The sequence below is a fragment of the Planococcus sp. CPCC 101016 genome, assembly GCF_007859295.1.
GTDB lineage: Bacteria > Bacillota > Bacilli > Bacillales_A > Planococcaceae > Planococcus.
In genome coordinates, this window is record NZ_VOHB01000006.1 from 115344 (window position 1) to 173014 (window position 57671).

Annotated in this window: 55 protein-coding genes (2 of these 55 cut by a window edge); 19 read left to right on the forward strand and 36 right to left on the reverse strand. The window is 43.7% G+C overall.

Annotated elements, in window-relative coordinates:
- From uvrA to FQV26_RS17005, 3 genes are all read right to left on the reverse strand, one after another.
- Positions 1 to 314, reverse strand: partial view of an excinuclease ABC subunit UvrA gene (uvrA, locus tag FQV26_RS16995; RefSeq protein ID WP_146559077.1) — the 5' end (the start) only. It extends 2569 nt beyond the left edge of the window; 314 of the gene's 2883 nt are visible here — the first part of the coding sequence; the start codon lies at positions 312 to 314; the stop codon falls past the left edge of the window.
- Between the two features lie 6 nt (positions 315 to 320).
- Positions 321 to 2303: an excinuclease ABC subunit UvrB gene (uvrB, locus tag FQV26_RS17000; protein WP_146559079.1), complete on the reverse strand. Its 1983-nt coding sequence runs from the start codon at positions 2301 to 2303 to the stop codon at positions 321 to 323.
- 261 nt (positions 2304 to 2564) lie between these two features.
- A complete protein-coding gene (locus FQV26_RS17005; RefSeq protein WP_146559081.1) occupies positions 2565 to 2807 on the reverse strand; it encodes an IDEAL domain-containing protein in 243 nt (80 codons plus the stop codon).
- Positions 2808 to 2984: 177 nt separating this feature from the next.
- On the opposite strand from FQV26_RS17005, the gene FQV26_RS17010 reads away from it, so the two are divergent.
- Positions 2985 to 3539: a competence protein ComK gene (locus FQV26_RS17010; RefSeq protein ID WP_146559083.1), complete on the forward strand. Its 555-nt coding sequence runs from the start codon at positions 2985 to 2987 to the stop codon at positions 3537 to 3539.
- 280 nt (positions 3540 to 3819) lie between these two features.
- Here FQV26_RS17010 and FQV26_RS17015 read toward each other — a convergent pair whose 3' ends face one another.
- Positions 3820 to 5436 carry an ABC1 kinase family protein gene (locus FQV26_RS17015; protein WP_146559085.1) on the reverse strand — a complete coding sequence of 539 codons (1617 nt, stop codon included), beginning with the start codon at positions 5434 to 5436 and terminating at the stop codon, positions 3820 to 3822.
- A 102-nt stretch (positions 5437 to 5538) separates the two neighbouring features.
- Here FQV26_RS17015 and FQV26_RS17020 point away from each other — a divergent pair, with 102 nt between their 5' ends.
- Positions 5539 to 6315, forward strand: a complete 777-nt coding sequence (locus tag FQV26_RS17020) for an enoyl-CoA hydratase-related protein (RefSeq protein ID WP_146559087.1) — start codon at positions 5539 to 5541, stop codon at positions 6313 to 6315.
- A 42-nt stretch (positions 6316 to 6357) separates the two neighbouring features.
- Here the strand turns inward: FQV26_RS17020 and FQV26_RS17025 are convergent, their stop codons facing one another.
- The 7 genes from FQV26_RS17025 to lplA all read right to left on the reverse strand — a co-directional run bounded on the left by FQV26_RS17025 (position 6358) and on the right by lplA (position 15653).
- Positions 6358 to 8334, reverse strand: coding sequence for a S9 family peptidase (locus tag FQV26_RS17025; protein WP_146559089.1), 1977 nt, complete (start codon positions 8332 to 8334; stop codon positions 6358 to 6360).
- A 210-nt stretch (positions 8335 to 8544) separates the two neighbouring features.
- Positions 8545 to 10098 (reverse strand): fatty acid--CoA ligase family protein, encoded by a 1554-nt coding sequence (locus FQV26_RS17030; protein ID WP_146559091.1) that lies wholly within the window; start codon positions 10096 to 10098, stop codon positions 8545 to 8547.
- Positions 10099 to 10195: 97 nt separating this feature from the next.
- Positions 10196 to 12133 carry an ABC transporter permease gene (locus FQV26_RS17035; protein WP_146559093.1) on the reverse strand — a complete coding sequence of 646 codons (1938 nt, stop codon included), beginning with the start codon at positions 12131 to 12133 and terminating at the stop codon, positions 10196 to 10198.
- Positions 12105 to 12878 carry an ABC transporter ATP-binding protein gene (locus FQV26_RS17040; RefSeq protein ID WP_146559095.1) on the reverse strand — a complete coding sequence of 258 codons (774 nt, stop codon included), beginning with the start codon at positions 12876 to 12878 and terminating at the stop codon, positions 12105 to 12107. Before FQV26_RS17040 ends, FQV26_RS17035 begins: the two co-directional genes overlap by 29 nt.
- Entirely contained in the window at positions 12781 to 13884 is a 1104-nt protein-coding gene (locus FQV26_RS17045; RefSeq protein WP_146559097.1) for a sensor histidine kinase, read from the reverse strand. Before FQV26_RS17045 ends, FQV26_RS17040 begins: the two co-directional genes overlap by 98 nt.
- On the reverse strand, positions 13884 to 14588 hold the full coding sequence (locus FQV26_RS17050; RefSeq protein WP_146559099.1) for a response regulator transcription factor: 705 nt from the start codon (positions 14586 to 14588) through the stop codon (positions 13884 to 13886). Before FQV26_RS17050 ends, FQV26_RS17045 begins: the two co-directional genes overlap by 1 nt.
- 72 nt (positions 14589 to 14660) lie before the next feature.
- Positions 14661 to 15653: a lipoate--protein ligase gene (lplA, locus tag FQV26_RS17055; RefSeq protein ID WP_146559101.1), complete on the reverse strand. Its 993-nt coding sequence runs from the start codon at positions 15651 to 15653 to the stop codon at positions 14661 to 14663.
- 142 nt (positions 15654 to 15795) lie between these two features.
- On the opposite strand from lplA, the gene yhfH reads away from it, so the two are divergent.
- The gene (gene yhfH / locus FQV26_RS17060; RefSeq protein WP_146559103.1) at positions 15796 to 15921 is read left to right on the forward strand and encodes a protein YhfH; all 126 of its coding nucleotides are present in this window, start codon (positions 15796 to 15798) and stop codon (positions 15919 to 15921) included.
- Positions 15922 to 16214: 293 nt separating this feature from the next.
- On the opposite strand, the gene FQV26_RS17065 is transcribed toward yhfH, so the two are convergent.
- The 4 genes from FQV26_RS17065 to hemE are packed head-to-tail and all read right to left on the reverse strand — an operon-like array spanning position 16215 to position 20150.
- Complete coding sequence (locus FQV26_RS17065; RefSeq protein ID WP_146559105.1) at positions 16215 to 16685, reverse strand: FixH family protein; 471 nt, start codon at positions 16683 to 16685, stop codon at positions 16215 to 16217.
- Positions 16682 to 18121 (reverse strand): protoporphyrinogen oxidase, encoded by a 1440-nt coding sequence (gene hemY, locus FQV26_RS17070; RefSeq protein ID WP_146559106.1) that lies wholly within the window; start codon positions 18119 to 18121, stop codon positions 16682 to 16684. Before hemY ends, FQV26_RS17065 begins: the two co-directional genes overlap by 4 nt.
- A 24-nt stretch (positions 18122 to 18145) precedes the next feature.
- Positions 18146 to 19078, reverse strand: a complete 933-nt coding sequence (gene hemH / locus FQV26_RS17075; protein WP_146559107.1) for a ferrochelatase — start codon at positions 19076 to 19078, stop codon at positions 18146 to 18148.
- A gap of 25 nt (positions 19079 to 19103) precedes the next feature.
- Positions 19104 to 20150 (reverse strand): uroporphyrinogen decarboxylase, encoded by a 1047-nt coding sequence (hemE, locus tag FQV26_RS17080; RefSeq protein ID WP_146559108.1) that lies wholly within the window; start codon positions 20148 to 20150, stop codon positions 19104 to 19106.
- A gap of 213 nt (positions 20151 to 20363) precedes the next feature.
- On the opposite strand from hemE, the gene FQV26_RS17085 reads away from it, so the two are divergent.
- From FQV26_RS17085 to FQV26_RS17095, 3 genes are all read left to right on the forward strand, one after another.
- Positions 20364 to 20876 carry an antibiotic biosynthesis monooxygenase family protein gene (locus FQV26_RS17085; RefSeq protein ID WP_146559109.1) on the forward strand — a complete coding sequence of 171 codons (513 nt, stop codon included), beginning with the start codon at positions 20364 to 20366 and terminating at the stop codon, positions 20874 to 20876.
- Between the two features lie 54 nt (positions 20877 to 20930).
- Positions 20931 to 21926, forward strand: a complete 996-nt coding sequence (locus FQV26_RS17090; RefSeq protein ID WP_146559110.1) for a sodium:calcium antiporter — start codon at positions 20931 to 20933, stop codon at positions 21924 to 21926.
- 150 nt (positions 21927 to 22076) lie between these two features.
- The gene (locus FQV26_RS17095; RefSeq protein ID WP_146559111.1) at positions 22077 to 23246 is read left to right on the forward strand and encodes a M20 metallopeptidase family protein; all 1170 of its coding nucleotides are present in this window, start codon (positions 22077 to 22079) and stop codon (positions 23244 to 23246) included.
- 46 nt (positions 23247 to 23292) lie between these two features.
- Here FQV26_RS17095 and FQV26_RS17100 read toward each other — a convergent pair whose 3' ends face one another.
- Entirely contained in the window at positions 23293 to 24495 is a 1203-nt protein-coding gene (locus FQV26_RS17100) for an ABC transporter permease (RefSeq protein ID WP_146559112.1), read from the reverse strand.
- Positions 24479 to 25228: an ABC transporter ATP-binding protein gene (locus tag FQV26_RS17105; protein WP_146559113.1), complete on the reverse strand. Its 750-nt coding sequence runs from the start codon at positions 25226 to 25228 to the stop codon at positions 24479 to 24481. The genes FQV26_RS17100 and FQV26_RS17105 overlap by 17 nt, the downstream gene beginning before the upstream one ends.
- 109 nt (positions 25229 to 25337) lie before the next feature.
- Here FQV26_RS17105 and FQV26_RS17110 point away from each other — a divergent pair, with 109 nt between their 5' ends.
- The 7 genes from FQV26_RS17110 (at position 25338) to FQV26_RS17140 (ending at position 29747) form a co-directional block, all read left to right on the forward strand.
- Entirely contained in the window at positions 25338 to 25769 is a 432-nt protein-coding gene (locus FQV26_RS17110; RefSeq protein ID WP_146559115.1) for an HIT family protein, read from the forward strand.
- A gap of 104 nt (positions 25770 to 25873) precedes the next feature.
- Positions 25874 to 26404, forward strand: a complete 531-nt coding sequence (locus tag FQV26_RS17115) for a tryptophan transporter (RefSeq protein ID WP_146559117.1) — start codon at positions 25874 to 25876, stop codon at positions 26402 to 26404.
- Positions 26405 to 26530: 126 nt separating this feature from the next.
- A complete protein-coding gene (locus FQV26_RS17120) occupies positions 26531 to 26959 on the forward strand; it encodes a YtxH domain-containing protein (RefSeq protein ID WP_146559119.1) in 429 nt (142 codons plus the stop codon).
- Between the two features lie 328 nt (positions 26960 to 27287).
- Positions 27288 to 27851, forward strand: coding sequence for an HTH-type transcriptional regulator Hpr (locus FQV26_RS17125; RefSeq protein ID WP_146559121.1), 564 nt, complete (start codon positions 27288 to 27290; stop codon positions 27849 to 27851).
- A gap of 101 nt (positions 27852 to 27952) precedes the next feature.
- Complete coding sequence (locus FQV26_RS17130) at positions 27953 to 28498, forward strand: DUF3267 domain-containing protein (RefSeq protein WP_146559123.1); 546 nt, start codon at positions 27953 to 27955, stop codon at positions 28496 to 28498.
- Between the two features lie 61 nt (positions 28499 to 28559).
- Positions 28560 to 28745: a hypothetical protein gene (locus FQV26_RS17135; protein WP_006828367.1), complete on the forward strand. Its 186-nt coding sequence runs from the start codon at positions 28560 to 28562 to the stop codon at positions 28743 to 28745.
- A 108-nt stretch (positions 28746 to 28853) separates the two neighbouring features.
- Positions 28854 to 29747 (forward strand): peptidylprolyl isomerase, encoded by an 894-nt coding sequence (locus FQV26_RS17140; protein WP_146559125.1) that lies wholly within the window; start codon positions 28854 to 28856, stop codon positions 29745 to 29747.
- 47 nt (positions 29748 to 29794) lie between these two features.
- Here the strand turns inward: FQV26_RS17140 and yhaM are convergent, their stop codons facing one another.
- From yhaM to FQV26_RS17165, 5 genes are all read right to left on the reverse strand, one after another.
- Complete coding sequence (gene yhaM, locus FQV26_RS17145) at positions 29795 to 30733, reverse strand: 3'-5' exoribonuclease YhaM (protein ID WP_146559127.1); 939 nt, start codon at positions 30731 to 30733, stop codon at positions 29795 to 29797.
- Positions 30730 to 33570: an ATP-binding protein gene (locus FQV26_RS17150; protein ID WP_146559129.1), complete on the reverse strand. Its 2841-nt coding sequence runs from the start codon at positions 33568 to 33570 to the stop codon at positions 30730 to 30732. Before FQV26_RS17150 ends, yhaM begins: the two co-directional genes overlap by 4 nt.
- A 4-nt stretch (positions 33571 to 33574) precedes the next feature.
- Complete coding sequence (locus FQV26_RS17155) at positions 33575 to 34792, reverse strand: metallophosphoesterase family protein (protein WP_146559131.1); 1218 nt, start codon at positions 34790 to 34792, stop codon at positions 33575 to 33577.
- A gap of 154 nt (positions 34793 to 34946) precedes the next feature.
- The gene (locus FQV26_RS17160; protein ID WP_146559133.1) at positions 34947 to 36197 is read right to left on the reverse strand and encodes an ABC transporter permease; all 1251 of its coding nucleotides are present in this window, start codon (positions 36195 to 36197) and stop codon (positions 34947 to 34949) included.
- Positions 36190 to 37089, reverse strand: a complete 900-nt coding sequence (locus tag FQV26_RS17165; RefSeq protein WP_146559135.1) for an ABC transporter ATP-binding protein — start codon at positions 37087 to 37089, stop codon at positions 36190 to 36192. The genes FQV26_RS17160 and FQV26_RS17165 overlap by 8 nt, the downstream gene beginning before the upstream one ends.
- Before the next feature lie 127 nt (positions 37090 to 37216).
- On the opposite strand from FQV26_RS17165, the gene FQV26_RS17170 reads away from it, so the two are divergent.
- Positions 37217 to 37402 carry a YhzD family protein gene (locus tag FQV26_RS17170; protein ID WP_146559137.1) on the forward strand — a complete coding sequence of 62 codons (186 nt, stop codon included), beginning with the start codon at positions 37217 to 37219 and terminating at the stop codon, positions 37400 to 37402.
- Positions 37403 to 37442: 40 nt separating this feature from the next.
- On the opposite strand, the gene FQV26_RS17175 is transcribed toward FQV26_RS17170, so the two are convergent.
- From FQV26_RS17175 to FQV26_RS17185, 3 genes are all read right to left on the reverse strand, one after another.
- Entirely contained in the window at positions 37443 to 38222 is a 780-nt protein-coding gene (locus FQV26_RS17175) for an enoyl-CoA hydratase (protein ID WP_146559139.1), read from the reverse strand.
- 88 nt (positions 38223 to 38310) lie between these two features.
- Positions 38311 to 38658: a YlbF family regulator gene (locus FQV26_RS17180; RefSeq protein WP_146559141.1), complete on the reverse strand. Its 348-nt coding sequence runs from the start codon at positions 38656 to 38658 to the stop codon at positions 38311 to 38313.
- A gap of 22 nt (positions 38659 to 38680) precedes the next feature.
- The gene (locus FQV26_RS17185) at positions 38681 to 39823 is read right to left on the reverse strand and encodes a DUF445 domain-containing protein (RefSeq protein ID WP_261384392.1); all 1143 of its coding nucleotides are present in this window, start codon (positions 39821 to 39823) and stop codon (positions 38681 to 38683) included.
- 81 nt (positions 39824 to 39904) lie between these two features.
- Here FQV26_RS17185 and FQV26_RS17190 point away from each other — a divergent pair, with 81 nt between their 5' ends.
- Positions 39905 to 40108, forward strand: coding sequence for a YheE family protein (locus FQV26_RS17190; RefSeq protein ID WP_146559143.1), 204 nt, complete (start codon positions 39905 to 39907; stop codon positions 40106 to 40108).
- Positions 40109 to 40217: 109 nt separating this feature from the next.
- On the opposite strand, the gene FQV26_RS17195 is transcribed toward FQV26_RS17190, so the two are convergent.
- Entirely contained in the window at positions 40218 to 41972 is a 1755-nt protein-coding gene (locus FQV26_RS17195) for an ABC transporter ATP-binding protein (RefSeq protein ID WP_146559145.1), read from the reverse strand.
- 2 nt (positions 41973 to 41974) lie between these two features.
- Complete coding sequence (locus tag FQV26_RS17200; protein WP_146559147.1) at positions 41975 to 43711, reverse strand: ABC transporter ATP-binding protein; 1737 nt, start codon at positions 43709 to 43711, stop codon at positions 41975 to 41977.
- Between the two features lie 477 nt (positions 43712 to 44188).
- Between FQV26_RS17200 and FQV26_RS17205 the strand changes: the two genes are divergently transcribed.
- Both FQV26_RS17205 and FQV26_RS17210 read left to right on the forward strand, forming a co-directional pair.
- Positions 44189 to 44707: a universal stress protein gene (locus FQV26_RS17205; RefSeq protein WP_146559149.1), complete on the forward strand. Its 519-nt coding sequence runs from the start codon at positions 44189 to 44191 to the stop codon at positions 44705 to 44707.
- Positions 44708 to 44936: 229 nt separating this feature from the next.
- Positions 44937 to 45380, forward strand: coding sequence for an arsenate-mycothiol transferase ArsC (locus FQV26_RS17210; RefSeq protein WP_146559151.1), 444 nt, complete (start codon positions 44937 to 44939; stop codon positions 45378 to 45380).
- Between the two features lie 98 nt (positions 45381 to 45478).
- On the opposite strand, the gene FQV26_RS17215 is transcribed toward FQV26_RS17210, so the two are convergent.
- Genes FQV26_RS17215 through chrA form a run of 3 tightly spaced genes read right to left on the reverse strand, consistent with a single transcriptional unit; the run spans position 45479 to position 48548 of the window.
- The gene (locus tag FQV26_RS17215) at positions 45479 to 46072 is read right to left on the reverse strand and encodes a cyclase family protein (RefSeq protein ID WP_146559221.1); all 594 of its coding nucleotides are present in this window, start codon (positions 46070 to 46072) and stop codon (positions 45479 to 45481) included.
- 30 nt (positions 46073 to 46102) lie between these two features.
- Positions 46103 to 47356 carry a kynureninase gene (gene kynU, locus FQV26_RS17220; RefSeq protein ID WP_146559154.1) on the reverse strand — a complete coding sequence of 418 codons (1254 nt, stop codon included), beginning with the start codon at positions 47354 to 47356 and terminating at the stop codon, positions 46103 to 46105.
- A 19-nt stretch (positions 47357 to 47375) separates the two neighbouring features.
- Entirely contained in the window at positions 47376 to 48548 is a 1173-nt protein-coding gene (gene chrA / locus FQV26_RS17225; RefSeq protein ID WP_146559156.1) for a chromate efflux transporter, read from the reverse strand.
- Between the two features lie 332 nt (positions 48549 to 48880).
- Between chrA and FQV26_RS17230 the strand changes: the two genes are divergently transcribed.
- Positions 48881 to 49783, forward strand: coding sequence for a cation diffusion facilitator family transporter (locus FQV26_RS17230; protein ID WP_146559158.1), 903 nt, complete (start codon positions 48881 to 48883; stop codon positions 49781 to 49783).
- 87 nt (positions 49784 to 49870) lie between these two features.
- On the opposite strand, the gene FQV26_RS17235 is transcribed toward FQV26_RS17230, so the two are convergent.
- From FQV26_RS17235 to FQV26_RS17250, 4 genes are all read right to left on the reverse strand, one after another.
- Positions 49871 to 50926: a mechanosensitive ion channel family protein gene (locus FQV26_RS17235; RefSeq protein WP_146559160.1), complete on the reverse strand. Its 1056-nt coding sequence runs from the start codon at positions 50924 to 50926 to the stop codon at positions 49871 to 49873.
- Positions 50927 to 50959: 33 nt separating this feature from the next.
- Positions 50960 to 52276, reverse strand: coding sequence for a DUF2254 domain-containing protein (locus FQV26_RS17240; protein ID WP_146559163.1), 1317 nt, complete (start codon positions 52274 to 52276; stop codon positions 50960 to 50962).
- A 90-nt stretch (positions 52277 to 52366) separates the two neighbouring features.
- The gene (locus tag FQV26_RS17245) at positions 52367 to 53563 is read right to left on the reverse strand and encodes a cytochrome P450 family protein (RefSeq protein WP_146559165.1); all 1197 of its coding nucleotides are present in this window, start codon (positions 53561 to 53563) and stop codon (positions 52367 to 52369) included.
- A gap of 132 nt (positions 53564 to 53695) precedes the next feature.
- Entirely contained in the window at positions 53696 to 54760 is a 1065-nt protein-coding gene (locus tag FQV26_RS17250; protein WP_146559167.1) for a phosphotransferase family protein, read from the reverse strand.
- Positions 54761 to 55106: 346 nt separating this feature from the next.
- On the opposite strand from FQV26_RS17250, the gene rsgA reads away from it, so the two are divergent.
- The gene (gene rsgA / locus FQV26_RS17255; protein ID WP_146559169.1) at positions 55107 to 56162 is read left to right on the forward strand and encodes a ribosome small subunit-dependent GTPase A; all 1056 of its coding nucleotides are present in this window, start codon (positions 55107 to 55109) and stop codon (positions 56160 to 56162) included.
- Between the two features lie 36 nt (positions 56163 to 56198).
- On the opposite strand, the gene FQV26_RS17260 is transcribed toward rsgA, so the two are convergent.
- A complete protein-coding gene (locus FQV26_RS17260) occupies positions 56199 to 56840 on the reverse strand; it encodes a response regulator (RefSeq protein ID WP_146559171.1) in 642 nt (213 codons plus the stop codon).
- Between the two features lie 16 nt (positions 56841 to 56856).
- Positions 56857 to 57671: the 3' portion of a GAF domain-containing sensor histidine kinase gene (locus FQV26_RS17265; protein ID WP_146559173.1), read on the reverse strand. The gene runs 301 nt beyond the window's last position; only the last 815 of its 1116 coding nucleotides appear in the window; its start codon lies off the right edge, out of view; the stop codon is at positions 56857 to 56859.

Consider the following 57671-nt stretch of genomic DNA (forward strand, 5'->3'; position numbering starts at 1 on the left):
TCCGTTACCGTGGCCACAGTGGAACGTGGATTTTTGCTGGTGGTTTTCTGATCAATCGAGATAGCCGGCGATAAGCCCTCTATCAAATCGACATCCGGCTTGTCCATCTGTCCTAAAAACTGGCGGGCATAGGAAGATAATGATTCTACATAACGCCGCTGTCCTTCTGCATAGATTGTATCGAATGCCAGTGAAGATTTACCGGAACCTGATAATCCAGTCATTACGACAAGTTTGTCACGCGGAATAACAACGTCAATATTTTTTAAATTATGCGCACGTGCGCCTTGTATCCGTATTTCTTGATTTTTCAATTTCCATCATCCTTCCGCTTTCAATTCAAGCACTGTATCGCGCAGTTCTGCAGCCCGTTCGAAATCGAGTGCTTTAGCTGCTTCTTTCATTTCTGTTTCAAGCAGAGTAACTAGCTTCATGCGATCTTCTTTGTTGAGCTTTTTGCCGGATACTGCTTTTGAAACATATTCTTCCGACTCTTCCGCTGCGGCAGTTGCACGGATCACATCACGGATTTTCTTCTGTATCGTAATTGGCGTAATGCCATGTTTTTCATTGTATTCAGCTTGTATGGTACGGCGGCGTGTCGTTTCATCCATCGCTTTTTGCATGGAATCCGTCACTCTGTCAGCATACATGATGACGTGGCCATTTGCGTTTCTGGCTGCACGTCCCATTGTCTGAATGAGCGATCGTTCAGAGCGCAGGAAGCCTTCTTTGTCGGCGTCCAAAATTGTCACCAGCGAGACTTCCGGAATATCCAGTCCTTCACGCAGCAGGTTGATGCCGACTAGTACATCGTAAACGCCCATCCGCAGCTCCCTGATGATTTCAATCCGTTCCAGTGTCTTGATTTCGGAGTGCAGGTAATTGACTTTAATGCCGGCATCTTTCAAATAAGCAGTTAAATCTTCGGACATTTTTTTGGTCAAAGTTGTAACCAATACACGTTCGTTGTTTTCCGCACGCTGACGGATTTCGTACATCAAATCATCTATTTGGCCTTCAATCGGCCGAATTTCAATAGTGGGGTCAAGCAAGCCAGTCGGCCGGATGATCTGCTCCACCATTTCCGGTGTGTGTTCCATTTCGTAAGGCCCAGGCGTGGCCGATACAAATACAGCCTGGCTGATATGTTCTTCAAACTCATCAAACGTCAACGGACGATTATCCATTGCCGAAGGCAATCGGAAACCGTAATCGACCAGTACTTTTTTCCTCGCTTGGTCACCATTGAACATGCCGCGAACTTGCGGCAGCGTCACGTGGCTTTCATCCACTACCAACAGAAAATCTTCAGGGAAGTAATCGATCAATGTATAGGGCTGAGCGCCTGGCGGACGAAGAGTCAAATGGCGTGAATAATTTTCAATGCCGGAGCAAAAGCCCATTTCCCGCATCATTTCCAAATCATATCGCGTGCGCTGTTCAAGCCGCTGAGCTTCCAGCAACTTGTCTTCCGCCCGCATTTCCTTCAAGCGCGCTTCTAATTCTTCTTCAATATTTGCAATGGCTTTAACCATCTTATCTTCACGTGTAACGAAGTGGGAAGCCGGGAAGATAGCGACGTGTTCACGTTCACCAATAATCTCGCCGGTCAGGGCGTCCACTTCGCGGATGCGGTCTATTTCATCACCAAAAAATTCAACACGCAGGCATCTTTCATCGCGAGAGGCCGGGAAAATCTCAACGACGTCTCCACGTACTCGGAAAGTTCCTCGAATAAAATTGATGTCATTGCGCTCATACTGAACGTCGACTAATTTCCGCAATAGCTGATTGCGTTCAATCTCCATTCCTTTACGGAGAGAAACGACCAGTTCCCGATATTCTTTTGGAGAACCGAGGCCATAGATGCAGGAAACCGAAGCGATGACAATGACGTCATCCCGTTCGAATAACGAACTGGTAGCGGAGTGTCGCAGCTTATCGATTTCATCATTGATGCTGGCATCTTTTTCAATGAACGTATCCGATTGCGGCACATAAGCCTCCGGCTGATAGTAATCGTAATAACTAACAAAATACTCAACCGCGTTATCAGGAAAGAATTCCTTGAATTCGCTGTAGAGCTGGCCTGCCAGTGTTTTGTTGTGTGCCATGACAAGTGTTGGTTTCTTCACTTGCTGGATCACATTCGACATGGTATAGGTTTTACCTGTACCTGTAGCTCCCAGCAAAGTCTGGCAGCGTTTGCCGTTGATGATGCCTTTTGTCAATTCAGCAATTGCTTGGGGCTGATCACCGGCCGGTTCATAAGGAGCTTGAAGATTGAATTCCTGTTTCATGATAAGACGTCCTTCCGTTAGTTCGTTACTTCTACTTTAACATATGCCCTAAAAAACCACTAACAAAAAGCGAACGTATGTTTTTTATGTGAAGACAAATAAAAAAAGCTGTAGGTCGCACGATTTCAGCCAGACTATACCTATTTGGAAAGCAAGAGAGTTAGGCTTTTCGCAGAATACCATTTCTGTTTTGCCGGAAAAACAAAAAAGGAAATTGGATTGAATCCAATTTCCTTTTTCTCGGCTATAGTTAAAAGCCCTTTATTCCGTTTCTTCGTGCTTTAAGGATTGTAGTTGAGCGGCATATATAGTGAAAGCTTTTTGGTCATGATTATCCAGGGCTTCATCGATTAGGGTCATAAGCTGTGCTTCTTGTTGGGAACGGTGAACATGCTTTAAGAACAGATCCAAATAAATATCGTTCAGCAGTTTTTCCGCTTCCGTAATTTTTTTTGTTTGAGCCATCGCTTTCATGAAATCAGCATAAGAATAATAGTTTTCCATTCTTCTTCACCCCGAATGCTTTTCATTAGTATACATTAAAGGGTGAGAATAAATCAATAACTATTTGAAAATTCCGATGAAATAGAAAAAATTTTATTTTCAATCTAATGCGCATTGCGAAATTTCCATTTTTTATTATAATAAGGTATGTAAAGTAAATTTAGGGGGTTAATCTTCATGAGCAAAAAGAACCATAGAGCATTATCGTACACAATTTGTGCAAACACGTATGCCCTTTTACCCTACACAGACGGTCATCGCACCTGGATGCGAGTAATTGAAGACCGCAGTGAATTTGTAGTTGAAGAAGCGGTTTACAAGACGGTTACAACTTCCTGCCGGTTTTATCGGGCTTCATTGGAAAGTGCCACACTCTATGCTCAAAAAGCGGTCGGTGTGAAGCACAAGCCCCCAATTATTATTGGCGAATACTACGGCAATCCACTTATCTTCTTTCCGACACACTCTCCAAAGAATAAGGAATGCGTCTGGTTTAATTATGATGCCATTGATCTGATCGAGAGCGACAGCACCGGGAAAGGCAGCATTATTTATTTGAGCAATAGTGAAACGGTTTATCTGGATGTCTCGCCCATCGCTTTGCGCAATCAACATTCTTTTGCCGGTTCCTTACGCCGCTATTTTAAGAAAGCGCAGCGTGTCCATAATCATCCAATGGCTTATGTAACGAAACGAACATTCCCTCCACGGAAACAGCAGCCTCTCGATTGAGTAATTTGCTCATGCCGGGGCTAACTCATCCCGAAAAGCTTTATCCCCATTGCCGCGCAGCCTTTTCATATGGTGTCTCTGCATATGGATCTTCAGTTTCTTCAACTTTTTCTGCACATTTTTCTGCTCCATCACCCTTCTATGGATAAAGCTGGTTTCGAAAAAAACTAAGTGCATCTAAAACAAAAAGAGTCTCCATCCGAAGTCAAAATAACTGACTACAGGCGGCAACTCTTTTTTGCTGGCCATATTCCAACCCTTAAAGGCGAGTCTGTTTTTTTTATTTAATCGACCGATAAACCCATAAAGAACCGACGAAAAATACCGACGAAACCCATAGATAGGGTTCATTCCAAAACCATACCGATACTGAAATCCCAGTAAATGAAAGGATGGTAAAAATTCCAGCAAACATCCGGGATTGCAGATCACGCCGATATTCCCGTTCCCGGCCATCCCGATTTTCGAGATAGCGCCGCATACGTTCCGGCTCTTCCAAGTAATTGATGACTTTCTGAGGAAACACCCGGAGAGGCCCGGAAGCGTTCAGAACCCAGCGCAGCACATCTTCTTTCCCGAAGATGCCCTTGCCTTCTTTTTGTGAAGAAGCCCATTCCAATATTCTCGGACGGGCAAGTGCTAATAAATCGACATTGGGGTCCAGTACATGAAGAACACCAACAAAGATGGAAGCAGCGCGACCGAAAAAGGCGAATTCTGCCGGCAATTGAACCGGCTGCGTCCGGACGATTTCCTGCATATCGTTAAGCAGGCGTTCGACGACAAAACTATCCATTTGAGACAATTCGTTCGATTCATAGGCTGCTACAAGCCGTGAAATCGCATCAGCTAAAATTTCACGGTCTGCCTGCGGCAGTAAAAATCGCAGATCTTCAAGCGCGTCCAACACTTGATCGTAATTCTTGAAAATAATTCCTTCTGCAGCACGCAACACTGCCTGGGAATCCTTTGGGGTTATATTGCCGATCATCCCAAAGTCAATCAGCACAATACCGCCATCCGGTTCCAGCAGAATATTTCCTCCGTGGGGATCTGCATGGAATTGGCCGCCGTATAATACCTGTTCCAAGAATAAGATGAACAACCGCTCTGAAATGGCATGACGGTCTAATTCATTTTTTTCAATGAAAGCCAGATCTGTGATGCGCGCGCCTTCGATCCATTCCATGACCAACACGCGGCGAGTCGTGAATTCATCGAAATACAACGGAATGCGAACCCCTTCCATCGCGTCAAAGCGATCGGCAAAAGCACGGCCATTCTGAAGCTCTTTCAGGAAATTCAATTCGGCACCTATAGTTTCAGTCATTTCCGCATACAATAATTTAAAATCGACTTGTTTAGCATACGGTGTGAATTTTTCAGCCATCCAAATGACAATGCGGATGGCTTTGAAGTCCGCACGCAGAATGCGGTCTGTTCCCGGACGCTGAACTTTGACAGCCACTTCCATGCCATTTTTCAATACGCCTTTATATACTTCACCAATAGAAGCTGAAGCTACTGCAGAATCCGATAAGTGATCCAGGTAATTGGCATGGGGTGTATTCCATTCCTGTTCCAATACAGAGACGATGCTCTTTCTTAGAACGGACGGTACACGGTCTGTCAAACCTTCTAATTCTGCAAGGAAAGAAGGCGGCATGATATCCGCTCGTGTTGACAGGAACTGACCCAGCTTGATCATGAGTCCGCCCAGCTTTAAAGCCAGGTTCTTATATTCTTTTGCTTGCTTCGTAATCATCTCATTCCATCTTTTTTCAACCAGCGGGTTCCAATTGCCACGATTGCGCTTTTGGAAGAACGTCACTTGCAAAAAGATTTTGACTGCCAGCCAGACAATCCGGAAGATGCGGATAAACGTAATTTGATTCATAAGTGCGGTCCCTCCCATGGATTTCATTATAGAGTCTGATGGCGAAATAGTCCAAAAAGTGGTATGTTTTTAACGGATGGAACGACACAAGGGGGATTAAAAATGGACACAATTCATTACGAACAGCGAAACAATTTAGCATTTATCACATTAAATCGTCCCGAAGCATTAAATGCCTTCAATTACGACATGCTTCTCGAACTTGGCCAGGTAGTGGAAGCAATCCGCATCAACCCGGATATCCGCGTCGTCGTATTTACTGGCGCAGGCGAAAAAGCTTTCAGTGTAGGAGCCGACTTGAAGGAACGCAAGAACATGACCGATGATTTGGTCAAACGCAATATTTTCAAAATTGGCGAGGTGTTCTCCACAATCGAAAACCTCCCTCAGCCCACCATCGCTATGATCAATGGCTTTGCGTTCGGAGGCGGCATGGAGTTGGCACTCGCCTGTGATTTCCGGATAACCGCTGATGATACTTTATTAGGGCTGACGGAAACCAGCCTGGGGATTATTCCAGGCGCTGGCGGCACGCAACGGTTGCCTCGCTTAATCGGTGAATCCAAAGCATTGGAACTGATTTTGACCGCTCGTCGCTTGAAATCGGCTGAAGCGCTGGAATATGGTCTAGTAACGCGTGTGGCAGCGCCTGACGAGCTCGCTGAAGTAACAGGAGCCTTTGCCGATTCAATTCTTGCTAACGGACCCATTGCTCTGCAACAGGCAAAATTCGCAATTAAGAATGGCATGAATACAGATTTGCAGACTGGCCTCCACATCGAACGCAAAGCCTACGAAATCACCATACCAACAGAAGACAGGGTCGAAGCACTTGCCGCTTTCGGCGAGAAACGCAAACCTGTATTTAAAGGGAAATAAAAAAAACAGAGCGGCTTTTATCAGCCGCTCTGTTTTTTGTTTTTACAGATATTTTTCCATCCAACCTGTGATCTGCTCTAAACGGGCAAAGCGTAGATTCGGTTTGCCCGTCCGTGACAAATTGTGGTCAGCTTCTGGGAATCGGACAAACTCTGTTTCTTTCCCCATACTCTTCAATGTCACATACAATTGCTCTGATTGCTCGATCGGGCAGCGGTAATCATTTTCGGAATGAAGGATCAGCAGTGGCGTCTCCACATTTTTGGCGTACTTCAATGGCGAGTGCTGCCATAGCTTATCCACATCCGTCATATCTGCACCAATTTGCCAGTCGCTGAAGTAATAGCCAATATCTGAAACGCCGAAGAACGATATCCAGTTAGAAATCGAGCGCTGCGTCACTGCTGCTTTGAAGAGGTTCGAATGACCGACGATCCAATTGGTCATAAAGCCGCCGTAGCTTCCTCCGGTAACTCCAAGGCGATCAGCATCGATCCAATCGTTCGCTTCCACGATTTGATTGACCGAATTCATGATATCTTCGTAATCGCCGCCACCGTAATCGTTGCGGACCGCATCGACGAATTCCTGGCTGTAGCCGTGACTGCCGCGCGGATTGACATAGAGAACACCAAATCCGCGTGCTGCCAGCAATTGCATTTCATGGACAAAGGTGTTTGCATACATTGCATGCGGACCCCCATGAATATTAACGACCAACGGATATTTCTCACCTTCTTGATATCCATATGGTTTAATCAGCCAGCCATGGACCTCCCAGTCTTTTGCACCTTTTGAAATGATAGGTTCTGCCTCAACCAGTTCAGTCTGCTCCAGGAATGCTTGATTGAATGAAGTCAGCACCTGACGCTCACCTGAAGCAATCTTTAGCCGGTACAGTTCTCCGGGATTGATTGGATTGCTGATTGCTGCCACTGCGAATTCGCCATCCTGCGAAACATCATAGCCATAAATATGTTCCATGTCAGGAGACGCCGGGAAAATCATGCCGTCAAGTGAAGCGAAATACAAGCGTACATCACCCATAGTAGACACTTGAAAGTAAAGATGATCATCTTTTGTCCAGACAACCTCCGGTGCACTCGCCCCTTGTTGATGATCCGCCACTACATAATCACCGACAGGTGCATCCAAGCTTTCGGTCAAGCAAATACGGGTTTGTGCTTTCAAATCCGACACAAAAACTTCTGTATGCGTCGCATTTTCATATTGCCGGGTGCTCCCAACAAAAGCTATCTTTGAATCGTCATGCGAAAAAGCTGCACCGCCGAAATAACCTTCTTCTTCTATTAATACTGTTTCTTCTTTTGTATCGATGTCATATAAATAAAGAGGCTGTCGGAATACAAAATCCAGATTCTCTTCACGTGTCACACCATAAATCATTTTCTTTCCATCATGTGATAGGTCTTCCAAGCTGTAATGAAAGTTCCCTTCGGTCAATTGCTCGACTTTCTTTGAAGTGATATCCACTGATCCGATGTGTCGATGAAACTCTTTAGGCAGTAAGCCCATCCCATCCATCTTGTACTTCATTTTATCGACATGATAGGGTTCCGGCAGCTTCTTTTCTTCTTTTTCTTCCTTATCGGTAAAGGTTTTACCTTCTTTTGCCAAGGCATTAAACCAAATTTTTGTTCCGCAAGGAGACCACACAAAGCCATTGATCCCTTTTTCAAAATCAGTCAGTGAACGCGCTTCTCCGCCATCTGCTGAAATTACGAATAATTGATTTTTTTCATCCCGATCCGATAAAAAGGCTACAGCAGTACCATCAGCAGACCACCGCGGCGAACTTACCCGTTCTTTGCCATATGTCCACTGGCTTTGCTGTCCTGTTTCCAGGTCGATATGATGAAGGTGGGATCGATATGTATTTTCTTCCTCATCAATTTGAGTATGAACAAATAACGCTCTTTTTCCGTCCGGTGAAATCCGCGGATCTGTTACTGAAACCAACTCTGCTAAATCGTTAATTTCCATTGCTTTTTTCGCCATTCCATTTCCTCCTCGGATCCGATTATTTCGTAATTCGTAATACTGCTCTTTAACTATAATAAAAAATGTCAGTTTTTTCAATCAATTTCTAATAAGCACTACTATAAAAACAGATATGCTTTCTTCTTTAAGCACGAAAAGGCTCCGAGATAAATCTCGGAGCCTTTGCTCAACGATTGAAAAATAACTTTACATTTCCAGGTTAACAAATTACTTTTGCATTGCCTGGTCTTTCAACGACCGGCGCAATATCTTCCCAGTTGTATTTTTCGGTAATTCTTCTAAAATCTCAATCTGTTTCGGAACTTTATATTTTGCTAAATGCTCTGAACAATATGCCTTCAAGTTCTCTATTGAGACACTTTGATCTTTCAGCACTACATAGGCACTGACTTCCTCACCAAAATCCGGATCCGGCAAACCGACAACTGCTGCTTCTAAAATTGCTGGATGAGCGAATAATACTTCTTCGACTTCACGCGGATAGACATTGTATCCGCCTACGATGATCATGTCTTTTTTGCGGTCAACTATATAAAAATAGCCCTCTTCGTCGATTCGTGCCAAATCACCGGTATACAACCAACCATCACGAATTGCCACAGCCGTTTCTTCCGGCATCTTATAATATCCCTTCATGACATTCGGTCCACGAACAATCAATTCACCGACTTCATTCGGAGCCACTTCTTCACCTAATTCGTTGACGACTTTATTCTCGACATTGATGATCGATGTACCAATCGAACCCGCTTTCCGTTCACGATCGATTGGGTTGAAGCAAGTGACCGGTGAAGCTTCCGACAGGCCGTAGCCTTCAGAAATTCGAACATTAAATTTATCTTCGAAACTATGCAGCAAGGCAACCGGCATTGCCGAACCGCCGGAAACCGCCAAGCGGACAGAAGCGAAATCTGCAGGATCCACATCCGGCAACTGGTTCATAAAGTTGAACATTGTCGGTACACCTGCAAAGACGCTCGCTTTATGAGTTTTGATGGCATCGAATACCTCTTTCGGATTGAAGCGCGGCACCAGAATAATCGTAGCGCCTTGCAATAAAGGTGCGTTTACGACAACGGTCAACGCGAACACATGAAATACCGGCAAAGTGGCTATGACCCGGTCATTTTCACCAATCTGCAGGTATTCCCCTACATCACGAGCATTCGAGTAGAGATTCTGATGCGTCAGCATGGCTCCTTTCGGTTTTCCAGTAGTGCCGGACGTATATAAAATAACTGCATTATCATCTGCTTCGACTTCAGCAAATCCAGTATGCTCTTTTGACTTGCCAAGCAGGGTCGTAAATGAATGGACTTTGTCTTTCACTGCTTCAGGCAATTGTGCCATTTTCTCCAAAGCGGATGAATCTGTTTCGCAAATTACGTATGACTTTACTGCGGGTAGCGCTTTGTGAGCTTTTTCAATCAACGGAAGTAAAGCATCAAGTGCGACAACTACCTTAGCGTCACTATTGTTGACTATGTAAGCGATTTCATCTGGAGTATAAATTGGATTGATCGGAACTGCAGTAGCGCCTAAACGCATTGTGGCATATAAAGAAATCAAAAAATGTGGTGTGTTGCTCAAAAGAAATGCGACATGGTCCCCTTTTTCCACGCCTAACTCTACTAAAGATCCGGCAAAAGCAGCAACCGACTGATCGAATTCCATATAGCTTGTATCTTTCCCCATAAAGCTATATGCGACTCTAGAAGAATCCTGCTCAGCAATTTGATGAACACGTGTCATTAAATTCATTTCCATCCCTCTTTCGTGTTGAATGAATACTCATTCATATTTTTTGCTGTTTTCATTATAAAATAAATCTTCAGACAATACAACAGACACCGTAAAATTACGGTGCCTGAAGATGGGCGACATAGCGCCAGCGTATCAAGAAAAAATAGAGAATTTGTGCAACCGTAAAGCCGCCTAACACAATAGCCATTTCAATAAGAATTGATAGTTCGGCAAATTCCTCCCAAACTACTTGAAGCGATATAAAAGCAAAAGCACTGTGCAGCAATGCAAGGCCCCAAGGCAAAAAGAATTGAGGAATTAGTTGGCGATTGACAATTTTCCCAAGTTCCCTGTCTGTCATTCCTAAGCGAATTAGCAGTTTATACTGTTTTCGATCCCGTTCAAGCCCCGTATACAATTTAAAATAGATAAAACTTCCGGCTGCCAGAAGAAAGACAGCTGCTACCATGACCCCAATAAACAACAGCAATGCAAACGAAGATTTAAACCATCGGTAATCATCTCCTGGGTTTTCAAAGAAAAAATTCACCCCGCTGAAGTCTGCGTTTTCTACAGCTTCAGTTACTGTTTCAGTTAATTGATTGCCTATGTTGACCGTTTCTGTCCAATTTACTATGTCAAACGCATAATAGGAAAAGTCGGACCTTCCTTGTTCATACCCAAGAAGAGGCTCATCGATCGCTTCATAATCAGCATCGCTGACAACAATCGTATTGACGTTCAAGGTATGAGTTGGGAATACCACATGTGGATAAGTTGAGCGGATCGACAGAGAAACCTCACTCTCAAACAACACCGTATCGACACTGGTACTTTCCAGTTCCTTTAGAGAATCCAGTGAAAAAGGAACGAACAAACCTTCACCTTCCTGCAATTGCGCCGGTTCAAAATCAAGCGCACCGACTAAACGGTTGAATTCGGATAGCGATAAAATGTCGACATCGTTGCCAGTAGCTCCTGAAGTCTGGCGTTTGACCGTCAACTTTACCAGATCATAGGACAATTGTTCGTTTTCGAGTTGACTGGTCAGCCGTTCAATGTGTTCCGCTTCCTGTTCATTTCCATCGAATGAAATATAGACCAGCCCCAGTGGATTTGATTCACGGAAATCTCCTGTATAGGACATGAAAGAAGCCAAAGTTCCCACTGTCAAAAAGGCCACAGTTGAAACGATGGTAACAATAAAAAACATTTGTGCACTGTCTTTCAGTTTGACCGAAGCTTCAGCTAGTGACACCAACCGCGTCTTTTCCCAATAGACATTCTTTTTGCGTTTGTACAGCCGCAATAAGGAATGGAGCGTATGCGTAAAAAATAAATAGGTGCCGAAAGTGGCAAGTGGTGGAACGATAAAAATCATTTGATAGACGGTCTGGTCTGACACAGTAGCAGCAAACGTGTAGGCGATAACCAAAAAGACAATGCCCATAATAGACAATACGGTCGAAGATTTCGTTTCTTCTTCCACTTTCCAAAAGCCCTGCAGCAAATCGACAATTCGTTTTGTCCGAATAAAACCGACACTGACGAAAGAAATAATGACGAACAGGCTGGCAAATGCCGCAATTGTCAGCAGAAACGGTTCCCATGAGACATATAGCGGCAAAGTCTCCAACTCCATGATTTCCCGCCCGATCATGAAAAAGAATTTAGAAAAAGCAAACCCGAATATGATGCCTGTCACAGTTGAAACGGTACCAATAATCAGCATTTCAAAAAAAATTAGTTTGTTCAATTGCTTTTTTGTCATTCCTAAATGCATCAATACCCCAAATTCCTTCGAACGAGCCTGTAAAAAGGCGCTCATCGAATAAAACAGGAAAAACAGCGTAAAAATATACAGGACAACTTCTGCGATGAGCATGCCGCGTATAGCAAGCAGCCGTAACCCATCCTCTTCAAACGCCGGATGAAAAATGAACATGGAGTAGACGAAAAATACCATGACTGAAAATACACTGGCCAAAAAGAAAGCCGCGTAGTTTCTTCGGTTGCGGACAACGTTATGGTAAGCGAGTTGCCGAAAGGTCATTCACGGATCCCCCCAGCAGCGACAGCACATTTAATATCCGTTGATAAAATGTCTGGCGCCGTTCATCGCCATAAATTTCATTGAAAAATTCCCCATCTTTGATGAAAAGAACACGGTCGCAATAACTCGCTGCAATCGGATCATGTGTCACCATAATGATTGTAGTCTCACTTTCATTGGCAGCATTCGATAAAATTTCAAGGACGTCACGCGAAGATTTGGAATCTAAGTTCCCGGTCGGTTCGTCAGCAAGAATAAGCGCCGGCTGGTGGATCAGGGCACGGCCAATCGCAGTCCGCTGAGCTTCCCCGCCGGAAATCTCATTCGGCTTTTTATGAAGGATCGATGTCAGCCCCAGGCGTTTTGCAATAACAAGCACCCGTCTCGCCATTTCGTCGACAGGTACATAATCAAGTGTCAAAGGCAATACCAGATTTTCTTCAACGGTCAGCATCTGCAGCAAATTAAAGTCCTGGAAAACAAACCCCAATTCCCTTCTGCGAAATAAAGCCAGTTCATTTTTGTCCAATAAATGAGGATTGGTGCCATCAATCAAAATTTCTCCCGAAGTCAGCGAGTCAATAGTTGATATTAAGTTCAGCAGCGTCGTTTTTCCACTGCCGGATGGGCCCATTACAGCAAGAAATTCACCTTTTTCCACTGTGAAGCTCAGCTGGCTGACCGCCCGGTGAGTCACTTTGCCCTCGTATACTTTTGTCACTTCGTCGATTTTCACTACTGTCATCATTTTCCTCCTGTGTTGCAAGCTCTTGGTTGAAAAACAGTACAGAGACAATCGTCCCTTCTCCTTGAACTGAAGAAATCGACAGTTCGTGGCCTAGTTTCCTGCACACTTCTTTTGCCAGAAATAATCCCATTCCTGTAGATTCTCCAGTCTTCCTTCCATTTTCTCCAGTAAAAAACGGTTTGGTTACACGCGGCAAATCAGATGAAGGGATTCCGATTCCCTCATCTCTAATCGTAAGAAGCGTGTTGCCATTTAAACATTCAGTCGCAATCATCACTTTTTTATTTGGTTCGAACGTATACTTGACTGCATTCGTCAAAAATTGACCGATGATAAACTTCATCCATTTGTGATCAGTCGCTACCGTGTGCTCTTCCCCAATTGAAATTTCCGGATAAACACGTTTGGAAATAAATAGCCGCTTATTTTCTGTCGCCACTTCGCTGACTAAAGAGCGTAAATTAATCTGTTCAATCTGCATATCCTGTTCAAATGTATCCAACCGCGCATTCATCAATACCGTATCCAACCCGGCTTTCAGCCGATCCATTTCTTCACGGACACTATTTTTGTCCAATTCCTGCTCTTCCTGAAGCAGCAAATGCATCACCGATAAAGGCGTTTTCATCTGGTGTACCCATTGATTCATAAACTGAAGATGGCGGTTTTGAGAAGCATAAAGAGATTGCACTTCATGCTGATACAACCGATACAATTTCTGCAAATAGATTTCGTTCTGAATCTGCTCAGGCGACTTCCCTTCACGCTGAAGCACATGTTCCATGTTTTGTGGCGTCGATAATATCCGCTGATAGTACTGATAGCGTTTAGCAAAGCGGGCCGTCAAGAACGTCAGGACCAATACACTGCTGATCACGAATGAATAGATGGCTGTATCTACATTGCGGAAGCCGTCCAACCAATACAGCAGCATAATGAACGCCACTAGCACGATTTGGAAGACAATGAAAGCCGCATGCTCTTTCAAAAATAAGCGCAGCATCAGGCTTCCTCCTCATGAAGCAGCAGGCGGTATCCTGCTCCTCTAACAGTTTCAATAACGGACCGCACACCGTAATCAGAAAGCTTTTTTCGAACCCTCGTCATATTGACATTGAGCGTGTTTTCATCCACGAATGCTTGATCATCCCACAGTTCCTCGAGGAGCTGTTCGCGCGATACCACTTTAGGGTAATTGGTTAGCAGAAGTTCCAGGATCGTGCATTCTTTTTTCTGCAGTGGAATAGCTTCTGCCTTTACATGCAACTCCATCCGCTCCATGAACAATACGATTCGCCCTGCTTTGATCGAACGCTCTTCCTGTTTCGGTGCATATTCACCATAAGCTCTGCGCAAATGGCTTCTTATTTTTGCAAGGACGATTTCGTAATGGAAAGGTTTCGTAATAAAATCATCTCCGCCATTTTCCAGCGCGAAGACCTGGTCCATTTCCCCTGAACGAGCAGAAATAAATAAGATCGGACAAGTGGTTTGCTGCCTAAGTTGGCGGCACCAATAATAACCATCATAAGAAGGTAAGTTAATATCAAGCAAAATCAAATGGGGATCAAAAGCTTCGAATTCTTCGATGATCTGATCAAAATCTTTTGCGGTTTCTACTTCGTAATGGTATTTCCGTAAGGTTTCTGCCAATAACTCCGCAATTTTCAAATCATCTTCTACAATGAAGATCCGTTGAACAGCCACAATGATTCCCCCTTTCCTTTTTCTTTCCATTTTAACAAAAGAGCCTGCATAAATGCAGGCTCTAGAGAATTCTTAATAAATTAATTTTAAAAACTCTTCCGTCGTAATGCCGCCAAGAAGTTTCGGAACATCGATGCCTGCAATTGCCTCATCTAAAGAAGCACGCTCGTATTTCGAACCGATAATCGCCTGTTCGACTTCGGACACATCACCGACACCGAAAAAGTCTCCATAAATATGGGCATCTTGTACAATGCCTTTTTCAACCTGTAAACGAACATCTATGCCGCCAACAGGGAAACGATGAGAATGCTTAATGTTGAACTTAGGCGACTTGCCATAATTCCAATCCCAATTGCCGTAGCGTTCTTTCGACAACTCGTGAATGTTTTTCCAATCTTCATCTGTCAGTTCATAATAGCGGACATTTTCTTCACCTTCGAAAATGGAATGCAAGATTGCATTTCGGAATTCTGTAACAGTCATCGGCTCTTTTAAGAATTCAGAAATATTGGCTACACGGCTGCGAATAGACTTGATGCCTTTCGACTCTATTTTCTCTTTGCTGACCTTCAGTGCCGATACTACTTCATCCATTTCTGTATCAAACAACAAGGTGCCATGGCTGAACATGCGTCCTCTTGTTGCAAATTGCGCGTTGCCCGATATTTTCCGGCCTTCCGCCATCAGATCATTGCGCCCTGAGAGTTCTGCATTTACACCCAGGCTCTGAAGCGCTTTTACTACAGGTTCAGTAAACTTACGGAAATTGCGGAAGCTATTGCCGTCATCCACTGTGATAAAGCTGTAATTCAAATTTCCAAGATCATGATAAACCGCTCCGCCTCCGGATAAACGGCGTACTACATGAATGCCGTTGGAATCTACATAATCTGTATTGATTTCTTCAGAAGTGTTTTGGTTTTTGCCAATGATGATTGAAGGTTCGTTAATATAGAACAGAAGAAATGGATCCTTCTCAACATCCATCGTTTTCAACAGATATTCTTCAATGGCCAAGTTGATGCGTGGGTCTGTAATGTCTTTATTATCTACGAAATACATAATCTCTCTCCTTTTGGCTGCGTTCCTGCTTTCAGTTTAACGGATTTTTCAAATAAATTCACGGTTTAGGGTTGACTAATCGAAACTGTTATAATACACTGTTTTAAACACCAACAGTACTATAACAAAGGAGATGGAAGTTATGATTGAAAACGTAGTTGAATTTTTCAAGAACTTGCCCCCGAAACAGTGCGCGTCTTGTGGAGAAAAAATGGAAGAGCAGCATGAATGTTATGGTACTAAATGCGAATCATGCGATAACTTATAAGATCAACTAAAACATACTTATAAAAAAACGAAGCAGCCTTTTCCAGCGCTGCTTCGTTTTTTAGTGCTTTATCAAGGTACCCTAGCTAAATAACGAATTAAAAAATCTAGAAACACCAATTTTTCAACTAGAAAACTAGATCACAGATAGAATTAGTCGTCCTTACTTCTTCATTGCCCTGTACTATAACACTTGTAAAAGCGCGCACATCTTTCACAACTTGTTTGTAAATCTTATCTACTATTATTTAAGCAACGGAGGCACCGCCTAAGCGGTGCCTCCGTTGCTCTGTATCAATGGCCAGAATGGTCTTCCATCTTGTCCATGCCCTGTGAATCGTCGCTGTCATCCGGAACAATGGATTCTGGATCTGGGTTGCCGACCGTGATTTCCTGTTTCGGCATAACATGAAGGCTTCGGGCAGTAGTATGCGCCTGCATATAATACAATCCCTCTTCTTCAAAGCTTGTTTCTGCTTCATAAACCCCATCTTCTGTATGTTCAGCTGGAATCATTTCACTATTATCACGGTCTCCTGATTCCCATACTTCATAGACGACTTCATCCGCATCTTCCACCGCTTCGTCTCCTTGAGTTAAAGTAACTGACAACAAAATTTCTTCAGCCGGGTCAGCTTGCTGCTCGGTGTTGAACTCCACCATCACTTCTTGAATCGGTTCTCCTGCTCCAGGAGAAGCGGATTGTTCTGATCCACACGCTCCAAGCAATAAAAATGGCAATCCCAGCCACACAAATTTCTTCATTGTTCATTTCCCTCCACGCTGAGTAACTCAGCAGTAAATCGTTCGATCAATTGATTGGCAGCCGCCTTCCCCTGATCGACACAAGCGGGCAATCCAAATCCTTCAAAAGACCCTCCCGCTATTTGCACCATCGGCAGTGCTTCATGAAGTTCTTTTTTAGCCTCAGCCACCCGTCCATCGTGTCCTACTAGATATTGAGGCATCGCTTCTTTCATACGGGAAACTACGGTAAATTCTGGTTTTCCCTCTACGCCCAGTAACTTTTGCAGATCCTCTAAAACAGCTTTAACGATTTCGCCATCAGATAATTCTACGACCGCTTCATCCCCAACTCGGCCAATAAAAGACCGATAGAGAATTTTTCCAGGAGGCATTAAACTTGGCCATTTCAAATGAGCTGCTGAACATGCTGTGATGGTTAAATCACTGTTGCGGGCTGCTACAAATCCCATACAGTCCCTAGCTGGAGTTACAGCATCTTCCGAAAAAGCGATTGATACCGTCGCAATGGATGTGGAAGGCATGTCTTTCATGCCTTTCAACAATCCTAAAGATTCAAATATCGGCATCAGTTTGGAATGCGGCAATGCGAAAATCACACCGTCCGCCGTTATGGAGGCATTATTGTTCAATTGCAGGTTAACCTGGGTTTGCTGCTGCACCAATTTTTCAACCTTAACGCCTTTAAGGATGGTACAATTCGCAAGCTCTTTTTCCAATGTATGTACCAATGTTTCAAGTCCACCCGTAAATGTTTGAAACATGCCTTCTGTTTCAGTATCAAATGCACGGTATTCCGAGACTTGGTTTTTCTTTAAGCCGCGTATCAAACTGCGGTACTGCTGTTCAGTTTCCAACAGTTCAGGAAACGTTGCTTTTAAGCTTAAACGGTCAATATCTCCGGCAAAAACACCAGAGAACAGAGGTTCAATTAAATTCTCAACCAACTCATTGCCAAACCTGCGCTTTAGAAACTTGCCAAGCGGCTGATCTTCAGCAGTAGTCGATATGGGTAAAACGAAATCCCCCATTGCCCGAAATTTCCCGAACCAGGAGCTGATGCCTGAAGTGAGGAAGGAACCAAAATTTGTCGGCACCCCCATAACCGATCCAGCCGGCATCGGATACAATTGATTTTCGACTGCCACATGGGTCTTGCCGGGAGCACTTTTAACCAATTGGCTTTCAATTCCTAAGTCTACAGCCAGCTGCTGAACGCTGTTTTTTCGTGAGACAAACGAATCCGGACCACGCTCAATTACAAAACCATCTTTTTGCAAAGTCTGGATTTTCCCGCCAAGACGATGGGCTACTTCAATCAATGTGATTTCAATGTCCAAACCTTGCTCAACTGCTTGTTTTTGTAAATAGTATGCCGCTGACAGCCCTGTAATGCCACCACCCACGACAACCACTTTATGCGTCTGTACGGCCACGTTTAATCCTCACTTTCGACTGGTTTATTTTTCTTTCAACTTTCTCAATACCACATCAGCTAAGCCATCGATGAACAACGGCTGCACGTTCGGCATTTCTGGACGGCGGTAATCTGCACCAATTTCGTCGCATACCACTTTACATTCGTAATCATTATCGAAAAGAACTTCCAAATGATCCGCAACAAAGCCAACTGGCGTGTATACGAATGATGTGTAGCCTTTTTGTTCATATAAATCACGCGTCAAATCTTGAACATCTGGTCCAATCCAAGGTTCTCCTGTTTGTCCAGCACTCTGCCAGCCAATTTCCACATTTTCAACACCAGTAGCCTGTTGGATTATTTCAGCTGTTTCTTTCAATTGATCCGGGTAAGGATCGCCGTTTGCAATGATTTTCTCAGGCAATGAATGGGCAGAAACAATCAGGCAAGATTTTGCCCGTTCTTCTTCTGACATTTCAGCGAATGAAGCACTTACTTTTTCGCTCCAATATTGGATGAATTTCGGCTCCGTGTACCAACTTTCAACCGATGTTAATGAGATGCCTGCTTTTTCAGCAGCTTCTGCTGCACGTCCATTATATGACTTCACAGAGAAAGTAGAGAAATGCGGCGCAAGAACAATTGAAATTGCTTCCGTAATTCCGTCTTTTCTCATTTCTTCAACGCCATCTTCGACGAAGGGCTCGATATGTTTCAAGCCGAGATACATTTTAAATTCAATTTCATCCTGAACTTCATTCAAACGCTCACATAGACCATTGGCTTGATCTTTTGTGATTTTTGCCAGTGGCGAAAGTCCACCGATTGCTTTGTAACGGCTGCGCAGGTCTTCCAAGCTTTCTTCGCTTGGCTTGCGGCCGCGGCGTATATGTGTGTAATAACGTTCAATATCGTCTTCTGAGTATGGCGTTCCATATGCCATTACCAATAATCCCATTGTCTTCTTCAACATAATCACCTCAAAATAAATTTTCTTGTTATTTTAATTTGCTTTTATGAGCAGTGCTGTACTCGTGTACAAATGAAGTCAACCGTTTTAATGTATCCGGATTGACTTCAGGGAAGACTCCGTGGCCCAGATTAAAAATATAGCCATCGCTTTGCATGCCCATATCCAAAATTTTTCTCGCCCGTTCTTCAATTACCGGCCAGTCTGCCAATAAATAAGACGGATCGAAATTGCCTTGAAGGGACTTCGTCAATCCCATTGAACGTGCTTCAGAAATCGGCAGGCGCCAATCTAGTCCTACTACGTCTACAGGGAGTTCATGCCATTCTTTTGCCAAATGGCTTGCCCCGACACCAAAAATCGTCAAAGGTACACCTTCTGTACGGAGTTCAGCGAAAATGCGATCCATCACCGGTTTGATGAAGATACGGTAATCTTCCACATTCAAGGCACCAACCCATGAATCAAAAATTTGGATAGCTTTTGCGCCTGCTTTGATTTGTGCTTTTACGTATGGGATGATGGTGTCTGCCAGCTTGTCCATCAAGGCAAACCACATCACCGGTTCTGATACCATCATTGCTTTGGTTTTGTTATAGCTTTTCGAAGGGCCGCCTTCAATCATGTAACTGGCTAAAGTGAACGGTGCACCGGAAAATCCAATCAATGGCACATTCAATTGCTCTTGCGTCAACAAGCGAATCGTATCAAGTACATAATCAACGTCCTGTTCAGGATTGATTTCACCCAGACGTTCGATGTCTGCCATGCTGCGGATCGGGTTAGCGATGACAGGACCGATTCCTGACTTGATCTTTACGTCAACTCCGATTGCAGGCAACGGCGTAACGATGTCTTTATAGAGAATCGCTGCGTCGTTGTTGTACTGATCTACAGGAAGCTTGGTCACGTATGCGCATAGTTCCGGCTGATGCGTGATTTCTTCCAAAGAATATTTTTCTTTAATTTTACGGTATTCCGGCTGCGAACGTCCAGCTTGCCTCATGTACCATACCGGTACATGGTCCGTTTTTTCTCCTCGCGCTGCGCGAAGATATGTGTCGTTAAATATCATGAATTTTTCATCCCTTCGGTCTTCTGCTCTGCTGTTTATCTTCCTATATCCGTCTATACTATAGACGCTCCGCCCTTTATTGTATAGATTCCCAGCGTAATTGTCATAAATTAGACGCTTATCCTTTCACTTGATTGACAATACCTGTTTCATGTAGATTTCTAGAGGGAAGGATATATAGAAGCATTCTTTATTAATTAGGAGGGGTTATTAGTGAATTTCTATATGACAACTGGAACTTATGATTACATGAAAAAAATGCGTGACAAGCACCCAGAGGAAACAATGGTTCTTATGCAAGGGGAAAATACCACTTTGATGATTCACGAATCAGAAGGGAAAACAATTTTTCAAACACCGCGACGTTATGAAGTGGTAGATGGTACAGGCGAACTCAAGGAAAAAGGCTTTTTTGTCTTCAACAATGTACCCGTTTCAGACGAAGGCCGCCCTGTTTTCGAACACCGCTTTAAAAACCGTGCAGGTGCCATTGAGAACGAACCAGGATATATTGCATTCCGCGTCCTGCGACCGCTCGATTCGGATACGTATGTTATCCTTACCGAATGGGAGTCTCCTGCTTTCTATGAAAAATGGAAAGAATCGCAGGCATTTGCACAAGCCCATTCTGCAAAACCCGAAAGCCCTGCCGGTGCGCAGCGTCCGAATATTTTTTCGGGAGTCTCTTATATCAGTACCTATCGAGCAAAACCTGAAGAAGAATAATAGCTCCAAATCATGTATACATGGTCTGAGCACACTTGAAGAGGAGGAAATTTCTTGGTTTTCGTTATTTTCATATTAGCAGCTGCACTCACTGTATTCGCATCCATCAAGCTTTCCCAATACGCTGATGTCATCAGTTCAAAAACAGCAATGGGCGGGATGATGGTTGGTACACTGTTGCTAGCAGGAGCCACTTCCCTACCGGAAGTCTCTACCAGTTTCTCGGCAGCAGCTATCGGTAATGCCGACATCGCTGTAGGAAACATGATCGGTTCAAACCTTTTTAATTTGTTTATCCTTGCAGGGTTCGATTTTTTACTTAGAAGACGACGGATTTTGAACCGGGCTTCCCGCGACAATATTTATACTTCTCTTCTTGGTATTTTATTGACTGTCTTGGTGATTTTGTCACTTTGGCTTCGTCTGGACACACAAATCCTAGGCGTCGGTCTTGATGCGCTCGTCATTGCGGTTACATATATCGTAGGTATGATCGTCATCAACAAATTGCCAACACTGGATCCAGAAGCAGAAGCAATCGTAGAGTCGGAAGAAGAGCCTGAAAATCCGAGTGCTTCATTATCGCCGAAAGCTGCGATTGTCCGTTTCATCGTTGCGGCTTTGGTTATTCTGGCAGCGGGTACCGCATTGTCTATTACAGGGGATCAAATTGCCATAATAACCGGCATTGGTTCCAGCTTTATTGGCAGTTTCCTGATTGCAGCAGCCACTTCCCTTCCGGAAGCCATTTCTGTCTTTGTCGCGTTGCGTTTGAGCAACGTCAATATGGCGGTAGGAGCAATTCTAGGAAGCAATATCTTCAATATGATCATCTTGGCTTTGTCAGACCCTGTTTATACTGCTGGCCCTATCATGTTGGACGTTTCTGGAGCGAATATGATTATCGCTGTAGGTGTTCTGATCATGTCATTGCTGGCCTTGTATTCTCTATACCGGAAAAAAAGTGCTTCCGTATTTTCTTACGCATTGCCATCGTTGATTATTTTAATCGTATACTTTGCAGCATCTTATATGAATTTCACTTACTAAGAAAACACAAGAAGGCGTGGCCAAACTCCCTAAATCCGGATTGGCTACGCTTTTTTTGCCTCGAACTTGATGCAGCGGCTAAATGATCCGCTGCTTTTTAAAAAGACTGATAATTATGCTATGCTTATTAGAAAGAAAGGGGTTTTGAAAATGATCGAAAAATTATACGCTGAGTTGGATGCTGCATTCCCAGAGATGGTGGAGATTCGTCGTTACTTACATATGAATCCGGAGCCCTCCTTTCATGAAATCAAAACAGCCCGCTACATACGCCATTATTATGAACAATTAGGTGTTGATGTAGAGCATAGTGTTGGTGGAAATGGTGTAGTCGCTACAATTCAAGGCGCCAAACCTGGAAAGACCGTTGCATTACGCGCTGACTTTGATGCGTTGCCGATACAGGACCAAAAAGAAGACGTACCTTACAAATCAACTGTCAACGGAGTCATGCACGCTTGCGGACACGACGGTCATACAGCCACCTTGCTGGTACTTGGAAAAGCCTTGCATGCGCTGCGTGAAGAGTTGACTGGAACTTATGTATTGATCCATCAGCATGCAGAAGAGCTTGTTCCCGGCGGCGCGAAATCGATGATTGAAGCAGGTGTGCTGGAGGGGGTCGATGCTATATTCGGCACTCACCTATGGTCGACTACACCGTTTGGCAGAATTGATACGCGTGTTGGTCCGATTATGGCTGCTGCAGATAGCTTTGAACTTAAAGTCCAGGGACGGGGCGGCCATGGCGCCAGTCCTCATGAAACAATCGACGCCGTTGTAATCGGTTCGCAGATCGTCTCAAATCTACAGCCTTTAGTGTCAAGACGCGTTGATCCGTTGGAATCTGCAGTTCTCTCTGTCGGTTCATTCGTAGCACAGAATCCATTTAATATTATTGCCGACCAAGCTGTGCTGTCCGGAACAGTTCGTTCGTTCAAGGAAGATGTACGCAATTTGATGGAGTCAGAGATGAAGCGTGTAATTGAAGGAACTAGTATGGCTAACAACAGCCGCTACGAATTTAATTATAAACGCGGCTATCCGCCTGTAATCAATCACGAAACAGAAACCCTGTACATTAAAGATATTGCAGAAACGGTTCCAGGTGTGGAAGAAGTCTATGATTGCCCACCCCAAATGGGGGGAGAGGATTTTGCTTATTACCTGGAAGAAATTCCAGGAGCCTTCTTCTTTACAGGAGCGATGCCTGAAGGAGATGTCTATCCTCACCATCATCCAAAGTTCAACTTTAAAGAAGAAGCCATGCTGGTCGCTGCTAAAACACTCGGCTCGGCTGCTGTCAATTTTCATAAATAAAAAAACAAGCCCGGCATCTCTTCTTCAGATGGATGCCGGGCTTGTTTTAGTTCTTTTTGCTTTTTAGTACGATCGCAGTGATTAAAGAGACAGCTAGAATGACGACAAAAGTCAGCAATGCCGTAACGGGCTCTCCTAAGAACAGTAAGACAACCGCAGCTGCCACACTTTGCAGCAGCTGCATCGCCATAATGAGTTTACGGACTGCCAATTGTCTGCTGAACTTAGTCAACGGAAACAAATTGTCCATCCGAAAATGCTGTGCATGTGTCAGTCCCTGCCAGATTTGAATTACTGTCGCGAATGCCAATGCCCCCGCAAACAATGCAACACCGATTTGGAACGGGATAAACCACGTCCCCACCATGATGATGGCAGTCAATCGTACCCATAGGTAGAACAATTCGTCTGAGCGGATAAATGTTCTTAGAATAAGATACAAATGAGCGTTTCTTGGACCTGGTTTAATAAACCGGTAAATCCAATTCAACCAGGACCTGGCTTTTATTTTTCCCTTCAGATGAGGAACATCAGTAAAATAATTGGCAAATTGGTAAAAGCGCAGCATCCGATTTTCTTCAAGTGAAATGAAGTGATCATAAGCGAAAGGCTTACCAGTCGCTTTACGTGCAATCCATTTTCCGTAAAAGATGATAATGAATAGCACAAGAACAGCGATGATCAACTGTTCTTCCACATAAAAGTAAACGAATAATGCAATCAATAGAAAACGCACTAGTCGATCTACCCAAACTTTCTCTCCTGCTCCTTGCTTTCGAAAAGCGAATTCCGTCTGGATATTCCACCATTTGATCAGCAGCAGCAAAATTGGAAAACCGATCAAATAGGACGACGGCAGTCCATAGATTGCGTTAACCATCGGCAGCGAAACAATAAAGACTACGAGCGGCAAATACAGTTGGGAAAGAAACGACCATTTCAATGCCGGTTTTAAAAATTCATCTAATTGGCTTTCTAAAGGCAAAAAATACACGGAATCCGCTTCTTTCAACAAAGTCGATGGCGGACTGATGGCCAGAAGTAAGCCGAACAGCCCTGCCAACAGCAAAGCTGCCGGAAATTCAGGCGGGATATCCTGGATCCATTCACTGTAAGCAAATCCTGCAGCACCAAGTACGAATAGCAATACAACCGCGATATGACCAGTGAAAATGTATTTTAAGTAGTTTTGGACTTCGATTGTGTACTTGTGTAATCTTCTCGACCAGACATCATGCAAATTCTTCATTTTGCTCATCCTCGGTCATCGCAATATACAAATCGTCCAGTGAAGCATCAGGCATATTGAACGCCTTCCTCAAATCAGCCATTGTTCCGCTTGCACGCACACGTCCGTTATGAAGCAGAATAATTCGGTCGCAATAGCGCTCAGCTGTAGACAGAATATGCGTGGACATCAATACCGATGCACCTTTTTTCTTTTGCTTTTCCATTTGATCCAACAAGGATTTTATACCCAAAGGATCCAAACCAACAAACGGCTCATCGATAATATAAAGAGTGGGATTCACTAGGAACGCACTCATGATCATCACTTTTTGGCGCATCCCTTTTGAGAAATGTGACGGGAACCACTTTAGGCGTTTCTCCATCCGGAACTCTTTCAACAGTTCAGCAGAACGTTTTTCAAATAGCTTTGGATCCAAATTATAGGCCATCGCAGTCAATTCAAGATGTTCTCTCAACGTCAGCTCTTCATATAAGACCGGTGTTTCCGGAATGTAGGAAAAAGCCGAACGGTAAGTGTCCATATCCTCTTCAAAGGTCTTGCCATTCAAACGGATCTGTCCCGATTTCGGCTGCATCAATCCGATAATGTGTTTAATGGTGGTACTTTTTCCTGCACCATTCAAGCCGATCAGACCGACAAGCTCCCCTTTGCCTATCGAGAACGACACTTCCTGTAGAACGGGTTTGCGTGTATATCCACCCGTCAATTCCTCAACTTCCAAAATAGCCATGCACAACACCTCTTTCTTTCTATTAAACTATTGTATCAAAACTAACTGTCGAATTCTTTTCGGATATGGCAAATATGGTAAAATGGGAAAAATGGAAAGGATGATACCAATGACAAATTGTATTTTCTGCAAAATCGTTGCAGGCGAGATCCCGAGCGTGAAAATTTATGAAGATGAATTCGTATTTGCTTTTATGGATATTATGCCCTTGTCAAAAGGCCATACTTTACTTATCCCTAAAACACACCGTGAATTTGTTTATGACTTAGCACCTGAAGAAGCGGCCAATCTGTTTTCCGTGGCACCCAAAATCGCGAAAGCGATCAATGATACGTTCCAGCCTGAAGGCATGAACTTGCTGAACAACAACGGCGCCAAAGCCGGTCAAAGCGTCTTTCATTTCCATATGCACTTTATACCTCGCTACGGTGAAAATGACGGGTTTGGCGCTAAATGGATGACTAAAGAAAAAGAATTTACTTCCGAACGGATTCAGGAACTTGCAGAAAGCGTCAGAGACAAGTTAACCGCTGATGCTTGATTTTCTATAACAGACAAGATAGAATCAGAATAAGTTTTTCGCCGGCGGTCATGAGGACACGACCGGGAAAAAGTAAATAGCATAGAGCTGAGGAGAGATGAGAAATGAATACGAAGAATTTGGTTTTAATGGCGTTGCTGGTCAGCGTCGGAGCTACACTTTATGTGGTGATTCCAGGCATTAACGGTGGGATGAAACCGGATTTCATGTTAACCATGATGTTTGTCGGTATTCTGTTGTACCCAAATGTAAAAAATGTGTTTTTATTGGCGGTCACGACGGGTGTCTTATCGGGTCTGTTTTCTACGTTCCCAGGCGGATTTTTCCCAAATGTCATCGATAAATTCATTACAGCTTTTGTTTTCCTGGCGCTGGTTATGATTTTGAAAAAATTCGTTTCCAAATTGCCTGTTACCATCGCCCTTTGTGCAGTCGGTACTTTATTGTCGGGCGCGATTTTCCTTACTGTAGCAATCTTTATCATTGGCGCCAACATTCCTTTCGGCCTGTTGATTGTCACGGTGGTTTTGCCTGCAGTAGTGATGAATGGAGTCGCTTTCGCTTTTATTTATCCGATTGTTATTAAATTGGTAAAGCGTTCAAAGTTCGAAACCGCGGTTTCACAAACCGCATAAAACGTAAGCTTTTCGTCTTAATTTTGGCGAAAAGCTTTTTTTTAATTGAATAGTCATTCATCTTTATGTTTTAATTAGGTAAAATAGAGGAAAAGAAGCTTATAGGAAGAAAGGGGCGTTTTGTTTATGAAAGCATCGAGGTTTTTCTTAGGACTTGCTACAGGGTTGACAGCAGGAGCTGCGGCCGCTCTATTCTCTGCTCCACAATCAGGAGAAGAATTTCGTACAAACATGAAATCGACTTCAGCTGAATGGAAAGAATATTTAAATGAACTAAAAGAAAAAGTAAACAATTTAAAGGAATCTGTTAATCATCTGACAGAGGAAGCGAAATCACAGCTGCCTGAAGCAGTTGATGGATTGAAGGCTTCACTTGAAACCTGGACGGAGAGCACTGCTCCCGCTAAAGAACATCTTCAGCTCGAGATTATGGCGATTCAAAATTCCATTGAAGAATTACAGAACACCATCAGCAAAAACAAAAAAGACGATGACGATGACAATGATCATAAGCCCAAAAAAGAAAAAGTCGACGATGATACACAAAGCGCATAAACAGCTGCTGCCTTCGGGCAGCTTTTTTTATTGATTCAGTTTAGTACCACGGCTTCGATTCAAAGCACTCTACAAATGATAAAGCCGATAGATTGATGTTTTGAAAAAGCTTATTGCATCCTAATCTCTCCGGAGTGCTCTAGCGTTTTATCGATAACAGCTTTGGGGCCCATCTTTTATAATCTTGCTTTTCGCATATGAGCACTTCCCTCCCAGATCTATTCGTTACTTTTATTTTTCCTGTAAATTATTTTACTATTCTTACTTTAATTACGTTTGCTTTACTGCTATAATAAAGAAAATATTTCGGAGGAAAGTTGGTGCTTGCGTGAACGAGAAGGAATATACCATGAAAGAAGCTATGCTGTTTAGCCAACGCATCGGTCAATTATCAAAAGCGCTTTGGAAAGCGGTAGAAAAAGATTGGCAAATGTGGATAAAACCTTATGACTTGAATATTAATGAGCACCATATTCTTTGGATCTCCTACCACTTAAAAGGAGCTTCCATCTCAGATGTGGCCAAATTCGGTGTGATGCATGTCTCAACCGCTTTTAATTTTTCAAAAAAATTAGAGGAACGTGAGTTATTGTCTTTTTCAAAACGTGATACCGATAAGCGGAATACTTACGTGCAATTGACTGAAAAAGGCGAGAAGCTTATGCAAGAAATGATTGAAAATTATCATAAAACTCCACATTCCGTAATCGATGGTTCCCTTCCTTTACGAGAGCTCTACGGAAAGTTCCCTGAATTCATGGACATCATGGCTGTAATCCGGAATATTTACGGAGACGATTTTATGGAAATTTTCGAAGCTTCTTTTAAAAATATCGAGAACAAATTTAGTGAAGAAAATCATGTCATTATGCACCAAGAAAGCCAGCAATAATCAGCAGCTTGCAAAATTTAAATTATGGTTGCATTTCCTTATAAATCATTGTATTGTATGTATCGAATCAAAAATGAATTTATTAAATAGGGGATGCACACATGCACTGCTGGAAAACAATTAATGTAAAAAAACAATACGGGTTTGACCGGCTTTTCATGATATCGGCGCTTTTCGGAATCGCTGTTTTTATGGCCTCTTACATTGGGCTTGCGATTGCCTATGCCACTCCTTTATCTGATCAGTATTTTCTATTTTTCATATTAGGAGTACTGGCCATTTATCCAATCCATAAAATCCTGCATTTTTTGCCGATGATCGGCTGCCACAGATCGTTGAAGCTGATCGTCCGAAAACAGATGAAGGTTTGCCCGTCCATTTTGTTGCATATAAATGAACCGGTTCCCAAACTACGTTTTCTTTTATCACTGGCAACGCCTTTTTTGGTGCTGAATACATTAATTGTCATATTAAGCATCCTGATGCCTGCCTTCAGCCATTATTTCGCTATGCTTCTAGCTTATCATTGTGCCTTATGCCTGACAGACATCATCTACCTTCGCAATTTAGCGCGTTCACCCAAGTATGCGTTAATAGAAGAAACGGAAACCGGATTTGAAATTCTTGTACCTCCAGTAGTTGGCTGATTCCTGCTTTTTCTTCCTGTCTTTGTTATACTAGGAAGTAAAGTTAGAGGGGAGGAAATCCATGATTATCGCATTCATCGTTATGTTCTCCGTGTTTTATCTTTTCCAGATCAACCGGATGACATTAGCACTCGTCACTTCTCGGGAAATTCCGGAAGAAAATCATCAAAAAATATTCCGTACCATAAATATATTAATTACAATACTATTGGTATCGTTGTATGTAGGCGTAGAATTTACACCTTAAATCCACTTGCCTCTTGGCAAGTGTCTTTTTTTAGGAACTTTGCACTTTTTAAATCGTTTATAGTATAGTAATTACTGCATCTAGATAGAAAGTTGGGAGCGAAATTCAATGAAAAAATCTTTTTTAACTATTACACTGGCAGCGTCTGTACTGGCTTTAACGGCATGCAGCGACAGCGGTGACTCAGAAGTGATCGTAACTTCTGATGTGGGCGATGTCACCAAGGACGAACTTTATCAAGAAATGAAAACATCAATCGGTGAACAAGCACTACAGATTCTCATGATTGAAAAAGTGCTAACTGAAAATTACGAAGTGACGGACGAAGAAGTAAATGCAGAATACGAAAGCAATAAAGAAGAGCTTGGAGAAAGCTTTGATCAGTTCCTTGCCCAAAATAACCAAACAGAAGAAAGCTATAAAAAAGTCATTCGCTTGAATTTATTGCAGGAAAAAGCATTGACTGAAGATGTTGAAGTGACGGACGAAGAGATACAGGCACACTATGATCGCCAAGGTACAGAATTGAATGCACGCCACATTCTTGTGGCTGATGAAGAAACAGCCAACTCCATTAAAAAAGAATTGGATGAAGGCGGCGATTTCGCTGCGTTAGCTGAAGAAAACTCGACAGATACAGGCTCTGCTGCAAACGGCGGAAATCTTGATTGGTTCGGTCCAGGAGCAATGGTTCCTGAGTTCGAAGAAGTCGCTTACGGACTCGAAGTAGATGAAATCAGCGAACCTGTAGCATCTGAATTCGGCTTCCACATCATCCAGGTTCTTGAAAAACGTGAAGTAGAAGACCAACCTGCTCTGGAAGACCAGAAGGAAGAGATTCGTTCTGAAATTGCACTTTCAAAAGCGGATCAAGCCACTTTGCTTCCGAAAGTCGCTGACTTGATGAAAGAAGCAAATATTGAAATCCAAGACGAAGACCTTGAAGGTGCTTTAGAAGATATCATGAATCCACAACCTGCTCCTGAAGCTCCTGCACAATAATGAATGCCAAAACCCCCGATTCCTTTCCAGGAATCGGGGGTTTTTCGTTAAATTTTTGGTTTGTAAAACGAGCGATTATCCAATGCAAAGACGCGTTCTGAAAACTCGCCTTCCTTGGTTTTTCCTAAGACACGATCCAGCATCATCATTTTAGCATCAATATTATCAATGTAATGCAAAATTTCAGCCTCTTTAATCATCGGCTTTTTCGGACTGCCCCATTCTTCCTTACCATGATGGGAAAGAATAATATGCTGCAACAGCATTACCTCTTCTCCCTCAATTTCCAATTCTTCCGCAGCTTTTGATACTTCCGTCACCATGATGGAAATATGGCCAATTAGATTACCTTCCACAGTATAGGTTGTCGCAATCGGGCCAGAAAGTTCAATAACTTTGCCGATATCATGCAGGATGATTCCAGCAAACAACAAATCCTTATTTAATCCCGGATAAATATCGACCAATGCCTTGCCGAGCTTCAGCATGGAAACGACATGATCTGCCAGACCGGACACGTAATCATGGTGATTGCGTGTCGCAGCTGGATAGGTCAGGAATTGCTGCTGGTACTTTTTCAGTAGAAAGCGAGTAATCCGTTGAATTTGGGGGTTTTCCATTTCAAAAAGATACTTCATCACTTCTTCCAACAATTCATCGGTGGATTTTTCTGAGGACGGCATCAAGTCTGAAATCGATTGGTTTTCCTCAGGCTTGGCTGGCCGAATGCTTTTAATCCGCAATTGGTTTTTCCCTCTATAATTATGGATTTCTCCCCCGACCCGAACAATGGTTTCCGCAGCGAATATTTTTTCCTGTTCATCTTTCGTATCCCATAACTTTGCTTCGATATCCCCACTCTTGTCTTGCAATACTAATGAAATGAATGGATTGCCAGTAGTAGTGACTCCTTTGACTGATTGCTTGATCAGTAGGAATTCATCGATTGTCTCTCCGACTGCACGCTGTGTGATTCCTTTGGTCATGAATGAACGCTCCTTTCAGTATTGGCCACTTTGATGATCTGTGCATTAGGCCAGGCCTGCTGCATGCTTTCGTGGCAAGTAAAATAAATGAACTGGTGCTCTCTTTGCAGCTCTGTCACTAAGTTTATCATTTGCTGAAGCCGACTGCGATCAAAATGGACAAAAGCGTCGTCCATAATAATCGGGAACGGATGGCTCTTCTGCATAGAAACGGCCAATGAAAGCCTTAACGCCAGATACGCTTGTTCCTTGGTTGCTTGACTAAGTTCAGCAATCCGGAAATACATGCCATCCTGCCTTTCCGCTTCAAAATAGCCATTGATATTCATGACTAGTCCTTGATAAGCTCCAGCAGTTAATTTACTGAAATAAAGCTGGGCAGTGTCCAATACAGCTGGCAATTTCTTTTCTTTCAACTCATCCATCGTCCTATTAATTGCTTCCACAATCGCTTTATTGACGGACCATTCGTTGGCCAACTCTGCAAACTCGGCTTTTTTCTCTTCAAATTCCTGCAGCTTTTCTTCATAAGAAGTATCCGACACCAATAAACGGGTCATTTGCTGTTTATCGGCCTGTTCAGCCAGCAGTTCGTTTCGTTCATTTTTCAATTTTGTCAGGGATGCTTGCCATCGATCCAACTGCTGCTCTGCCTGATCTGGCTCCCAACCGGTCGGCAACTCAATATTTCCGATGGATTGTAATTGAACCTCGACAAGTGCCAATTCTTTCATAAGTTGCTGTTTTTGCTCCCACTCATCCGTTAACCGGTAAAAATCAAATACATCTTGAGCATCCGCATATTCCAGCAAAGCCTGCTGTTCTTTTTCAAGCTGCTCCCTATAAGCAGTCAACCGGTTCATTTCCTGTATCCAACCGGCTTGCTTCTCTTTTATTTTAACCCATTCTTCCTGCTTCCGTCTGAGGTATGCCAGTTCGGAGCGAAGAGAAGCCATCAACTCACCGGTTGCCAATTCTTTGCCGCATGCCGATTCAGCTTTCTCAATCCAGTCTTTTTGCCGACCTTCCAACACACGAATTTCATTATCAATCCGCAGCAAACGAGAATGGACGGCCTGCACGTGGCGGAGTTTTTCAAAAAGCTCCAGCACCATCGTCCGGCTAACACCGGCCTGCAGGCCAATCTCTTGCAGAAGCTGCTGATAGGCGTCTTTCGCAGGATACTGATGTGCCTCTGATGAATACGCAGCAATATTTTTTTTGATGGCATCCCGTTGTGCCATCAATCCATCTAAATGACGATCAAATTCTGCAACTTTTTTCGATATTGCTTCATATTCACTTTCTTTTCCAGCATGCTCTTTTAGAATCGCTTGATATTCCTGCGGCAATTCCCCAGGCTTTTTCGTCTTGAGGAACAGCCATATCGCTGATCCAATTGTCGCTAGTCCCAAGACAACCAGCACCATTACAGATTGCGCAAATCCAAAGGCTGCTAAAGCTAAGCCTAGCGCAATCAGCATATAATTGATGATCCTGCCATTTTCGTTTCCGGATGTTTGAATTTTTGATGCGGCTTTGGCTTCTGCTAATTTAGCCGATAATGTTGGCCATTGCTCAGCTGCTAGCCGCTCTTTCCCTGAAGGTTCACCTGACAAAAAAGATGTTAACTCATTTTCTGTTTGCTTTAATTTGTTTTTTTCATTCTCTAAATTGCGCTGGCGGAAACGTTTGTCCTCTTCTTCTACATCCAAATCCTTCAGCTTGGCAACCAACTTCTCTTCATTATTTAATGAGATGTCTACTTCCATTGCCTGTTGTTCAGCAAGTCCGAGTAAAGACAAAGTGGTTTGGCGATTTTCTAATAATTCGATTTGCTCATTGCGTTTTTGCTCCAGCTGCAGAGATAATTGGTGCCAATCGGACTCACGGCTGAGCAGATTTTCCAAAGCCTCAACAGATGCGGGCGCTTCGGGTACTAGCAAGCTTTCCTGCTGCCGTGCCAAATGTTCCCCATCGGCTCTTGTCTCTGACAGTTTGTCCACCAGCCGGTCCATCTGCCTTTTTCCATCTAATGGGAATTGGGTAATCTGCAGCGCCTCAATCTGTTCTGTCAGATTCTTTTTATCGGTCAGCAAAGGGGTTGCCTGCTGCCATTTAGCGATTTTTCTCAGCACACGGTCCGTCTCTGCTTCTTCGGTTTCAATGGCCACTAACCGCCGGTCAATTTCTTGCAGCCGCTCTATGTATGGACTGTACAACTCTGCGCGTTGCCGGTATTCCTTCAGTTGTCCTTCAGTGTCGCGGAGCTCGTCTGCCAGCACATTCATCTCCGGATTGCGACCGCCCTTCTTGAACAGTACGGCCATCTCTTTTTCAAGACGACTTTCCAGGTGCGTCACCGCATCGACACCAGTGGTTCCCGATGCCAGCAAAGTACGGCTCAATTCCGCTTCACTCAACCCTTCGAGCCCTTGTAATTCATGGATGGAAAATGAAAAAACAGCTTCAAAGGCGGTACGATCATAATTGCGCAGCAGCTGTTTCAATTCGGGTTCTGCTCCCTTACGGCCGTCTTCAAACCAAATGGTGACATCACCAGCAGATTTTCCTTTTACTCGTTCAACCACCAGTTTTCCGTAATGTGCATCAGTTATATGAAGCTTTCCACCATATTTACCGCCATTTTTTGGTTCATAACGCAATTGCGTTCCTTTACGTGAAGGAAAGCCAAAAAGAACCTGAACTATAAATTGCTGCATTGTTGTTTTTCCAGCTTCATTTGGCCCATAAAACAAGGCCATTTGATCTGTCAGATCGATTGTCCGGTTTTCGTGTTTTCCAAAACCATAGATAATCATTTTTTCAATTCTCATCCCGTCACTCTCCTGCCTGCATACTATGCTGGATTTTCTTGGCTGCTGCCTGTTGGAGATTCATGACGGCTTGATTATCCAAAGCTTCTAAAAACCGGCTGCTTTTTGGATGTCTATAAAGATCTTTTAATACCGTTTTCCACTCGTCGGTGTTCCATTCTTCAATTGTTTGGATTAGGGCAGCTCCAAGCGGCGAAAGCTCAGCTTCACTGTGTTGCCGGTTATAATGGATTCCCTGAATCCAGACGAAAGAATCCAGCAGCTCCAATGATTCCTGTAGCGTCTCAAGCAGTTCACTTTCAGGTATTTCAGCGATGAGCTGGTAACTCTCCTCATCCAATTCTGTGAAAATCACATCGACGATTGCCGCTCCTGCTGCTTCCCCATGTAAGCTGAGCTCTTTTCGGCAGGCATCGATCAATTCATTCATATGAAGAATGCCTTTTCCTGAAACGGCTACTTGGTCAAATTGAACAGCAGCTGTAGGAATGAATTTTAAAGCAGTCTCCGATTTTGACAGGGTGACCTCGTAAAAACCTTTTGCACCAGATTCTTTCCGGTGGCGCCCTTGGATATTTCCGGGATAGACAATGAATGGATCCCGATGCAATTCCTGGCGTTTATGGATATGGCCAAGTGCCCAATAATCGTAATGTTTGCTTAGCAGCTGCTTTTTTTTAAAAGGGGCATAAACAGCATGAGTGGCGTCCCCTTCCATACTACCGTGCAGCATGCCAATTTGAAAACTTTCGAAATCTCTCTTAGCCGGATACTGATCGACCATCGATTCTGTAACATGTCTTTTGCCATAGCTGAAACCGGTTATCACAACCCGTCCGCCTGCCGTTTCCAATTCCAGCTGAGAGACCGACTGGTCAAATACATACACATTTTTTGGAAGCTCAAAACGTGTCCACTTGCCGCTGAGATGATCGTGGTTGCCGTAGCTTAGGACTACAGGTATCTGTTGCTCTGCCAACTGCTGCATGCCTTGTTGAAAACGAGCTTGTGCACGAATATTGCGGTCTTCTCCGTCATAGATGTCTCCAACAATCAGGACAAAATCAGGCTTTGCGTCGAGAGCATAATAAATAAGCCGATCAAAAGCTTCCAAAGTGCTGTCTTTCAGCTTTTTCCAATGCTCTTTACGCAAGCCTTTCATCCCAATGAAAGGACTTCCCAAATGCAAATCTGCTGTGTGGATAAATCGAATAGACTCCATAATTAACCCCTTTTAAAAACCGAATATTTGTTCTTATTTTACCATGTAAACACCCTAAAAAAAACTGTTTGCAGCAAGTTTCCTGCAAACAGATTTATCAAGTGAAGTTGGAAACTGGGATATCTTAATTACTCTCTGCTACAGCTTCTTCCCATTATTTGCTATTGCCTAAACGGATAGCTTTACGGATATCCTTCAGCGATTGTGAGGAGCCGTACATCAATACACCGCCACGGTAGACACGAGCGCCAAACCACCCAAGAACCCCAATGGTCGCCAGCATGATCGCGATGGACACTAGCGGCTCCCATAGCGGCAAATCCAGCATGCCTACACGCAAGAACATCACTAAAGGTGCAAAGAATGGGATAAAGGAAGAGATTGTCACGTAACGGGCTTCCGGTATCGATATCCCTGAAAATGCGATGAGCGATCCAATAATGATCAAAATCATCATTGGCAGCATTAATTGCTGCACATCCTCTGTTCGGCTGACCAATGAACCCAATAATGCCGCAAGTACAGCATACAGGAAATAGCCTAGCAGGAAAAAGAGGATGGCGAACAGGAATGTGCTGATTTTAAGTTCCGAAAAGCCCATCACGCTAAAGAAGCCTTCGGTTAAATCCGTTCCAGCCGTTTTTATCGCAAAATAACCAGCCAATCCGAAAATCATCATCTGCAGAATTCCCAGGCTTCCGATACCAGCAATTTTCGCAAACATATGCTTAACCGGTGAAACGCTGGATATAAGAATTTCCATGACACGGGAAGATTTTTCTGTCGCCACTTCCATAGCAATCATATTTGGATAATAGATGACGGCGACGTAAATAAGCATAATCAGTACATATACAAGACCCCTTGCCTGACTCAGCTCTTCCTGAGATTTAGACGATTCCGAGATCGCTTGCCGGTCAAATTCCACCGGCATAAATAATTGGCCCACCTCATTGTCATCCAAACCAAGAGATTCAGCAGTCAGCGCCGTATGTACGGCCTGAACAGCATTTTCGATTTCAATGCCACTGCCCAACTCATTAGCAGATTCCGAAACATAACGAGCTCCCAACTCGCCATTCTTTGTTAACACCAAGTAATCGTCAATTGTACCTTCTGCTATGCTTTCCTGTAATTCCTCTTCTGTCAGATAAGTCGGCACGGTTTTAATCCCGCTATCCATCAAATCGAATTGGGCCTGCAGATCTGGTACAAGTCCCGTTGTCTGATCAAGAACATGCAGCACATTTTCTTCAGCTTCTTCTCCATCAAAAATCGAGATGATATTTGATACATTTGCTAAAAGAAAAAAAGCGGCTACGACGATCAAGGTTGTTATGATAAAAGATTTTGTTTTCGCTTTGGTCATAAATGCCTGTTTGAAAATAATCCAGAAACTATGCATAGTTTTTCCCCACTTTCGCAATGAAAATTTCTTCGAGGGAAGGTTCTTCTATTGCAAAATGGCGAAGTGTTCCTAAATCCATTGCTTTTGCCAACAGGACTTGTGCAACAGTTTCATCTGCAACCTGAAACAAAGCCCCATCTTTCGTTTTGGTAAAATGATCAACACCTGCTACAGCGCTTAACTGGCTAAGGTCGGCATTCATATTTAAACGAACTTTCTGTTTGCCAAATGATCTTTTCACTTCGCGGATTGAGCCTCCAACTACTACTTTTCCGCGATCTAAAATGCTCATATCGTCACATAATTCCTCGACATGATCCATTCGGTGGCTGGAAAAGACAATCGTTGCTCCTTGCTTCTGAAAATCCAAAATGGCTCCTTTCAACATTTCCACATTAACTGGATCGAGTCCTGAAAAAGGCTCATCCAATATCAACAACGAGGGTTTATGCAGAAGCGATGCAATCAATTGAATTTTTTGCTGATTGCCTTTGGACAACTCCTCGACTTTTTTTTGTCTGTAATGCGGAACTTCAAAACGCTCCAGCCAGGCAGCCGTTTCGCGCTTGGCATCTGCCTTTGACATCTTTCGCAGCTGCGCCAAATAAACCAGCTGCTCTTCCACTTTCATCTTCGGATATAAACCGCGTTCTTCCGGCAGATAACCGATTTCCGGACTGTTAGCATATGTAATGGGGTTTCCTTTCCACCTGACTGTTCCATGAGTCGGGTCCAGCAAACCCAGAATCATCCTGAAAGTCGTCGTCTTACCTGCTCCATTGGCACCTAGAAATCCATGCATCCCGCCTTCTTCGATCGACAGTGAAAGATTATCCACTGCTGTAAAATCGCCGAATTTTTTTGTTGCCTGTTCTACATACAAAGCCATTTCCGTTCGCCCCTTCCTTTCTACTTATTACGAAACATCTGCCGAAATGTTTCAAAAATTGCAGGACTTTTCAAAAGAAACCCTTTATACTTAAAATGAATATCCATTCAGAAAGGATTGATTTCGTTTGAGAACCTATAAACTCACAGCATTTGAACAAACAGGAAAACAGATATTAGATGAAACATTTACCGCTGAAACTGACGATGAAGCACGCGATAAAGGAAGAGTGATTCTTGAAGAGAAAGAGCTGCTTAAGCAAACGCACCGCCTCGCTTCGCCCGCCGGCAAGCTCCTTCTTTTCCATTCATAAGAACGTAAAAAGCATGGCGGATTTTTTCCGCCATGCTTTGTTATTCTCCTTTAAATTCGGGTTTGCGCTTTTCGACGAATGCCTGTATGCCTTCCAGATGATCCGCCGATTTTCGCATGGCCGTTTGAGCTGCCGCTTCCATTTCTAACACTTTTTCCAGTTCAGCCACTTTTAATTGGTGAAGGATATACTTGGATGCTAACTTAGCGCTGATTGGAGATGCAATGACATCAGCTGCGTAGCTTTCAGCTTGTTCAAGTGCGCGTCCCTCAGCAGTGACTTCCTCGATCAGCCCTTTCGCCAGTGCGTCATGCGCTTTTAAGGTTTGACCTGCCCAAATAATCTGCTTGGCTTTTGGCACACCTACACGCTCTTTCATAAAGAAATGACCGCCGCCGTCTGGTACTAAACCGATGCCGATAAAATTCATGGCCAATTTGCTGTTTTCCTCAGCAATGACATGGTCACAAGCCAATGCCATACTGAAGCCCAGTCCTGCCGATGCTCCGTGAATGACCGCTATCGTTATCTGCGGCAAGGTGTAGAGTGCTTTCGCTAATCGGCTGACATCCTTCATGACCAATTCGATATCCATTGGATTTTCTGGATCCATCATTTCTTTGATGTCGCCACCTGCCGAAAATGCCCTTCCTTCGCCTCGGATGATCAGTACCTGTATGGTGCTGTCCTGCACAAGTGATTCGAAGCAGTCTGCCAACTCTTTCATCATCGTACCGTTCATGGCATTCATCGATTTTGGGCGATTCAGCACCAGATGGCCAATTCGTCCTTGTTTCGTCAATTCAATCGTCTCATACATAAAAAAAGACACCCCTTCGTAAAAATGAATTGTCATTCACCTTTACGTATTCGGTGTCTCTCTTTAATAATCCTTTATTTCTGCGAAATTACATGCTTTCGTATAAAGATTGTACCGGCTTAATCAAGACACGGTTCACTTCTTCGATCATTTGGCTTAATCCCATTTCGGCTTCAAGCATAGCTAGGATTTTTTCGTTTTGTTGAGCCGCTTGTGCAGTGCTCTGCGCGTTCATCATTTCTTCTTCTGTGATTTCTTCGCCTTGTGTCTGTTTCTGTTGAAGAGAAATCTGCAAATCACGGAAAGTCTTGAACAATTCGTTTGCTTCATTGTCAGAAGTGACTTGTGCAACTGCCTCTTCTAATTTTTTGAACTCGTCTGTTTCACGGAACGTGCTTTCTAATTTGTTGATGTCGTCGTAAATGTTTACTGCCATTTTCATCATTCTCCTTCTGTTGTCAGTTTAGTATCATAACGAAAATCCCTTGGAAGATTCCAATGAATCCTCCCAGAAAAGCGCCCAATACGGTAATCATCTTGAATTCTCTCCGTGATATCCCTAGCACCAATTCTTCCAGGCGGCTGAGCGGCAGAGAATCGACTTGCTCTTTCACCATACCTTCCATATCAATTTTCAATATGGTTTCTTCCAGTTTATACTCGCCTTGCTCGAAGACAAAGTCTGTCACAAGCGGAGTAATATTGACACTTGTCCATTCTAACCCTCCAGGCCAAGTCTCTGCAAGTGTTGCGTTCAAACGTGTGGATATCCGCGCTTTTTCACGAACATATTGTTTGACTGCTGACAATGCTGTATCAAAGTCGAATTCCTTCAGCAGTTCGTCGACTCTTCTGTCCTGCACCTTTTCCCATTCGCTGAATGCCAAAGTTCCCAACAGTTCAAAGGTTCTAGGGGAATTAAGAAACTTGATGATTTCAGGCTGAATGCGGTCAACCAAAGGTTTAGACTCACCCAAAATCGAATGCAGCATATGGCCGAAACGCCCGCGAGATTCCAAAAATTCATCCAGCAGCGACTTGATGGTCTGTCTGCCATGCGGCGATTCAAAATAATCCGAGCCTTGATCAATTGCATATTGTACGCCTTCGAACAACTTTGTTTCTGTTTCCGCTTTCCAATTGTCCGGCATCAGTTCACGGATTGTTTTTCCTGCGATATATGCCTGCAGTGAATCTTTTTGAAGATCCACCAATTCATCCAGCTTCGCTTCGATTTTTAGATCCACGTCTGTCTGCCGGGCAGCAAGCAGCCAATCATTGAAGGTTTTCGGTGAATCGAATACATGCTTGTTCAGCTGCCGATTGATCCATTTCTCCACTTTCACGTGCATTTCCTCATTGAAAAAACGCTTTTTGAATGTTTCCGGAGTCAATAGATGCTCAACAACAGTCCGTCCCAATTGACGGGATAATTCATCGCGTCGTTTTGGAATAAGCCCCGGCGTCAGCGGAACTCGCCACTTTCCGATATACTTTGCCTCGTAAGGCCAAAACAGCATTTTAATTGCCAAATGATTGGTTACGCCACCTATGATCGCACCGACCACTGCCATAAAAACCAAGGTCCATATAATAGTCACTTTTGTCACTCATTTCTTTTCTGCTTTGTGTATTCAGTCCAATCCCCTATAATGATAAGAGTATAGCAAAGGGGGATCTGCATGCTTCAGCATTTCAAATTTAAACCGATGTTCGAAAATCGTCAATTGCCGGGATGGGACATCTCCTTCTTTTATAAAAATGAACGGATTACTGGAGAGTACCACCCGGATGGCAGCATCGTTTGGCGTTCAAAACCGCCTCAAGACGAAGAAACCATCAAAACCATGATTCACGAGCTGATGCTCTACCATGTATACGATTAAAGCGCCGGAAAGTTCCTGCGCTTTTTTTCGTACGCTCTTTCAATTATAAGGAACGGAAGCTGAATTTAACAGCGATAGCTTCTTAAGACATAAAAAAAGGGAATGCCCCTTACCCTACAGATTGGGTTTGGGACATTCCTGATTGAATTTTATACATCTGGTAATAGGTGCCGCCTAGCTTCATCAATTCCTCATGAGAACCGGCTTCTGCAATTTCACCCTTTTCCAGTACTAGGATGCGATCAGCGTTCTTGATGGTTGACAGACGATGGGCGATGATAAATGTCGTTCTGCCTTTTTTTAACACATCCATAGCGTGCTGAATGATTTCTTCTGTTTCTGTGTCGATATTGGATGTTGCTTCATCCAATATTAAAATTGCCGGATCGAATGCCAGTGCACGGGCAAAGGAAACCAATTGACGTTGTCCTGAAGAAAGCGTACTGCCTTTTTCCACTACCGGCTCATCAATTCCTTTCGGCAAGTGATTCAATACCCGCTCACCGCCAACTGCGGCTAACGCATCAATCACCATTTGGCGGGTGATTCGCTCGTCTCCAAGCGTCACATTCGATTCAATCGTCCCACTGAACAAATATGGATCTTGCAAAACAATTCCCATATGCTCCCTGACCGACTGTCTCGGCATGTCATTGATATTGACGCCATCGATGGTGATAGCCCCATTGGAGACGTCATAGAACCGGAACAAGAGGTTCATGATGGAACTCTTGCCGGAACCGGTGTGTCCGACAAGCGCTACAGTTTCCCCTTGCTTCGCTTCAAAGGAAATGTCCTTCAGCACATACTCTTTCTCCTTGTAGGCAAACCATACTTTCTCAAAACGAACATTCCCACGGTAACGCTCAATTTTCTTGTCCACTACCGCTTCCCCATCTTGATCGAGCAGACGGAATACCCTTTCTGCAGCCACCAATGCCTGCTCAAGACGGCCAAACTGGTTGACAATGCCGCTGATCGGATTGAACAGCCTGATAATATAGTCGATAAACGCATACAGCACACCGACCGTTACAACTGTACTGCCGGACATAGCCGCACCGCCGAAATACCAGATAAACAGAATAAAAGTCAAAGATCGCAGCACACCAACTAAATTGTAGGAAGCTGCTCCTTCAAGAATCAACAATTTCTTCTGGTATTTATAATGTTCATCGTTCATTTCTTCGAATTCATCTTTCATCTTGCGTTCACGACGGAATGCCTGAATGATAGTCATTCCTTGCACTGATTCATTGATCATAGCGTTCATTTCACTAACTTTTTCCCGGACTATGTGATTATAGCGTGCTGCATACTTGCGGTATACGAGCATCCACACATATAGCAAAGGAATTAGAATCAAAGTCATGGAAGCCATTTTCCAATCCAGATAAAACAGCGCGACATAAATTCCACCCATATACATAAAGCTTGTGGCAAATTGAGACAACACGGTTACGAATAAATCCCGGATGGCTTCTGTATCATTGGTGATGCGCGCCACCACCTTACCTGCTGGCAAATTATCAAAATAACGGATCGGTAAGGTTTGTGTATGTTCGTAAACGTCGTTGCGCATCTTCCGGATAATCCGGTTAGCCCCTTGCTGCAGAAGAATGGACTGAAAGTAACGGAAAATCGCCGTTACAACAGCCAGCCCAAAGAATAAAGCCAATAAATAAGCAATCGGCTCAAAGTTTACTGTGTCTCCTGAAACTGCTATATGATTATCGATGATCTCTTTGGCAATAAGCGGTGCTGCCAAATCGGCAGCTACTGCGATAGCCAACATCACTAATCCGAAGAGTAGGACGCCTTTAAAATTCATTGCATATTGTAGTAATCGTTTTCCTGTTCCCATGTTTACACCTCCTCGATTTGCTGTCGGAGGAATTGTTCATTATACCAGCCGTTCGTTTTCAGCAAATCACCATGAGTTCCTTCTTCAATAATTTTACCTTCGTCCAATACCACAATCCAATCAGCATGCTTCACCGCAGAAAGTCTGTGCGTAGTGATAATGGTGGTCTTTCCGGACCGTTCTGCCTGGATGTTTTCAATGATGCGTGCTTCCGTTTTCGCGTCGACCGCTGAAAGCGAATCATCGAGGATCAGAATTTCCGGATTTTTTATTAACGCCCGTGCGATTGAAATCCGCTGCTTCTGACCTCCGGACAAGGCTACCCCTTTTTCGCCAACCAGTGTATCAAGCCCGTTTGGCAATAATGCCAAATCCTTTTCAAAGTAGGAAAGACGAAGCGCTTCAATCAACTCTTCTTCACTGGCATCCGATTTACCGAACAGGATGTTTTCCCGGATTGTCCGTGAAAACAGCACATGGTCTTGGGGCACATAGCCAATCCAACTGCGTAATTGATCTTTCGTCAATTTTTTCAATTCAATGCCATTCATCAGGATGGACCCTTGTCCTGTTGGATACTCTCTCATCAATTGCTTAACGAAAGTCGATTTGCCGCTTCCGGTTTTCCCGACAATGCCCAATGTCTGTCCACTGTTCATCGATAAATTGATGCCTTGAAGGTTGATGGAGCTTGACTGGGGATAGGTAAAACTGAAATCCTTGAAGCCGATCTGCTCTGGCCGCCCGGTTTTGGCAGGTTCCTTCGGATCAATGACATCCTCAGGATAATCCAGGGTTTCATTAACACGGTCCAAAGAAGCATTGCCTCGTTGCAGAATATTGATCAGTTCACCGATTGCGAACATCGGCCAGACAATCATACCCAGGTAAACATTGAATGCGACCAAATCTCCCAACGACATGGTTCCTTCAGCTACCAAGAATGCACCGTAGCCTAGACCAATCATGTAGCTGATGGATGTCAACACTTTGGTTACAGGAGCAAACAATGCGTCAATCCGTTCAACGGCCATATTTTTCTCATAAACATCATCCGTCATATCCGCAAATTGCTGCTCTGATGCTCGCTCTTGTACATAGGCCCGAATCACTCGAACGCCTCCGACTGATTCCAGGACACTGTCGTTCATGTCACCAAACGCTTCCTGGGCTTCCATATAGCGTACATGAATTTTTTTGCCCAGAATCTGGACTACGATGGCAAGAATAGGCAATGGAATCATAGCTAGGAACGTCAATTCCCAGGAAACCAATACGCCCATGGCAACAATGATTGTAGCCATGTACAAGGTTGAATCCACCAATGTCAAAATACCGAATCCTGCTGTTTCGGAAATTGCCTTCAAATCGTTGGTGGCACGTGCCATCAAATCCCCTGTCCGATTTTTCTCATAAAAAGTCGGAGTCATTTTTAAGAAATGCCCCATAAGACTTGAGCGGAGCTGCCGTTCAATAACATAAGCACCTCCGAACAATTGATACTGCCATACAAAATTGATCAAATAAGCGAGGACTAGAGATATACCTAGAACCGCAATATACTGCCACATTAATCCCACCGTTAGTTGTCCTTGAGCAATGGAATCGATAGCCACACCGATTAGCCATGGAGGGATAATTTCTAAAATATTTGCAACAAATAGCAGGGCAACAGCTATGGTATATCTTTTCCAATTTTCTTTAAAAAACCATTTCAATTTCCATAATACGTCAAACATCTTTTACGCCTTCTTTCTTTTTTTTACCTCTCAGCTAATCGCCTTCTAGCGATTCTTTCATCATAATTTTCCCTTTTTGAAGTCGTTTCATCTTCAACAGCTCCTCTTTTATATTTATTTAAACAGTTCAGAAAACCGATTAAATCACAAAAAAGCGCGCGCCTCGTTTATGGGCGCACGCTCATGGAAACAGGACTGGGTTGCAGACCGGTCCCTAACATTTCTATTTCCGAAATAAAATCAGAAAAAAACTTCAGGAGGGTCTGACAATGATATTAAATTGATTATCATGTTATTTTTCAACTTTTCCATCATCATAACCTCCATTTCCTTTTATTTGTTAATTCAAGAGTACCAAAGTCTTTTTTGAATTGTCAACATTTTTCGAAAATACTTTCTTTATGAAAATTGCAGATGTTTTCATTTCCAGGTCTGAGGGTATTTTACCATTAAGAGATATTGGGCGAGGTGAAAGTAATGTTTAAAAACATCGCAGTGGCTTATGACGGATCTGAAGGAAGCAGAATCGCATTTGATAAGGCAATAGAATTTGTCAAAATATTGCCGGACGTCAAGCTTTCTGTAATTTACGTCAATGAGGATTACCGGGAAAGTTTGGGCTATATGGATGCTGGCAATGCTTCGGCACCTGTGATCTCGGCAAACGTCGACAGCAACTATGCTCAATTCATGCCCCCGGGAATTGGCGACGAAGGCTTCAATCCACCAAAGGATTATGACAATACAACGGCCGAATATTCAAAGCATATGCACAATTCCATTCAACAGCAGCTTGACACACATAATGTTAAAGCTTCTGTACTTGCGCTAGAAGGAAATGCAACCAAAACCATCTCTGCTTTTATCGAGGAGCAAAATATCGATTTGCTGGTTATCGGCAATAGCGGAAAATCAGGACTGCAGAAATTTTTTGTAGGATCTGTAAGCAAAAAATTAATCAAAGATTCTCCAAGTTCGATTCTTGTAGTTAAGTAAGTTATTATTCTCCTTTAAAATAAGGAGCTCTTTATTTATTGACCATGAAAATAACATAAACTATCCGGTCTGTTGAGAAAAACTATTTGTCAGCAGCACCGGATTTTTTAGATTCGGATGAGTTATTATCACAATTTCATCACAAATTTAGTAGTTTATTTTCCTAAAGGATGGGTAAAGATTACTAGTAAGAAAAATCGGTTCGACCAACAGGAAGAAGGAATCACCCATGCCAAGACATACTGTTTACTTTCTATCTTCTCACCAGGATCGTGGTTTGATGGCTGAAATTTGGGCAAATCGGCTGATGCTTCCTGATTGGGAAATTCGCAGCGCTGCATGGACCCAATCTCCTCAATCATCTGTCAATGAAATACCTTTAGAAGTAATGAAAGAAGTCATATTGGATTTACCGCCAGTAGAAGCCCGCACTTATAATTCAGAAGAAGTGGGTGAAGCTGATCTAATTATCGCTTTACATGACGGAGAGCTGGAGCATGGAGACATCCCCACAGATTTACCGAGCCAAAAACTGTTGAGATGGGATATACGAAACCCCGAACTTCGCAGCAGCGACAGCACGGAGCAATGGGCACTGTATCAGGAGATTTGCGATGAAATCGCAATGAACATAAAAAACATGGAATCGTACTTCCGTGCAGATTACGTATAAAACCTTCACCGGTAATTTCGGTGAAGGTTTTATATGTTTCTTAAATTATGGCTTGCAGTTGTACTCGATTGAGCAGTTATATGAACACTGACTCTTTCTCAAATATAGAGGACTGCCCGCACAGGACTGCCTTCTCCACCCTTGATCTTCAACGGCAATGCGGCTAATCGGTAAACCCCTTCCGCTACATCATCCAATACAATCCCTTCAAGGATAAATCGCTGGTGCCGGTTCATCGCCTGATGCATCGGCAGCTCCTTGCTGGTTTCTGGATCGACGGACGGTACATCGACTCCCAAGAGCCTAATCCCATTCTCTTCTAGCCATTCAGCGATCGAATCATCGAATACCGGCCATTTGTCCGGGAAACTGCCGCGATCTTTCCAAGAGACTGTTTTCAGCAATAAAGCAGTAACGCCTTCTTCAAGAGGTTTGAAATCCGATGGACTGATTTTTTCCATCCCGCTGACATCTAAGACTTGCGCCTTCGACAAATACACATCCAGCGGCAGTTCATCTGTCTTGAGGCCTTGATCATCGTAATGAAAAGGAGCATCGATATGCGTTCCCATATGGGTACTTGTCTGCAGTTTTCCGATATTGACTGATCCGCTTTGCTGCTTCGTTACTGATAGTTCATAATTGAACGGCACATCTCCAGGCCATTCTGGCGTCGAATCGCCTAACTCCATCGATATATCAATAATTTTTTTAATTTCCACTTAAGCCACCACATTTCGTTCATTACTGAAGTCTTTGTATATTTCGTTCTCCATAATTTCCTGCAGCTTGTCTGCTACCTGCTGCACATCGCGGAAGGAAGTATAAAAAGCGATTGGAGCCAGGCGGATGATATTCGGGGCACGGAAATCAGGAATGACTTTTGCTTCTTTTAAAGCTTTGCATATTCTAGCCGCTTCCGGATGGGCAAAGGCAATATGTCCGCCCCTGGATTCATCTCCCTCTGGCGTTACGTCAGTCAACTCCGGCACTTGTTGTCCAACAAGTTGTCTTAATAGAGTCGTCAACTGCAGTGATTTTTTACGGATTTCTTGAATCCCAGCTTCCTCAAACAGCTCCAGACTCCCGAGTAGAGGTGCCATGCTGAAGATATGTGGAGTACCGATTTGGTAAGCGCCAGCTCCCTGGGCTTTCGAAAACTTATGATCCATATCAAATTGGCGAGTTTTATCAGATCCGAACCAGCCGGCATTTCCCGGCAACAGCTGATGATGGCGTTCATGCAGATAAAGTCCACCTGTCCCACCAGGCCCCGAATTCATGTATTTATAATGGCACCAGACGGCGAAATCCACTCCATCGTCATGCAGATTATGAGGCATGGCACCAATTGAATGGGCCAGGTCATAACCAACAAGTATGCCTTTTTGATGTGCAGCTTCAGTGATTTCCCGAATCGGCAATAATTGACCGCTTCGATATAGCACTGAAGGCAGCAGTAATACCGCCACATCATCTGTCAGCTGTTCGATAATATCATCCAACTCCAGCGTGTAGCCGTCTCTGCTCTCAATTTTGCGCATCGCCTCAGCTGGATCAAGTCCACGCAGGCGAAGATGGCTTTCTACCGCATAAATATCCGATGGAAAGTTCAAGTCATCTACGACGATAGCAAAACGTTCAGCTGTCGGCTGAAATACCGTTGCCAGCATCTGATGAATGTTCGATGTAATCGACCCTGTCACCATCACTTCATGAGCTTTAGCACCAACCAAAGGCGCAACGCGCGCGCTCATTTCTTCAGCTAAGGTAAACCAGGGATGCTGACCTTCTGTCCACCCGTCAATTCCAAAAGTCTTCCAGCTGTCCATTAAAGATTGCAATTTCTCTTCAGACCGCTTGGACATCAATCCAAGGGAATTCCCGTCCATGTATACCGTTTCTTTTTCGACAAAAAATTCTTGTTTGAATTTCGCCAATTCATCTTGTTGGTCCATGTCTTTGCTCGTCAACATTTTTATCCTCCTTCAACCATCACATCGCATAAGCGACTGCACCGAGTACCGCCGTCACGAGTACGACAATCCAAGGAGCCATTTTAAAATAGACTAACATTGTGAAGGCAGTTATCGCAATTGCAAAATCGACAGGTCCGCGAATTCCGGAAGTGAATACAGGATCATACAAAGCTGCAAGCAAAATTCCGACCACGCTCGCATTGACGCCTTTCAGCGCCGCCTGCACTCCTGACTTTGTTCGGATAATACTCCAAAAAGGCAAAGTCCCGATCACCAGCAAAAATGATGGCAGGAACATGGCGATGACGGCAATCAATACACCCCAACCACCGTTCATCAATTGACCTAAATAACCGGCTAATGTAAAAAGTGGACCAGGTACTGCCTGAGCCGCTCCATAACCGGCAATAAATGCATCAGCCGTCATCCAATCCGGTACTACTTCACGTTCAAGCATTGGAAGTACGACATGGCCTCCGCCGAAAACAATCGAACCCACACGATAGAAGATATCAAAAATGGCGAAAGAAGTAGATTCTATGAATGGCCGGATTAATGGCAAGCCGATCAATAACACCGCAAAAATAGACCAGGCAGCAATCCCTGTTTTTTTACCAAAACTTAATACCAAATTAACCGGCTCTGGCGCTTTTTCATTACGATATATGGCATAACCGATAATGCCCGCCAGCACAATCACTCCGATTTGGGCCCAGGTTGTGGGTATCAGCAAAATCAGTATCGCTGCCCCTACGGCAATTGCAATTCGCTGCCGGTCAGGAGCCAAGTTTTTTCCCATCCCTAGTAAAGCATGTGCAACTACAGCAACAGCCACAATTTTCAAGCCTTGTATCCAGCCGCTGTCGAATGAACCATTGGTGACGAGAAGTGCAAACAGCAGCAGCAGAATAACTGAAGGCATGGTAAATCCGAACCACGATAAAAATCCGCCAAACAGGCCACCGCGCAACATGCCGATGGAAATCCCCACTTGTGAGCTTGCCGGCCCTGGAAGGAATTGGCAAAGCGCTACCAAATCAGCGTACGCCTTGTCGTCCAGCCATTTTCTTTTGGTAACATATTCATCTCTAAAATAGCCTATATGCGCTGTTGGCCCTCCAAAAGATGTCAGTCCCAATTTCGTTGAAGCCTTTAAAATCTCTGCATAATTGTTCTTTTTCTTAGTCATAGCCCTCTCCTTTAAAGTAAATATTCTACCTTTAAGTATAACTGTTTGCTTATATATTTCATATTAAATTTATGTAAAAAAGCTTCTTATAACTTTACGAAAGCTTTTTCGTATTGACATTGCCCTAAAAGACCTTGATACTATTTAAAGACGGTTTACGAACCAAGATCCGTTCTTTTACCGGATAACGAACCACATGTCAGCAAGCAAATATCGGTTGCTGAAAATTTAAAAACACAATTCACTTAATCTGATTATAATTAAACTACTGAAGCGGCCCTCCTTTGAGGGTCGTTTCACTTTGTTCCAGAGACTTGGAGGCGGGAAACTTTATGGACCTGTATACAAACTTACGCAAAGGGGAAAAAGGTGCCTGGATCAGTATTGGTGCTTATGTATTTCTTAGTGCTATCAAGCTCATTTTCGGCTTTATAGGCTCTTCTGAAGCACTAAAGGCTGATGGCTTTAACAACTTGACGGATATTATCGCCTCTATTGCTGTTCTGGTCGGCCTTCGGATTTCCCAGAAACCTCCGGATGAAAATCATCATTATGGACATTTGCGGGCTGAAACCATCGCTTCACTGCTGGCTTCTTTTATTATGGCAGTCATTGGTTTACAAGTTCTGACCAATGCTTTCCGTGCGATTTTCTCACCGGCTGCTGAAGCACCTTCTTTATTCACTGCCTGGGTAGCTTTTTTCTCAGCCATCGTCATGTACGGTGTGTACCGATATAACATGAAGCTCAGCAAAGAAATCAAAAGTTCGGCCGTTCGAGCCGCAGCCTATGACAATCGTTCCGATGCACTTGTCAGCATTGGTGCTGGCATTGGGATTATTGGCGCTATTTTCGGCGCACCGATCTTGGATGTCATCACCGCTTTTATTGTCGGCTTGATCATCATTAAGACAGCTCTTGATATCTTTAAGGAATCCGTTATTACCTTAACCGATGGCTTTGATGAAGATGAAGTGGAGACTTTATCTGTTTTAGTCAGAAGAGTACCCGGTGTCATCGCCTTGCGCGACTTCAAAGGCCGCAATCATGGCAATGTCATGTTCATTGATTTAACAGTTAGTGTCGCCCCTCACCTGAACGTTGTGGAAAGCCATTGGATCACAGAAGAAATCGAAAGAAAAATCCAGAAAGTCAAAAAGCATTGCGTCATTCTCGTCCATATCGAACCGGATTATTCTTTTGTCTCTTCTGAGGATGATGAATATGACGAATAGCGGTGTCCGATAAGGGCGGATGCTGGGTCTTTGGCAATTTCTTGCCAAAGAATAAAAAGTCCGTGGCTTCTTTCAGCCATGGACTTTTTATTGTCTTTCATATACGGGTTGGGCCAATTTCACTTTATGATGAATAAAATCTTGAGCGATGGCATGACGAATCCGGCTTTCAAGCCTTTCTTTCATTTCGACATCAGTCACTTGCACTTCTACTTGAAAATCAAGTGCTGAATTCCGAAAGTCGATAAACCGGACATCCGCTTCTTTTTCCGGTATTCCTTTCATCAGTTGAGCTGCCTTTCGAGCCGCTTCTTTTAGGATATCTTCGATATTCTCAGTATCACTGCCATAAGCTACACTCACTACAACCCGTGCATATAATTGGGCGCTGGAACGGTTTTTGACGATTTGCTCAATGAAATACTGATTAGGAACGACAAGTGTGCCTTCCTTTAAAGTTTCTATAACAGTCGACCGGAGTTTAATTTTCGTAATCCGTCCAATTTTCTTATCGATTTCCACCATTTCACCGACTTCCATCGGACGCTCAAACAAAATGATAATACCTGAAACAAAATTGGCCGCAATATTGCGTACGCCAAATCCTATACCAATTCCCAGCACACTGAAAACAAAACCGAGTGCCGTTAGGTCAAGGCCTACTGTCGTGAAACTAACGGCCAAAGCCAGAAACATCACCACATAATACAATAATCGATTGATGGTATACCCCATGCCAATATCAACGTTAAACTGTTCGTAGACAAAAGGCATTACGTAATGGTTAAAAGCTTTTATGAGGCGGCTGGCAAAAGTTACGATCATCACGGCCACCACAATCAACAAAACGGAAATTTCTACACCTTCAGTTTCGTAAAAGGCCAAAGTCAGCCATCGTTCTCTGGAAAAATAGAATAGGAAGAAAAGGATGCCGCCGTAAAGTGCAAGCCAGTTTAAGATATCTTCAATTACTGGATAAATGCGTTCTTTGAAATCTGCAGAAGAAGTCAGCTTTCTCAGAAGTAACAAAACCATCGATTTCCCCAAGAGTATCAGACCCAGGTAAATAAAGAACATCAGAAATTCTCCTACAGACAAATCCCTTAAAAAGTTGATTCCCTCAAACAACTGGTTATTCTGCATCGTTTCCCTCCTTTATTGATTAGTCAGTGTAAGTTAAATGGCACTGCTATCTGCTTTCTCTGCCAACAAAATATTATAGGAATGCTGATCCGTGGTTTCAGCTAAGCGATCGATCTTCTTCTGAAGAATTTCCTGATCAAATGATTTTAATTGATGGATATCGACACCTTCAAAAATGTAGCTATGGGTATTCCATAAGTCTTCGTAATGCCGGTGCGGCGCAAGTTCAGCAGCGACAGTCAAAGAATCGATGATGGATATCAACACCGAAATATCCTCTTTCCCATAATGAGATAATTGGTAGAAGGTTTTGTATAAGATTTCTTTGTACGGCGGAAAGCGATAGAGGACCCGCTGCGCTTTTTCTTCATCGCCCAACAGAAACGGTCCCGTTTTCAACTGGCTCAATCGACCCAGCAGCCGTCCCAGCCGCACAATGATTTCATTGGCCGTATTTGGATCGTTGGTTCCTGGAGAGATAGCCCGCAGTGCCACTTCAACTAATTTTTGAAGGGCAAAGTCAAGATCTTGCTCTGACGTCCTTGATGTACCAAGTGAGTAAAATTTGTTAACAGCCACTTCCGTTTCACCAATTTTGTAAACATGAAAAATCGGCTTTCCTTCGTATACGTAATCTCCTGTTTGCACAAGAATTTCTACTGACAGATCTTGGTCTTCTGCATAATCGACAAGTTTTTTAAAAGAAAGAAATTGAACATATCCCTCTTTTTTAGCTGAATGAATTTCTTTAACTCCGATTGGATTCCACGACCTATCTGGTTCTTCCTGCTCTTCCTGCAGTTCCTCGATTTTGGAAATTGCCTGTTCTGTGTCCTTAATTAATTCATTGACCAAATGCCCGACTTGCACATGAGTGGCGATGTAGTGGATAAAATAGGCGAATGTGGAAAGACAGAAAAAAGCGAGTACAATTCCGACAAAAGTAGAAATTACATCAGTGTTGTATAAGTCATCTCTCATAAATAATAGCGACAAGGTATTATAGATAAAACCACTGAGGAAAATTCCCAATACCCGCCAGGTGATTTTATCGTGAATAAAGTTTTTCAATGTTCTCGGTGAAAATTGTGACGAGTACATGGTCAATACAACCAGTATTGTTGAAAATGTAAAAGTCGTCATCGTTAATAATGCGCCTGATAAATTCCCCATGATGGTCTTAGCCAAGTCCACATTCGTTAATAGGACCGATGGAATATAGGGTTTCAACTCTTCAATATACAAAAGGTCAATATAGAAAAAAGTGATCGACAGGAGGACTGCCATCACAATATACAATGCGGGAGTAAGCCACAATTTTTCCTTTAACCAGAATGTCAGCGACTTCATATTCATCCCCCCTCTCTTATAAATCCCTTTCCCTTGATAGCTTTTGAACAAACAAAAAGGACTGGAGACCTCCAGTCCTTTTTAGCTTATTCATTTCAGCAGTAGCGGCAATTCTTTGACACCGCGCACAATCATGCCAGGCCGCCATTCCAGTTCGCCGCTCTCTACAGCCAGTTTCATCTGTGGAAAACGTTTCAGGAGACTAGTAATGGCAACTTCCCCTTCCAAACGGGCAAGAGGCGCACCAAGACACATGTGAATCCCTTTGCCAAACGCCAGATGCGGACTTTTTTCCCGTTGAATGTCGAATAGTTCCGGATCGGCAAATTTTTCAGGGTCGTGGTTGGCCGAGTTCAGCGAGACAACAACCAGATCACCTTTTTTCAAGGCTCGGCCTTGAAACTCAAAATTTTCGCTTGCCCACCGGGATGTGCTGAATTCTACGGGGCCATTGTAACGTAAAGACTCTTCGATTGCCTGATTGATGAGTTCAGGCTGCGCCTCTAAAAGCTTTCGCTGTTCTGGAGTTTCCAGTAGGGATAACACGGTGTTGCCGATCAAATTCACTGTCGTTTCATGTCCAGCAATAATCAATAATGTAACAAGACCATAAAGTTCCCGTTCACTCAAACGGTCACCTTCTTCCTCTGCCTGAATCAAGCTGCTGATCAAATCGTCGCCAGGCTGCTCGCGGACTTTAGCAAACCATTGCCCCAAGTATTGGACAAACTCATTCATGTGCTGATAAACAGAAGCGCCCAATTCCCCGCTGGTCCCTTCAATCAGCGAGTTGGACCATAAACGGAATTTGTCACGGTCATCTGACGGCACACCTAAAATTTCACAAATAACGATGATTGGCAACGGAAAAGCATAATCATCAATTAAGTCAACTCGCTCCTTGCCTTCCATAGCCTCCAGTAATTCATCTGTTATTTCCTGAATCCTGCCTCGCATGCCTGAGATCATTTTAGGCGTAAAGGCTTTTTGGGCAAGCCCCCTCAATCTTTTGTGGTCAGGCGGGTCTGCGAACAGCATGTTTTGCGTAAAGACACTCAACATATCCATGCTGCCGCCATAAATCTTCGACATATCTTTAATAAATCGCGGATCTTTCAGGACTTCCTCTGCATCTGAATACCGTGTCACCATCCAGCCCTGCTGGCCGTCAGGAAAGCGCACGGCATGCACCGGATCCTCTTTCCGTAATTTTTCATAAGCAGGATAGGGATTCTGTGTAAAGCGCTCGGTAAACAATCCGTAATCACCGGTTCGTTCTGAAGTCATTTAAACTCCTCCTTTTCCTTCTCTATACCCCGCCCTCATCAGATTCATCTCGTTCATATTTACCAAATTCTCCTATATATCCAAAATCAACAGACGGCTGCTTGAGTTTATCTTTCTGTTGTTATGTATACATTACTTTTTTAGTGCAATTGATAATGCATGCTTCATCAGGCTTTTGACAAATTGATCAAAATTCGCAAACCGCGGATCCTTTGTCTGTCCTTTTTTATAACGATAATAAATTTGCTGGACGATGACCGCCAATTTAAAATATGCGAACGTCAGATAGAAATTCATATCCGATACATCCCGTCCGCTCTTTTCCCCGTAACTGGCAATAAACTCTTCCCGGCTGTAAAAGCCGTCTAATACCGTCACCGGTGCTTTGCCAAGTCCTTTTTTTAATAAATCAGGATCGTCTGCTTGAATCCAATAGCTCATAGCCGCTCCGAGATCGGCCAACGGGTCTCCAACTGTGGTCATTTCCCAATCAAAAAGACCCGTTATTTCTGAAAAGTCCTCTGAAAACAAAGCATTGTTCAATTTAAAATCGTAATGTATGATGGCGGGTTCCTGAGATGCAGGTATATGGGTCAGCATCCATTCAGCTAGCCGGTCTACGCCTTCAATAGTATCGGTTTGCGCGCGTTCATAACGGCCGACCCAACCTTCAACTTGACGCCGCATGAATCCAGTGGGATTTGCCAGTTCAACTAAGGGGGTTTGTTGGTAGTCCAGCGAATGAAGTTCGACTAAAAGATCCACCATTTTCTCCGATATCTTCTGTCCCAGCTCTGCAGTCGGTTCAACACCTTCTGGAAATTCGGTATCCAATACAAGACCGTGCCGCCTTTCCATGACAAAAAAAGGACTGCCAACGATTGATGCATCCTTTGAAAAAACTAAAGGTTTCGGAGCGGTTTTAAAGATCGGATGCAAAGCTGATAAAATCTTGTACTCACGCTCCATATCATGCGCTTTAGGTGCCACAGGTCCAAGCGGCGGCCTTCTCAGGACAGCTTCCCAGCCTCCGATTTGAAGGGCATATGTTAAATTGGAATGGCCCGTGCCGAACTGCCGGATTTCGAGTTCTCCGGCGGGCAAATTGTCGATTTCGTTGCGAAGAAATTGTTCAAGAAGGGGTTTATCAAGTTCCTCTCCTAGCCTTACTGAAATGAGCATATCTTGTTGTTCCATCCTATCTCCACCTCTTCTATTTTCACTTGATCTGTTGAAATAAATATTCGGAATAATCACTTAATGTTAGCGCTGTCATTTCCTGAATGCAAGTACAAGCCGTTTCTTTTTCAATAATCCAAAATTTCTTCTTGACCAAAAATGAGTTTTCATTTATCGTTAACTTAACTTGAAGAAAGAGGTGAGACATTATGGCTATTTTATTTTTGAATACGCAATTCCAGTCTATAGTGTCTCCTTCTGTGTATCGCTGACGATACGCTTCTTCCATTATGCCCGGAGACCACGGACTGCGAATTGCGCGCATCCGTGGTTTTTTATTTTGCATAATTAGGAGGAACTATCATTGACGAAGATTGAACAATACGGCTGGAACTCCAGCTGGCAAGAAAAATTAACCGCACCAGGAATCCCTGGTCGTGTAACCTTGGAACATAAAAATTTATACCGTGTGGTTACAAATAAGGGAGAATGGCTTTGTTCACTATCTGGAAAATACCGGCATCAACATAGCCGCACAGAATTTCCATGTGTGGGTGACTGGGTGGCAGTTGAACAAATGCCCGGGGAAGAAAAAGGCATTATTCACCAAGTACTTCCCCGCAGTTCGCAGTTTTCAAGAAAAATGGCGGGTGAAACATCAGACATTCAATTGATCGCAGTCAATGTGGATATTGTCTTTCTGGCGATGTCGCTGAACCACGACTTTAATGTCCGGCGGCTCGAACGTTATTTGTTGGCAGCCTGGGATTCAGGATCGAACCCCGTCATCGTCTTAACGAAAAAAGATCAATGCCCAGACATTGAGCCTTATATGCATCAAGTAGAGAGTGTGGCATTCGGGGTTCCGGTATATGCGGTGTCCGCTCTTACAGGCGAAGGAATAGAAGAACTGCAAAAGCAGCTGGCCGGATCAAAGACCGGTGCACTGCTTGGTTCTTCCGGAGTTGGAAAATCTTCATTGATCAATTCCCTATCCGGCAGTGAACAGATGTTGGTTCAAGATATCCGGGAAGACGACAGCAAAGGCCGACATACGACAACACATAGGGAAATGATTTTACTGCCCGCAGGCGGCTTGATGATCGATACACCGGGTATGCGTGAATTTCAGCTTGGAGATTATTCGGAAGGCGTGGAAGCGGGCTTTAATGACGTGGAAAAGTTGGCACTCGCTTGCCGTTTCCGCGATTGCGCCCATAACGATGAGCCCGGATGCCGTGTCCAAGAAGCGCTCCAAAGCGGTGAACTGGATGCCGGACGTTACCGGAGCTACTTGAAACTAAAGCGCGAGCTGGCCCATATGGAACGGAAAAGTGATGCAGCTGCCCAAAAGGCAGAGCGCAGCAAATGGAAGCAACTAACGAAAGACAACCGAAAACGGCCAGTGAAAAAACGATAAAAAAAGAGTGCGACGGAGATTTCCGTCGCACTCATTTTACGTTCTCTCTGGTTCTGTCAGTCCATGTTTCACAGCGTAAAGCGCTGCCTGTGTCCGGTCCTGGACAGCCAATTTGATAAAGATATTGGAAATATGGGTCTTCACTGTTTTTTCGGTGACAAATAAAGCCGATGCGATTTCCCGATTGCTCTTGCCTTTTGTCAACTCAGCCAGCACTTCCTGTTCACGTGGAGTCAACTGATTTACGGTATGCGGTGCTGGCTCAGCCGGTGCTTTCATCAGCTCAGACGACGCTTTCGGGTGAAGCGTATTTTCACCACGCATCAGACTGCGCAATGAAGCCACCAATTCATCAGGTTCAATATCTTTTAATTGATAGCCTGCAGCCCCTGCTTCAATTGCCGGCACCACATGATCCTGGTCAGAAAAACTGGTTAACATCAGGACAATGATATCCGGGTGTTGTTCTTTGATCAACCGGGTTGCCTGGATGCCGTCCATAACCGGCATCACTAAATCCATCAAAACGATATCCGGTCGAAGCGCAGCAGCCATTTCTACAGCTTCCTTGCCATTCACTGCTTCTCCCACTACTTCAATGTCTTTTTGTGTTTTCAAAAAGAACAGCAGGCCTCGCCGGACCACGTGATGGTCATCGGCTATCAAAACTTTCACCATGTTCTTCACTCCTCCATTAATACGGAATCCGCACCAGGATTTCCGTTCCTTTGCCAATTTTACTGGACCAGTCGGCAGTTCCACCTTCCGCTTGGGCACGGTCGCGTATGCTCTGAATTCCAATGGAGGGCAGGTACACTTCGTGGTCAAATGCAAACCCTCGTCCTTCATCTTTAAGCACCAGCAAGACATCAGTTGCCGTAACCGACAAATACAATTCGACTTTGTTGACCCCTGCATGCTTCCGCACATTATTTAACGATTCCTGCGCAATGCGAAATAAAGTTTCCTCTATGCGCGACGGCAGTTGAATGACCCCAGTCATTTTCGTTTCAACCGTCAGCCCGAGCATCTCTCCATAGCCTTTGATGGCATCAAGCAATCCGCTTTCCAGCCCTTTTGGCCGCAATTGCCAAATTAAAGCTCTCATTTCATTTAAGGCTTCTTGCGTCAAATGCTGGATATCGCGAAAGGTTTCCTGTACGGCAGTATCCTCCGACATTTCCACGCCTCCGCGGGCAGTCAATGTCACCGAAAATAACAATTGATTGACCGAATCATGAAGATCGCGTGCTAAGCGGTTTCGCTCCTTAACAAGAGCCAGCTCCTGCTCCTGTTTGGTCAGGCCGATCCGTTTGATTGCAGAGCCGATCTGGAAAGCCACCGACTCCAAAAGAGCTAATTCATCTTTAGAAAAACCGACAGTATCCGGTGCGGCAATGTTCAACAGCCCGAACTTTTCTTTTCCTGACTGCAATGGAACAGTGGCATGATGCGTGATGCTTCCTTGCTTTTCTGATTTTGCCGGCATGGCATTTTCAATACGCTGGC

Bases quoted from the DNA above. Each gene is read 5' to 3' on its own strand.
- uvrB (WP_146559079.1), bottom strand. From the start codon at position 2,303: ATGAAACAGGAATTCAATCTTCAAGCTCCTTATGAACCGGCCGGTGAT.
- FQV26_RS17005 (WP_146559081.1), bottom strand. From the start codon at position 2,807: ATGGAAAACTATTATTCTTATGCTGATTTCATGAAAGCGATGGCTCAA.
- FQV26_RS17010 (WP_146559083.1), top strand. From the start codon at position 2,985: ATGAGCAAAAAGAACCATAGAGCATTATCGTACACAATTTGTGCAAAC.
- FQV26_RS17015 (WP_146559085.1), bottom strand. From the start codon at position 5,436: ATGAATCAAATTACGTTTATCCGCATCTTCCGGATTGTCTGGCTGGCA.
- FQV26_RS17020 (WP_146559087.1), top strand. From the start codon at position 5,539: ATGGACACAATTCATTACGAACAGCGAAACAATTTAGCATTTATCACA.
- FQV26_RS17025 (WP_146559089.1), bottom strand. From the start codon at position 8,334: ATGGCGAAAAAAGCAATGGAAATTAACGATTTAGCAGAGTTGGTTTCA.
- FQV26_RS17030 (WP_146559091.1), bottom strand. From the start codon at position 10,098: ATGAATTTAATGACACGTGTTCATCAAATTGCTGAGCAGGATTCTTCT.
- FQV26_RS17035 (WP_146559093.1), bottom strand. From the start codon at position 12,133: ATGACCTTTCGGCAACTCGCTTACCATAACGTTGTCCGCAACCGAAGA.
- FQV26_RS17040 (WP_146559095.1), bottom strand. From the start codon at position 12,878: ATGACAGTAGTGAAAATCGACGAAGTGACAAAAGTATACGAGGGCAAA.
- FQV26_RS17045 (WP_146559097.1), bottom strand. From the start codon at position 13,884: ATGCTGCGCTTATTTTTGAAAGAGCATGCGGCTTTCATTGTCTTCCAA.
- lplA (WP_146559101.1), bottom strand. From the start codon at position 15,653: ATGTATTTCGTAGATAATAAAGACATTACAGACCCACGCATCAACTTG.
- yhfH (WP_146559103.1), top strand. From the start codon at position 15,796: ATGATTGAAAACGTAGTTGAATTTTTCAAGAACTTGCCCCCGAAACAG.
- FQV26_RS17065 (WP_146559105.1), bottom strand. From the start codon at position 16,685: ATGAAGAAATTTGTGTGGCTGGGATTGCCATTTTTATTGCTTGGAGCG.
- hemH (WP_146559107.1), bottom strand. From the start codon at position 19,078: ATGTTGAAGAAGACAATGGGATTATTGGTAATGGCATATGGAACGCCA.
- hemE (WP_146559108.1), bottom strand. From the start codon at position 20,150: ATGATATTTAACGACACATATCTTCGCGCAGCGCGAGGAGAAAAAACG.
- FQV26_RS17095 (WP_146559111.1), top strand. From the start codon at position 22,077: ATGATCGAAAAATTATACGCTGAGTTGGATGCTGCATTCCCAGAGATG.
- FQV26_RS17100 (WP_146559112.1), bottom strand. From the start codon at position 24,495: ATGAAGAATTTGCATGATGTCTGGTCGAGAAGATTACACAAGTACACA.
- FQV26_RS17105 (WP_146559113.1), bottom strand. From the start codon at position 25,228: ATGGCTATTTTGGAAGTTGAGGAATTGACGGGTGGATATACACGCAAA.
- FQV26_RS17110 (WP_146559115.1), top strand. From the start codon at position 25,338: ATGACAAATTGTATTTTCTGCAAAATCGTTGCAGGCGAGATCCCGAGC.
- FQV26_RS17115 (WP_146559117.1), top strand. From the start codon at position 25,874: ATGAATACGAAGAATTTGGTTTTAATGGCGTTGCTGGTCAGCGTCGGA.
- FQV26_RS17120 (WP_146559119.1), top strand. From the start codon at position 26,531: ATGAAAGCATCGAGGTTTTTCTTAGGACTTGCTACAGGGTTGACAGCA.
- FQV26_RS17130 (WP_146559123.1), top strand. From the start codon at position 27,953: ATGCACTGCTGGAAAACAATTAATGTAAAAAAACAATACGGGTTTGAC.
- FQV26_RS17135 (WP_006828367.1), top strand. From the start codon at position 28,560: ATGATTATCGCATTCATCGTTATGTTCTCCGTGTTTTATCTTTTCCAG.
- FQV26_RS17140 (WP_146559125.1), top strand. From the start codon at position 28,854: ATGAAAAAATCTTTTTTAACTATTACACTGGCAGCGTCTGTACTGGCT.
- yhaM (WP_146559127.1), bottom strand. From the start codon at position 30,733: ATGACCAAAGGAATCACACAGCGTGCAGTCGGAGAGACAATCGATGAA.
- FQV26_RS17150 (WP_146559129.1), bottom strand. From the start codon at position 33,570: ATGAGAATTGAAAAAATGATTATCTATGGTTTTGGAAAACACGAAAAC.
- FQV26_RS17155 (WP_146559131.1), bottom strand. From the start codon at position 34,792: ATGGAGTCTATTCGATTTATCCACACAGCAGATTTGCATTTGGGAAGT.
- FQV26_RS17160 (WP_146559133.1), bottom strand. From the start codon at position 36,197: ATGCATAGTTTCTGGATTATTTTCAAACAGGCATTTATGACCAAAGCG.
- FQV26_RS17165 (WP_146559135.1), bottom strand. From the start codon at position 37,089: ATGGCTTTGTATGTAGAACAGGCAACAAAAAAATTCGGCGATTTTACA.
- FQV26_RS17175 (WP_146559139.1), bottom strand. From the start codon at position 38,222: ATGTATGAGACGATTGAATTGACGAAACAAGGACGAATTGGCCATCTG.
- FQV26_RS17180 (WP_146559141.1), bottom strand. From the start codon at position 38,658: ATGGCAGTAAACATTTACGACGACATCAACAAATTAGAAAGCACGTTC.
- FQV26_RS17190 (WP_146559143.1), top strand. From the start codon at position 39,905: ATGCTTCAGCATTTCAAATTTAAACCGATGTTCGAAAATCGTCAATTG.
- FQV26_RS17195 (WP_146559145.1), bottom strand. From the start codon at position 41,972: ATGGGAACAGGAAAACGATTACTACAATATGCAATGAATTTTAAAGGC.
- FQV26_RS17200 (WP_146559147.1), bottom strand. From the start codon at position 43,711: ATGTTTGACGTATTATGGAAATTGAAATGGTTTTTTAAAGAAAATTGG.
- FQV26_RS17205 (WP_146559149.1), top strand. From the start codon at position 44,189: ATGTTTAAAAACATCGCAGTGGCTTATGACGGATCTGAAGGAAGCAGA.
- FQV26_RS17210 (WP_146559151.1), top strand. From the start codon at position 44,937: ATGCCAAGACATACTGTTTACTTTCTATCTTCTCACCAGGATCGTGGT.
- FQV26_RS17215 (WP_146559221.1), bottom strand. From the start codon at position 46,072: ATGGAGTTAGGCGATTCGACGCCAGAATGGCCTGGAGATGTGCCGTTC.
- kynU (WP_146559154.1), bottom strand. From the start codon at position 47,356: ATGTTGACGAGCAAAGACATGGACCAACAAGATGAATTGGCGAAATTC.
- chrA (WP_146559156.1), bottom strand. From the start codon at position 48,548: ATGACTAAGAAAAAGAACAATTATGCAGAGATTTTAAAGGCTTCAACG.
- FQV26_RS17230 (WP_146559158.1), top strand. From the start codon at position 48,881: ATGGACCTGTATACAAACTTACGCAAAGGGGAAAAAGGTGCCTGGATC.
- FQV26_RS17235 (WP_146559160.1), bottom strand. From the start codon at position 50,926: ATGCAGAATAACCAGTTGTTTGAGGGAATCAACTTTTTAAGGGATTTG.
- FQV26_RS17240 (WP_146559163.1), bottom strand. From the start codon at position 52,276: ATGAAGTCGCTGACATTCTGGTTAAAGGAAAAATTGTGGCTTACTCCC.
- FQV26_RS17245 (WP_146559165.1), bottom strand. From the start codon at position 53,563: ATGACTTCAGAACGAACCGGTGATTACGGATTGTTTACCGAGCGCTTT.
- FQV26_RS17250 (WP_146559167.1), bottom strand. From the start codon at position 54,760: ATGGAACAACAAGATATGCTCATTTCAGTAAGGCTAGGAGAGGAACTT.
- FQV26_RS17260 (WP_146559171.1), bottom strand. From the start codon at position 56,840: ATGGTGAAAGTTTTGATAGCCGATGACCATCACGTGGTCCGGCGAGGC.